The organism is Kitasatospora sp. NPDC088861 (assembly GCF_044750105.1).
GTDB lineage: Bacteria > Actinomycetota > Actinomycetes > Streptomycetales > Streptomycetaceae > Kitasatospora.
Map to the genome: position 1 here is coordinate 1 of NZ_JBIVJF010000037.1, position 54,906 is coordinate 54,906.

Annotated in this window: 53 protein-coding genes and 3 pseudogenes; 22 read left to right on the forward strand and 34 right to left on the reverse strand. The window is 74.2% G+C overall.

Annotation, left to right across the window (positions count from 1 at the left end):
- Nucleotides 1-93: 93 nt before the first annotated feature.
- From ACIP37_RS34405 to ACIP37_RS34415, 3 genes and pseudogenes are all read right to left on the reverse strand, one after another.
- Nucleotides 94-900 (reverse strand): SDR family oxidoreductase, encoded by an 807-nt coding sequence (locus ACIP37_RS34405; RefSeq protein WP_363586804.1) that lies wholly within the window; start codon nt 898-900, stop codon nt 94-96.
- A gap of 359 nt (nt 901-1,259) precedes the next feature.
- Nucleotides 1,260-1,472 carry a DUF397 domain-containing protein gene (locus ACIP37_RS34410; RefSeq protein ID WP_363586805.1) on the reverse strand — a complete coding sequence of 71 codons (213 nt, stop codon included), beginning with the start codon at nt 1,470-1,472 and terminating at the stop codon, nt 1,260-1,262.
- An 82-nt stretch (nt 1,473-1,554) separates the two neighbouring features.
- Nucleotides 1,555-1,866 (reverse strand): annotated as a pseudogene (locus ACIP37_RS34415) (Scr1 family TA system antitoxin-like transcriptional regulator); the annotation flags it as partial.
- Between ACIP37_RS34415 and ACIP37_RS34420 the strand changes: the two are divergent.
- Complete coding sequence (locus ACIP37_RS34420; protein ID WP_363631020.1) at nt 1,855-2,049, forward strand: DUF4253 domain-containing protein; 195 nt, start codon at nt 1,855-1,857, stop codon at nt 2,047-2,049. The pseudogene ACIP37_RS34415 and the gene ACIP37_RS34420 sit on opposite strands and share 12 nt — an antisense overlap.
- 69 nt (nt 2,050-2,118) lie before the next feature.
- Here ACIP37_RS34420 and ACIP37_RS34425 read toward each other — a convergent pair whose 3' ends face one another.
- A complete protein-coding gene (locus tag ACIP37_RS34425) occupies nt 2,119-2,325 on the reverse strand; it encodes a DUF397 domain-containing protein (RefSeq protein ID WP_363586806.1) in 207 nt (68 codons plus the stop codon).
- On the reverse strand, nt 2,310-3,152 hold the full coding sequence (locus tag ACIP37_RS34430; protein ID WP_363630957.1) for a helix-turn-helix transcriptional regulator: 843 nt from the start codon (nt 3,150-3,152) through the stop codon (nt 2,310-2,312). Before ACIP37_RS34430 ends, ACIP37_RS34425 begins: the two co-directional genes overlap by 16 nt.
- A 116-nt stretch (nt 3,153-3,268) precedes the next feature.
- On the opposite strand from ACIP37_RS34430, the gene ACIP37_RS34435 reads away from it, so the two are divergent.
- From ACIP37_RS34435 to ACIP37_RS34445, 3 genes are all read left to right on the forward strand, one after another.
- A complete protein-coding gene (locus tag ACIP37_RS34435) occupies nt 3,269-3,466 on the forward strand; it encodes a hypothetical protein (protein ID WP_363630959.1) in 198 nt (65 codons plus the stop codon).
- Between the two features lie 2 nt (nt 3,467-3,468).
- The gene (locus tag ACIP37_RS34440) at nt 3,469-3,717 is read left to right on the forward strand and encodes a hypothetical protein (RefSeq protein WP_400812061.1); all 249 of its coding nucleotides are present in this window, start codon (nt 3,469-3,471) and stop codon (nt 3,715-3,717) included.
- Nucleotides 3,718-3,792: 75 nt separating this feature from the next.
- Nucleotides 3,793-4,260 carry an NUDIX domain-containing protein gene (locus ACIP37_RS34445; RefSeq protein ID WP_400845141.1) on the forward strand — a complete coding sequence of 156 codons (468 nt, stop codon included), beginning with the start codon at nt 3,793-3,795 and terminating at the stop codon, nt 4,258-4,260.
- A gap of 116 nt (nt 4,261-4,376) precedes the next feature.
- On the opposite strand, the gene ACIP37_RS34450 is transcribed toward ACIP37_RS34445, so the two are convergent.
- Together ACIP37_RS34450 and ACIP37_RS34455 are read right to left on the reverse strand one after the other, a co-directional pair.
- Nucleotides 4,377-5,330, reverse strand: a complete 954-nt coding sequence (locus ACIP37_RS34450; RefSeq protein WP_400812065.1) for a hypothetical protein — start codon at nt 5,328-5,330, stop codon at nt 4,377-4,379.
- Between the two features lie 149 nt (nt 5,331-5,479).
- Entirely contained in the window at nt 5,480-5,935 is a 456-nt protein-coding gene (locus ACIP37_RS34455) for a MarR family transcriptional regulator (protein WP_363586814.1), read from the reverse strand.
- Nucleotides 5,936-6,098: 163 nt separating this feature from the next.
- On the opposite strand from ACIP37_RS34455, the gene ACIP37_RS34460 reads away from it, so the two are divergent.
- A complete protein-coding gene (locus ACIP37_RS34460; RefSeq protein ID WP_400845143.1) occupies nt 6,099-7,613 on the forward strand; it encodes an MFS transporter in 1,515 nt (504 codons plus the stop codon).
- Nucleotides 7,614-7,796: 183 nt separating this feature from the next.
- The gene (locus ACIP37_RS34465; RefSeq protein WP_363586816.1) at nt 7,797-8,120 is read left to right on the forward strand and encodes a DUF1330 domain-containing protein; all 324 of its coding nucleotides are present in this window, start codon (nt 7,797-7,799) and stop codon (nt 8,118-8,120) included.
- 13 nt (nt 8,121-8,133) lie between these two features.
- Here ACIP37_RS34465 and ACIP37_RS34470 read toward each other — a convergent pair whose 3' ends face one another.
- Nucleotides 8,134-9,087, reverse strand: a complete 954-nt coding sequence (locus tag ACIP37_RS34470) for an NAD-dependent epimerase/dehydratase family protein (RefSeq protein ID WP_363586817.1) — start codon at nt 9,085-9,087, stop codon at nt 8,134-8,136.
- Between the two features lie 148 nt (nt 9,088-9,235).
- Here ACIP37_RS34470 and ACIP37_RS34475 point away from each other — a divergent pair, with 148 nt between their 5' ends.
- Nucleotides 9,236-10,855, forward strand: a complete 1,620-nt coding sequence (locus ACIP37_RS34475) for an ALF repeat-containing protein (RefSeq protein WP_400812069.1) — start codon at nt 9,236-9,238, stop codon at nt 10,853-10,855.
- A gap of 45 nt (nt 10,856-10,900) precedes the next feature.
- Here ACIP37_RS34475 and ACIP37_RS34480 read toward each other — a convergent pair whose 3' ends face one another.
- Complete coding sequence (locus tag ACIP37_RS34480) at nt 10,901-11,191, reverse strand: hypothetical protein (RefSeq protein WP_400845145.1); 291 nt, start codon at nt 11,189-11,191, stop codon at nt 10,901-10,903.
- Entirely contained in the window at nt 11,181-11,441 is a 261-nt protein-coding gene (locus ACIP37_RS34485; RefSeq protein WP_400812072.1) for a hypothetical protein, read from the reverse strand. Before ACIP37_RS34485 ends, ACIP37_RS34480 begins: the two co-directional genes overlap by 11 nt.
- A gap of 271 nt (nt 11,442-11,712) precedes the next feature.
- On the opposite strand from ACIP37_RS34485, the gene ACIP37_RS34490 reads away from it, so the two are divergent.
- Together ACIP37_RS34490 and ACIP37_RS34495 are read left to right on the forward strand one after the other, a co-directional pair.
- Nucleotides 11,713-12,477 (forward strand): hypothetical protein, encoded by a 765-nt coding sequence (locus ACIP37_RS34490; RefSeq protein ID WP_400812074.1) that lies wholly within the window; start codon nt 11,713-11,715, stop codon nt 12,475-12,477.
- Between the two features lie 23 nt (nt 12,478-12,500).
- The gene (locus ACIP37_RS34495; RefSeq protein WP_363586821.1) at nt 12,501-13,022 is read left to right on the forward strand and encodes a peptidylprolyl isomerase; all 522 of its coding nucleotides are present in this window, start codon (nt 12,501-12,503) and stop codon (nt 13,020-13,022) included.
- A gap of 55 nt (nt 13,023-13,077) precedes the next feature.
- Here the strand turns inward: ACIP37_RS34495 and ACIP37_RS34500 are convergent, their stop codons facing one another.
- The 5 genes from ACIP37_RS34500 to ACIP37_RS34520 all read right to left on the reverse strand — a co-directional run bounded on the left by ACIP37_RS34500 (nt 13,078) and on the right by ACIP37_RS34520 (nt 17,853).
- Complete coding sequence (locus ACIP37_RS34500; RefSeq protein ID WP_363586822.1) at nt 13,078-13,686, reverse strand: response regulator transcription factor; 609 nt, start codon at nt 13,684-13,686, stop codon at nt 13,078-13,080.
- Nucleotides 13,683-14,906: a histidine kinase gene (locus ACIP37_RS34505; RefSeq protein WP_363586823.1), complete on the reverse strand. Its 1,224-nt coding sequence runs from the start codon at nt 14,904-14,906 to the stop codon at nt 13,683-13,685. Before ACIP37_RS34505 ends, ACIP37_RS34500 begins: the two co-directional genes overlap by 4 nt.
- Nucleotides 14,907-14,917: 11 nt before the next feature.
- Entirely contained in the window at nt 14,918-15,340 is a 423-nt protein-coding gene (locus ACIP37_RS34510) for a hypothetical protein (protein WP_363586824.1), read from the reverse strand.
- Between the two features lie 193 nt (nt 15,341-15,533).
- Nucleotides 15,534-16,637, reverse strand: coding sequence for an RICIN domain-containing protein (locus tag ACIP37_RS34515; RefSeq protein WP_363586825.1), 1,104 nt, complete (start codon nt 16,635-16,637; stop codon nt 15,534-15,536).
- A 91-nt stretch (nt 16,638-16,728) separates the two neighbouring features.
- Entirely contained in the window at nt 16,729-17,853 is a 1,125-nt protein-coding gene (locus tag ACIP37_RS34520) for an alpha/beta hydrolase-fold protein (RefSeq protein WP_363586826.1), read from the reverse strand.
- 284 nt (nt 17,854-18,137) lie between these two features.
- On the opposite strand from ACIP37_RS34520, the gene ACIP37_RS34525 reads away from it, so the two are divergent.
- Nucleotides 18,138-19,202, forward strand: a complete 1,065-nt coding sequence (locus ACIP37_RS34525) for a LuxR C-terminal-related transcriptional regulator (protein ID WP_363586827.1) — start codon at nt 18,138-18,140, stop codon at nt 19,200-19,202.
- Nucleotides 19,203-19,253: 51 nt separating this feature from the next.
- On the opposite strand, the gene ACIP37_RS34530 is transcribed toward ACIP37_RS34525, so the two are convergent.
- A complete protein-coding gene (locus ACIP37_RS34530) occupies nt 19,254-22,013 on the reverse strand; it encodes a M4 family metallopeptidase (protein ID WP_363586828.1) in 2,760 nt (919 codons plus the stop codon).
- Nucleotides 22,014-22,250: 237 nt separating this feature from the next.
- Between ACIP37_RS34530 and ACIP37_RS34535 the strand changes: the two genes are divergently transcribed.
- Nucleotides 22,251-22,904 carry a class I SAM-dependent methyltransferase gene (locus ACIP37_RS34535; RefSeq protein WP_063352855.1) on the forward strand — a complete coding sequence of 218 codons (654 nt, stop codon included), beginning with the start codon at nt 22,251-22,253 and terminating at the stop codon, nt 22,902-22,904.
- Between the two features lie 65 nt (nt 22,905-22,969).
- Here ACIP37_RS34535 and ACIP37_RS34540 read toward each other — a convergent pair whose 3' ends face one another.
- Genes ACIP37_RS34540 through ACIP37_RS34550 form a run of 3 tightly spaced genes read right to left on the reverse strand, consistent with a single transcriptional unit; the run spans nt 22,970 to nt 24,811 of the window.
- Complete coding sequence (locus ACIP37_RS34540) at nt 22,970-23,446, reverse strand: hypothetical protein (protein WP_363586829.1); 477 nt, start codon at nt 23,444-23,446, stop codon at nt 22,970-22,972.
- A 10-nt stretch (nt 23,447-23,456) separates the two neighbouring features.
- Nucleotides 23,457-24,170 carry an AraC family transcriptional regulator gene (locus ACIP37_RS34545; protein WP_363586830.1) on the reverse strand — a complete coding sequence of 238 codons (714 nt, stop codon included), beginning with the start codon at nt 24,168-24,170 and terminating at the stop codon, nt 23,457-23,459.
- Between the two features lie 53 nt (nt 24,171-24,223).
- A complete protein-coding gene (locus tag ACIP37_RS34550) occupies nt 24,224-24,811 on the reverse strand; it encodes a hypothetical protein (protein WP_363586831.1) in 588 nt (195 codons plus the stop codon).
- A gap of 283 nt (nt 24,812-25,094) precedes the next feature.
- On the opposite strand from ACIP37_RS34550, the pseudogene ACIP37_RS34555 reads away from it, so the two are divergent.
- Nucleotides 25,095-26,092 (forward strand): annotated as a pseudogene (locus ACIP37_RS34555) (NAD(P)H-dependent glycerol-3-phosphate dehydrogenase).
- Between the two features lie 186 nt (nt 26,093-26,278).
- Nucleotides 26,279-26,740 (forward strand): SRPBCC family protein, encoded by a 462-nt coding sequence (locus tag ACIP37_RS34560; RefSeq protein ID WP_363586832.1) that lies wholly within the window; start codon nt 26,279-26,281, stop codon nt 26,738-26,740.
- 31 nt (nt 26,741-26,771) lie between these two features.
- On the opposite strand, the gene ACIP37_RS34565 is transcribed toward ACIP37_RS34560, so the two are convergent.
- The 4 genes from ACIP37_RS34565 to ACIP37_RS34580 all read right to left on the reverse strand — a co-directional run bounded on the left by ACIP37_RS34565 (nt 26,772) and on the right by ACIP37_RS34580 (nt 30,809).
- Complete coding sequence (locus ACIP37_RS34565) at nt 26,772-27,449, reverse strand: response regulator transcription factor (RefSeq protein WP_363586833.1); 678 nt, start codon at nt 27,447-27,449, stop codon at nt 26,772-26,774.
- A complete protein-coding gene (locus ACIP37_RS34570) occupies nt 27,446-28,870 on the reverse strand; it encodes a sensor histidine kinase (RefSeq protein WP_400812084.1) in 1,425 nt (474 codons plus the stop codon). Before ACIP37_RS34570 ends, ACIP37_RS34565 begins: the two co-directional genes overlap by 4 nt.
- 122 nt (nt 28,871-28,992) lie before the next feature.
- Entirely contained in the window at nt 28,993-29,844 is an 852-nt protein-coding gene (locus tag ACIP37_RS34575) for an ABC transporter permease (RefSeq protein ID WP_400812085.1), read from the reverse strand.
- Nucleotides 29,841-30,809: an ATP-binding cassette domain-containing protein gene (locus ACIP37_RS34580; protein ID WP_363589069.1), complete on the reverse strand. Its 969-nt coding sequence runs from the start codon at nt 30,807-30,809 to the stop codon at nt 29,841-29,843. The genes ACIP37_RS34575 and ACIP37_RS34580 overlap by 4 nt, the downstream gene beginning before the upstream one ends.
- Before the next feature lie 335 nt (nt 30,810-31,144).
- On the opposite strand from ACIP37_RS34580, the gene ACIP37_RS34585 reads away from it, so the two are divergent.
- The 4 genes from ACIP37_RS34585 (at nt 31,145) to ACIP37_RS34600 (ending at nt 34,946) form a co-directional block, all read left to right on the forward strand.
- Entirely contained in the window at nt 31,145-32,050 is a 906-nt protein-coding gene (locus ACIP37_RS34585; RefSeq protein WP_400812086.1) for a hypothetical protein, read from the forward strand.
- Between the two features lie 87 nt (nt 32,051-32,137).
- A complete protein-coding gene (locus tag ACIP37_RS34590) occupies nt 32,138-33,055 on the forward strand; it encodes a hypothetical protein (RefSeq protein ID WP_363630987.1) in 918 nt (305 codons plus the stop codon).
- Nucleotides 33,052-33,942, forward strand: coding sequence for a hypothetical protein (locus ACIP37_RS34595; RefSeq protein WP_363589075.1), 891 nt, complete (start codon nt 33,052-33,054; stop codon nt 33,940-33,942). The genes ACIP37_RS34590 and ACIP37_RS34595 overlap by 4 nt, the downstream gene beginning before the upstream one ends.
- Nucleotides 33,939-34,946 (forward strand): hypothetical protein, encoded by a 1,008-nt coding sequence (locus tag ACIP37_RS34600; protein WP_400812089.1) that lies wholly within the window; start codon nt 33,939-33,941, stop codon nt 34,944-34,946. Before ACIP37_RS34595 ends, ACIP37_RS34600 begins: the two co-directional genes overlap by 4 nt.
- Before the next feature lie 48 nt (nt 34,947-34,994).
- Here the strand turns inward: ACIP37_RS34600 and ACIP37_RS34605 are convergent, their stop codons facing one another.
- Entirely contained in the window at nt 34,995-35,921 is a 927-nt protein-coding gene (locus ACIP37_RS34605) for an endonuclease/exonuclease/phosphatase family protein (RefSeq protein WP_363630990.1), read from the reverse strand.
- A 192-nt stretch (nt 35,922-36,113) separates the two neighbouring features.
- Nucleotides 36,114-36,764 (reverse strand): M15 family metallopeptidase, encoded by a 651-nt coding sequence (locus tag ACIP37_RS34610; protein WP_363630991.1) that lies wholly within the window; start codon nt 36,762-36,764, stop codon nt 36,114-36,116.
- A 194-nt stretch (nt 36,765-36,958) separates the two neighbouring features.
- Between ACIP37_RS34610 and ACIP37_RS34615 the strand changes: the two genes are divergently transcribed.
- Together ACIP37_RS34615 and ACIP37_RS34620 are read left to right on the forward strand one after the other, a co-directional pair.
- Nucleotides 36,959-37,630 (forward strand): response regulator transcription factor, encoded by a 672-nt coding sequence (locus ACIP37_RS34615; RefSeq protein ID WP_063353004.1) that lies wholly within the window; start codon nt 36,959-36,961, stop codon nt 37,628-37,630.
- Nucleotides 37,627-38,760, forward strand: a complete 1,134-nt coding sequence (locus ACIP37_RS34620) for a HAMP domain-containing sensor histidine kinase (protein ID WP_363589083.1) — start codon at nt 37,627-37,629, stop codon at nt 38,758-38,760. The genes ACIP37_RS34615 and ACIP37_RS34620 overlap by 4 nt, the downstream gene beginning before the upstream one ends.
- A gap of 30 nt (nt 38,761-38,790) precedes the next feature.
- On the opposite strand, the gene ACIP37_RS34625 is transcribed toward ACIP37_RS34620, so the two are convergent.
- From ACIP37_RS34625 to ACIP37_RS34635, 3 genes and pseudogenes are all read right to left on the reverse strand, one after another.
- A complete protein-coding gene (locus tag ACIP37_RS34625) occupies nt 38,791-39,525 on the reverse strand; it encodes a hypothetical protein (protein WP_400812091.1) in 735 nt (244 codons plus the stop codon).
- A 127-nt stretch (nt 39,526-39,652) separates the two neighbouring features.
- Nucleotides 39,653-39,970 (reverse strand): annotated as a pseudogene (locus ACIP37_RS34630) (maleylpyruvate isomerase); the annotation flags it as partial.
- A gap of 299 nt (nt 39,971-40,269) precedes the next feature.
- Nucleotides 40,270-41,373 carry an NADH:flavin oxidoreductase/NADH oxidase gene (locus ACIP37_RS34635; RefSeq protein WP_363589087.1) on the reverse strand — a complete coding sequence of 368 codons (1,104 nt, stop codon included), beginning with the start codon at nt 41,371-41,373 and terminating at the stop codon, nt 40,270-40,272.
- A gap of 246 nt (nt 41,374-41,619) precedes the next feature.
- Here ACIP37_RS34635 and ACIP37_RS34640 point away from each other — a divergent pair, with 246 nt between their 5' ends.
- Nucleotides 41,620-42,945, forward strand: a complete 1,326-nt coding sequence (locus tag ACIP37_RS34640) for a cytochrome P450 (protein ID WP_363589089.1) — start codon at nt 41,620-41,622, stop codon at nt 42,943-42,945.
- A 103-nt stretch (nt 42,946-43,048) separates the two neighbouring features.
- Here the strand turns inward: ACIP37_RS34640 and ACIP37_RS34645 are convergent, their stop codons facing one another.
- A complete protein-coding gene (locus ACIP37_RS34645; protein ID WP_363589091.1) occupies nt 43,049-43,324 on the reverse strand; it encodes a hypothetical protein in 276 nt (91 codons plus the stop codon).
- Nucleotides 43,325-43,681: 357 nt separating this feature from the next.
- Between ACIP37_RS34645 and ACIP37_RS34650 the strand changes: the two genes are divergently transcribed.
- Entirely contained in the window at nt 43,682-47,149 is a 3,468-nt protein-coding gene (locus tag ACIP37_RS34650; RefSeq protein ID WP_400812094.1) for an AfsR/SARP family transcriptional regulator, read from the forward strand.
- Here ACIP37_RS34650 and ACIP37_RS34655 read toward each other — a convergent pair.
- The 5 genes from ACIP37_RS34655 to ACIP37_RS34675 form a co-directional block, all read right to left on the reverse strand.
- Nucleotides 47,143-48,444 carry a serine hydrolase domain-containing protein gene (locus tag ACIP37_RS34655; protein ID WP_400845152.1) on the reverse strand — a complete coding sequence of 434 codons (1,302 nt, stop codon included), beginning with the start codon at nt 48,442-48,444 and terminating at the stop codon, nt 47,143-47,145. The genes ACIP37_RS34650 and ACIP37_RS34655 overlap by 7 nt on opposite strands.
- Before the next feature lie 274 nt (nt 48,445-48,718).
- Nucleotides 48,719-51,490 carry a M4 family metallopeptidase gene (locus tag ACIP37_RS34660; protein ID WP_400812098.1) on the reverse strand — a complete coding sequence of 924 codons (2,772 nt, stop codon included), beginning with the start codon at nt 51,488-51,490 and terminating at the stop codon, nt 48,719-48,721.
- Between the two features lie 575 nt (nt 51,491-52,065).
- On the reverse strand, nt 52,066-52,266 hold the full coding sequence (locus tag ACIP37_RS34665; RefSeq protein WP_400812100.1) for a hypothetical protein: 201 nt from the start codon (nt 52,264-52,266) through the stop codon (nt 52,066-52,068).
- A gap of 23 nt (nt 52,267-52,289) precedes the next feature.
- On the reverse strand, nt 52,290-52,490 hold the full coding sequence (locus ACIP37_RS34670; protein ID WP_400812101.1) for a hypothetical protein: 201 nt from the start codon (nt 52,488-52,490) through the stop codon (nt 52,290-52,292).
- A gap of 249 nt (nt 52,491-52,739) precedes the next feature.
- Nucleotides 52,740-53,462: a MarR family transcriptional regulator gene (locus ACIP37_RS34675; RefSeq protein ID WP_363589426.1), complete on the reverse strand. Its 723-nt coding sequence runs from the start codon at nt 53,460-53,462 to the stop codon at nt 52,740-52,742.
- Nucleotides 53,463-53,687: 225 nt separating this feature from the next.
- On the opposite strand from ACIP37_RS34675, the gene ACIP37_RS34680 reads away from it, so the two are divergent.
- Entirely contained in the window at nt 53,688-54,890 is a 1,203-nt protein-coding gene (locus ACIP37_RS34680; protein WP_400812103.1) for a serine hydrolase domain-containing protein, read from the forward strand.
- Nucleotides 54,891-54,906 lie beyond the last annotated feature (16 nt).

The window sequence follows — 54,906 nt, forward strand, 5'->3', positions numbered from 1 at the left end:
ACACGGACCCGGCCGCCACGAGATCCTGAAAACGAGTCCGTGCCGCAAGAACCAAAGCCGGACAGTTGGGGGGAATCCCCTATCGAACACCCTCTAAGGGGTGCCCGATGCGGTCGTCGCGATGCCGCCGTCCACCGGGATGACGGTGCCCGTGAGGTAGGACCCGGCCCGGCTGGCGAGAAACACGGCGACACCCGCCATGTCGTCGTCGCGGCCGATCCGGCGCAGAGGGGCCGCCGCCGCGATCGTGTCGCCGACGGCATCGAGCGTGGACGCCGTCATCCGCGACGGGAACACTCCCGGTGCCACCGCGTTCACCGTGACGTGCTGCGGGCCCAGCTCCCTGGCAAGCACCCTGGTGAGTTGATGGAGTGCCGCTTTGCTGCTGGCGTACGAGTAGTTGGGCGACTGGGCGACGTGGATGGCGGCGATACTGCCGATGTTGATGATCCGCGCGGGATCATCGGCGGTGCCCGCCCTGCGAAGTGCGGGGAGCAGCGCCTGCACCAGCCAGAACGGCGACTTGAGGTTGAGGTCGATCACCGCGTCCCAGGCCTCGTCCGGGAACGTCGCCAGCGGCTCGCGCCACATCGCTCCCGCGTTGTTGACAAGGATGTCCAGGCGTTCCGAGCCGACCTGGACAAGATCGGCGAGGCGCTGACACTCGTCGTGCCTGGACAGGTCGGCGGGGATTGCTCGAACGTCGCCGAATTCGGACAGCAGATGCTGTGCCTCCGCGCACGCGTCTGCCTTGCGCGAGCTGATGACGACGCGGGCGCCCGCCTGGAGAAGGCCGCGCGCTATCATCAGCCCGATTCCCCTGGTGCCGCCGGTGACAAGGGCGTACTTCCCACTCAGATCGAAAAGTTCCGCGTGAGTGGTGAATTGGTTGTCCGCCATTGGTCTCCGTCTGTTCTGTCGTGGAAGAATTCGCCGACACGGTCGCACATTCGGGGCAGCTGAATTGAACCGATGGGGTTGAAGCTGCGGTGTGTGTCCATGGTGACAGGCGTTTTGAACGTCTGGGAGACCCTGGTGATACAGGTACTGTGAGAGCCCCCCTCGCCTGATGCGCTGACCCCGGCACCCGCTCCCACCGCCGAGTTCGGGGCCGTCGGGGGCGTCGAGCCACCGCAGGCCGTGCCCCGCCAGGCTCGCCCACCGTCTGGGCAGATGTGGCTCAGCGACGGCTCGTCATCCAGAGCGACACCGTCAGGCGCCGCCGCCCCGGCCCGGGTCGGCGACGCCATCGAGGGACTTCAGCTGGCGCCGAATTCGCCGGTGCGGACGGCGGTGACGAAGGTCTGCCAGGCGGCGGAGGGGAAGAGGAGGGCCGGGCCGTGGGGGTCCTTGGAGTCACGGACGGGCATGACGCTCGGGAAGCCGGGCGCGACCTCGACGCACTGACCCCCGTCGGAGCTGTGGGAGGACTTGACCCAGTGGGCAGAGGACAGATCGGGGCGGAAGCTCATGGTGCCAGTTCCTTCCGGATGCTCTGATCACGGCCAGGGACTCGGCCCTGGGCGGCGCGTCTACCTGAAGACGATCGTATCTCCTGCGCCACGTCACGACAGTGGCCCGATCGCGTTCGAGGAAACCCCGGTGCAGTGTCTCGGTGTACCCGAGTTGGGTGTTGTCCCCGACGGTCAGCAGCGTGACGGCCGAGCGGAACGACCGGTGGACCCCCATGGTGAAGGGGACGACCTGCACCAGGACGTTCGGCAGCCCTTCTGCCAGGTCTTCGAGCCGCTGGAGCTGTTCCGCCATGACGGCGGGGCCGCCGAGTCGCCATCGAAGAGCACTCTCGTCGAGGGCGACGAAGACCAGGGGCGAGGGTGTGCGTTCCAGGAACTTCTGCCGGGCCATGTCGGATTCGACACCCTGGAGTTGAGCGTCGCCGTCCCGCCCGTCACGCTTGCCGAGGCCCTTCCGCTGGCCGCCGAGCACACCGCCCTCTGCCCCGACCTCGTCTTCCAGGGCGCCGGCACTCTGGCCGCCTACGCCGAACGCCTCGTCGCCTCCCACCAGTGGTCGTTCTGGTGGGACTGACCCGGCACCCGTTCCCGCTGCCGAGTTCGGGGCCGACGAACCCCGTCGGCCTGCAAACGTCAGGCGACGTCAGCTGGTGCCGAATTCGCCGGTGCGGACGGCGGTGACGAACGCCTGCCAGGCGGCGGAGGGGAAGAGGAGGACCGGGCCGTCGGGGTCCTTGGAATCGCGGACGGGCTGCACATCGGTGAAGCCGTTGGCGACCTCCACGCACGTGCCGCCGCTACCGCTGTATGAGCTCTTCCTCCAGCCGGTGTCAGTCAGGTCGACATCCATTCAAAGTCCCTCCGTACCGCGCGGATCATGGCCACCGAGTCGGCCTGGCTCATGGCTTCGACTACGAGCCGATCGTAGTCGTCGGCCAGCGCAGCAATCGTCTCAGTATCTCGATCGATGTAGCCTCGCTGCTCGATCTCGCCGTAAGAGAGCATTTTGCGTCCTGGCATGGTAAGGAGGTGCACCAGGCGCGTGAACGGCCTGTCCTCGCCTAGCGAGTACGGGGCCACCTGGATGATGATGTTGGGCTGCTTGGCGAGATGTTCGAGGTGGAGCAGCTGCTCGATCATGGTGTCGCGGCCGCCAATGGGCCGCCTGAGGCAGCTCTCGTCCATCACCGCGTGCAGAAGTGGTGGCGAAGTGCGGGCGTGGATGTTTTGTCGGGCGAGCAGGAATTCGATTCGCTCCTGGGCCTGTTCTGGTGTGACGGTTCCTCGTCGGAGATTGCCCTGCTCCCAAGCGGTTGCGTATGCCCGGGTCTGTAGCAGTCCTGGAATCACGTTGATTTCGAAGAGCTTGATCTTCTCTGCGCGGGCCTCGTAGTTCGCGTACTCGGGGAAGCCCGGCACCAAAGCTGTGTGGCGGAGCTGCCAGTACATCAGCAGCAGGGTCCCGCCCGTCTGCAGGATCTCATCGGCCTTGGTAGCAAACTTCTCACTCGGCGGGCGCTGCGCAAGTTCGACGAACGAGACGTAGGACGGGTGGACACCGATCCTGCGCGCGAGCTGTTCCTGCTTGAGGCCCATCGCCATGCGTGACCTGCGAAGTTGGATCCCGAAGGCGGCCCACGGGGATGACTTCGGGTCAATTTCCTTGATGTTCACCATGGCTGCTCCAACTCTCAGTGCTACCGAGGTCAAGTCGTCTACCGCTTCCGATGCTAGGTGATGTCGGGCCACCATGTGTACGGAACGTGAAACGCTGATTGCGGAAGGTTATTTCCATGGCCGATACCCAGGTTCCCCGCCTCCATGGCTACGGCGTGCGCTGGGACACCGGGGCCCGCCTCTACCGGGTCCGCAACGAGGTCACCCGGGAGTGGCTGCGTCAACCGGACGGTGAGCTCGGCGGGTTCGGCTCCTTCTCCGAGGCCTGGAGTGCCTGGCGCGTCTTCGAGGTCCACAAGCGGCCGGGGGAGTGAGCGTGTCCTCGATGCTCTCCCGCGCGACCGCCGACCAGCGGCGCCAGGCGGCCGACGTCCTCGACGACCTGACCACCGTCCTCGCCCTGAGTGGCGTCACGTTGCCGTCCATCGAGGTGGATTGGGAGCACGGCCGCAGGACCGGCTGCTACCTGATCAGCCTGGGCTGCGCCCGCCCGTTCGAACTCCTGCGGGTCGTCGACCTGTTGCGCAAGGGCCTGCGCTACGAGCGCCTGACGCGTGACGGCTGAACTCCTGGTCCGCCTGCTGTGGTGGGCGGGCTTCTCCCTCGTACTCCTCGCCGCCCTCAGGAAGTGAACCGCCCGATGCAAGACCCCCGCCTGCTCGCCAAGCCGCCCGTGTGCCGGCTCGGCTGCCTCGTCCTCGTGCGCAACCCGCGCGGCGACGTCCTGCTCGTCGACCCGGACTACATGGACGGCCTCCTCCTCCCCGGCGGCGCCGCCCAGCCCAGCGAGCCCCCCAACCTCGCCGCCGCCCGCCACCTCCACGCCGAGACCGGCCTCAACCTGCGCCTCGCCGACGTCCTGGCCGTCGACTTCACCCCGGCCGACCGCCACCTGGAGCGCCTCAACCTGGTCTTCGACGGCGGCACCGTGCGCGACGACGTCCGCCTGACCGTCCCGCCGCAGCACCGCAGCGGCCTGTTCGGCGCCCGCTTCGTCCCCGTCCGCCGGCTCCCCGACGTCATGGCGCCCTCCCAAGCCGCCCGCGTCAGCGAGGCGTTGGCGGGCCGCGCGCTGCCCGTCCTCCTCCACGGACAGCGCGCGACCTGATCGGCACCGCCGGGTTGGGGTCGGCGCCCACATCGGCCCAGTCGGTGACGCGTTGGGCGCTTCGGCAGCGAGAAGGGGCGGGCGCCAGGCGCCCGCCCCTTCTCGTTCAGCTGCGGTCAGCTCCAGGGGTTGGCCGGCTGGTCGCTGATGGCGGTCCAGAAGCGGGTGCCGGCGGGCAGGGTGCCGTTGGCCCACAGGCCCCAGCCGTTGGCGTCGTGGAACTCGGCCATCCGGAAGCCGGTGCCGAAGTAGCCGGCGCAGAGCTGGTCGGCGGCGGCCCGGCTGGTGAGCTGGCTGCCGGAGGTGGGGATGGTGGCCTTCACCTCGCCGCCGGCCCAGCTGTGGTAGCCGCTGGTGGGCACGCCGGCGGGGGCGGGGCGGCCGTCCTGCTTGAGGCACAGCACGGGCAGCTGCGCGGTGGCGGGGGTGTCGCCGCTGTACGCGTTGCTGCTGTTGTCGTTGCCGACGTGCACGACGTTGTCGGCGCGCTGCTCAAGGGTGGCCCAGGTCATGCCGTTGTGGGTGGCGACGCCGCCGAACAGGGCCTCGTAGGTGTTGCGGGCGATGTCCCACTCCTGGTACCCGCCGTAGTTGCAGTCGAACATGTAGAGCCGCCAGCCGCCGCCGATCCTGTGCTCGGTGTTGTCCAGGCACTGGGAGGTGGAGATGTTCTGCAGCCGTATCCCGAGCAGGCCGTAGCGCGGCGTGCTGTCGGCCGCGGTCCACGGCGTGACCCGCCACATCTGCGAGGTGTCGTTGGCGTAGCACTGGACGCCGGAGGGGGTGCTGTCGGCGGTCAGGCAGGAGCGCTGGTCGGCGGCGTTGTTGACGGTGTAGACGCTCGGCAGGCCCGGGACGGGCTTGAACACCCACTGGCCCGGGTTGTCGGACGGCGCGCAGGGGTGCAGACCCTGTCCGCCCCATATCGCGCCGTTGGGACAGCGCTCGGACTTCTGGTTGAACAGGACCGTCGAGGGGGTGTCGGCCGAGGCCGAGCCGCCCGGGACCAGCACCAGGCCGGTCAGGGCGAGCGCGATGCCGAGGACGATACGCCGGACTAGCGAACGCACAGTGCTCTCCAAGGAGGGGAGACGACGAGGGGCGGCGGCCGGTCCGGAGGGCCCCCGGGCCACCCGGTCCGTCCGCCGCGGTCAGCTTGTCAGCGCGCGATCAATCGCCGGTATCCCAGTTTCCTGGGGGTCGTTCGACACCCGACTGGTCAGGGGCGCGGCCAGGGGCGCCCGTCGAGGTGCTCGATGTCGGTGTTGAAGCGGCGCAGGTAGGCGGCGAAGGTGGTGACGTCCTGGGCGGACCAGCCGGCCATCACCCGGTCCAGGGCCTCCACGTGGGCCTCGCGCTCCTCGTCGAGGCGGCGGTCGCCCTCGTCGGTGAGGCGGAACTTGCGGGCCATCCCGCCGTCGGGGTCGGCGATCCGCTCGACCAGGCCGGCCCGGGTCATGGCGGCGGTCTGCCGGTTGAGGGTGGAGGCGTCGAGGTTGAAGGCCTCGCTCAGCTCGCCGATGGACATCGGGCCCTGGATGCGGATGCGGCTGAGCAGGATGTACGCGCTGCGCTCCAGGGTGCTGCCGCGCGGGCGGGCGGCGGACTGGCTCAGGTAGTGGTGGCGGCCGAGCACCATGTACTCGAACTCGACCAGGTCCGTACGTTCGCCCATGCCGTCGTCCTTCGCCCTTCACCCTCATCGCCGCACCGCTGACCTGCGGGTTTCGCGGGCCTTGTCCAGTATGGCAAAGGGGTGTGACGGCGTGACCCGGCCATGTAGTGTGCTCGATGCACATAATATGCACGATACACATTCCGTTTCCGAGGAGCCCGCCATGGACGGCCCCCAGCCCGGCGGCACGACCGCCCCGACCGCCGGCACCGCCCCGACCGCCGGCACCGCCCCGACCGCCGGCACCACCCCCACCACCGGCATCGTCGCCACCCTCGCCTTCACCGGCACCGTGGCCGCGATCATGCAGACCCTGGTCACCCCGCTGATCGGCGAACTGCCCCGACTGCTGCACACCGCGCCGTCCAACGCCTCCTGGGCGATCACCGCGACCCTGCTCGCCGGCGCCGTCTTCGTCCCGATCAGCGGACGCCTGGGCGACCTGCTGGGCAAACGCCGCATGCTCCTGGCCTGCTGCGTACCGCTGTTCATCGGATCGGTCCTGTGCGCCCTCGCCTCCGCGGCCGTACCGATGATCATCGGCCGCGGCCTCCAGGGCATGGGCATGGGCGTCGTCCCGCTCGGCATCAGCCTGCTGCGCGAAGTCCTGCCGCCCGAACGCCTCGGCTCCGCCATCGCCCTGGTCAGCGCCTCGATGGGGATCGGCGGCGGCCTCGGCCTGCCGATCGCCGCCGCCGTCGCCCAGTACGCCAGCTGGCGGGCCCTGTTCTGGGGCGCCGCCGCCCTCACCCTCGTCGTCGCCGCGATGATCCGCTTCCTCGTCCCCGCCCCCGCCCGGCGCCCCGCCGGCGGCCGCTTCGACCCCGTCGGCGCGGCCGGCCTGGGCGCCGGACTGGTCTGCCTCCTGCTGCCCGTCTCCAAGGGCGCCGACTGGGGCTGGACCGACCCCCTCACCCTCGGCCTGTTCGCCGCCGCCGCCGTCCTGCTCCTCGCCTGGGGCCGGTGGGAACTGCGCTGCCCCGAACCGCTGGTGGACCTGCGGGTCACGGCCCGCCCCCGGGTCCTGCTGACCAACGCCGCATCCGTCCTGGTCGGCTTCGGCATGTACGCGCAGGCGCTGATCATCCCCCAGCTGCTCCAACTCCCCGAGGCCACCGGCTACGGCCTGGGCCGGTCGATGCTGGCCATGGGCCTGTGGATGGCGCCCTCCGGCCTGATGATGATGGCCGTCTCACCACTGGGCGCACGCCTGTCGGCCGCGCGCGGCCCCAAGTTCACCCTGGTCGCCGGCTCCCTCGCGATCGCCGCCGGATACGGACTCTCGATGGTGCTCATCGGCTCCACCTGGGGCGTCCTGGTCGTGACACTGGTGTGCAACAGCGGCGTCGGCCTGGCCTACGGCGCGATGCCCGCACTGATCATGAGCGCCGTGCCGCTGTCCGAGACGGCGTCCGCGAACAGCTTCAACACCTTGATGCGCTCGCTCGGCACCTCCGTCTCCGCCGCCGTGGTCGGCGTGGTCCTCGCCCAGCTGACCACCACCCTCGGCGGCCACACCCTGCCCTCGGAGAGCGGCTTCAGGGTCGGCCTGCTGATCGGCTGCGGCGTGGCCCTGGCCGCCGCCGCGGTCGCCGCCACCATCCCCGTCCCGCCCGCCGGGGCCGCACCCGCCACTACCCACCCGGCACCCGCCGCCAAGGACACCGCCACGACCTGACCACCCAACCCGCCACGACCTGACCACCCGCCACGACCTGACCACCCGCCAGCCCGCCCCCGGCACCCGCCGGGGGCAGCCGCGCTACGTACCCCCTACCGATCCGCGACGGATTCGCCCCCACCACCCCCACCCGTACCGTCGGAGACCACGGACACCGGACCAACCCCCAGGAGAACAGCGATGACCGCCTACGCGATGGCCCAGGTCCACTCGGTCGAGTTCGGCCCCGACATCGTCGAGTACCTCCAGCGCATCGACGCCACCCTGGACCCCTTCGACGGCCGCTTCCTCATCCACGGCGACCGGATCGAGACCGTCGAAGGCACCTGGGGACAGGACCTCATCCTCATCGAGTTCCCCGACCACCAACGCCTGCGCGCCTGGTACGACTCGCCCGCCTACCAGGAGATCCTCCCGCTGCGCACCCGCCACATGGCCGCCGACGTGGTCTTCGCCCGGGGCGTGCCCGCCGGCTACCGCGGCGCCGACGCCCTCAAGCACTGACCGGCCCGGGGGCTCAACGCCCCTGCGCCCGCTCGCGCCACCACCGCACCGTCGCCTCCACCTGCTCCTCCGGCGCGGTCGCGCGCACCGCGAAGGCGGCCTCGTAGGCGGAGGAGTCCACCACGAACGGGCGGTCGAACTGGTAACGGACCTCGCGCAGTTCACGCAGCAGCGGGGAGAACAGCCCCGCCGCGCCCAGCAGCGCCTGCGGGAGCCGGCGCACCGCGACCGGTCCGACGCCCGCCTGCGCGGCCAGCCGCTCCACCATCGCGCGCACCGGCAGCGCGGGGGCCGTCGGCACGTGCCAGGCCCGCCCCCAGGCCCGCTCCTCGCCCGCGACCTCGGCCAACGCCCGCGCCACGTCCGGCAGGTACGTCCAGCTGTGCGGCGCGTCCGGGTCGCCGAGCACCGCGATGTTCCGGCCCTTCAGCAGGCCCGGCATCACCCGCGAGGCCAGGTGCCCGCCGTCCGTCACCCCGGGGCCGAAGAAGTCCGAGGCCCGCACCTCGACCGCCCGGATCCGCCCGGCCCCGTGCAGCGCCCGCGCCTGCTCCCACGCCGCCGCCCGCACCCGCCCCTTGGGACCGGCCGCGGCCAGCGGCAGGTCCTCGGTCATCGGGCCGCGCACCGGCCCGTAGCCGTAGAGGTTGCCGAGCATGACCAGCACCGCCCCGGTGGCCTCGGCCGCCGCGCACAGCGAGGAGGCCAGCGCCGGCCACCGCGCCGCCCACTGCGGCAGCGGCGGCGCCGCGCAGCCGTAGATCGCCGCTGCGCCGCGTGCGGCCTCCGCCAGCCGCGCGCGATCGCCCGCGTCCAGCGCCACGTGCTCGATTCCGGGCACCGGGGCCCCGCCCCGCGCGGGGCTCCCCGACCTGGTGACGACCCGTACGGCGTGCCCCTGCCCGGCCAGCAGGCGGGCGGTGGCGGCCCCGGCGGGCCCGTATCCGACAACCACGTGGAAGCTCATCCGCCCCACCCTAGGGTCTGGGGCCGCGGGTGCCGCGGGTGCTGCGAGGGTGCGGTGCGGGCGACAGCAAATACTTGGTATGGCAACCGTAAAAGACGATCTATGCTGGCGGGCGTTCACAATCTCTCCGCACAACGCAAGGTACTGAATGAAGCTGCCCCGGGTGTCCGCCGTCGTCGCGGCCGCCGTCCTGGCCCCCACCGTCCTCTTCCCGTCGATGGCCTCCGCCGCCGACAACCCCCAGCCGGCCGGTGTCTCCGGACCTGACACCGCGTCCAAGGGTGCCGAGGACCAGGGGACGGGCCAGGAGGAGCACGACCGCGCCGAGGTGCGGCGCATCCTCGCCGACAAGGAGAGCGGCCCGGGCGTGCGCGAGGCGGCCCAGAAGGCGCTGAACGGCACCGCCGCCGACCTGCGGCACTTCCTGGACGTCGAGCTCCACGACCAGCGCGTGATCGACAACCGGGTGAGGGCCTACCAGGTCCTCGCCGTCGGCGGGCCGGCCGTCAAGAAGGCCGCCACGGCCGCCCTGCGGGGCGGCACCGCCGAGGACGTCGCGAAGTTCCTCAAGGAGGGCCAGTTCATCGCCCGTGCCGAGGACGAGGACCGCGCCAAGGTGCAGGGCATCCTCGACGACAAGGAGACCGGCCCGGCCGTGCGCGCGGCGGGGGAGAAGGCCCTCGCGGGTACCGCCGCCGACGTGCGGCACTTCCTGGACGTCGAACTCGAGGAGCGGCGTCAGACCGACAACCGGCTGAAGGTCGCCCGGATCTTCGACGGCGCCGGGCCGGCACTGAAGAAGGCCGCCGGGAAGGCGATATCCGGCAGCAACGAGGAAATCCTGGCCTTCCTCAAGGAGGGCCAGTTCATCGCCCGTGCCGAGGACGAGGACCGCGCCAAGGTGCAGGGCATCCTCGACGACAAGGAGACCGGCCCGGGCGTGCGCGAGGCGGGGGAGAAGGCCCTCGCGGGTACCGCCGCCGACGTGCGGCACTTCCTGGAGGTCGAGCTCCGCAAGCAGCGGGCCGACGACAACCGGGTGAAGCTCGCCCAGATCATGGCGGTCGGCGGGCGGGCCGTGTGCGAGGCCGCCAGCCGGGCGCTGGACGGCGGTACCGACGAGGACGTCGTGAAGTTCTTGAAGGAAGGCCAGTTCACGGCCCGTGCCGAGGACGAGGCCCGTGCGAAGGTGCAGGGCATCCTGGACGACAAGGAGACCGGCCCGGGCGTGCGCGAGGCGGGGGAGAAGGCCCTCGCGGGCACCGTCGCCGACGTGCGGCACTTCCTGGACGTCGAGCTTCCCAAGCAGCGGGCCGACGACAACCGGGTGAAGCTCGCCCAGATCATGGCGGCCGGTGGGCGGGCCGTGTGCGAGGCCGCCAGCCGGGCGCTGGACGGCGGCACCGACGAGGACGTCGTGAAGTTCCTGAAGGAGGGCCAGTTCACGGCCCGTGCCGAGGACGAGGCCGCCGCGAACAAGCCAGCCCCGCAGCCGGCCCGGCCCGCCGAGCAGCCGCAGACCGCCACCGGCGCCCAGTTGGCCGTCCAGCCCGCCGCCCTGACCACCACGACGGGCACGACCGCGGGCGCGATCGCGGCGGGCACCACCGCCGGGACGGCCACGGCCACCACGGGCACCACCCGCCCCGGCCAGCTCGCCGCCACCGGCACCGAGGGCCTCGGCTGGGAGGCCGGCGGCGCCGCCGCGGCCCTGGCCGCGGGTGCTGCGCTCGTCGTCGCCTCCCGCCGCCGCTCCACCGAGAGCTGACGCCCCCGAGCGTCCCCGGCCGCCCACGCGTCTGGGGACGCACGTTCAGCCGCGGGGGCGGCGCTCGGCGACCGCCCGGGCGAGGTCCGCGTGCCAGCGGGCCGCGTTGCTGCCGTCCAGCTGGCCCGCGAAGGCGCGCCGCGCGGCCTGCACCAGCTCGGCCGAAGCGTGCGGGTACGCCTCCCAGACCGCCCAGAGCGCGTTCTCGGTGTCCTCGTCCAGGCCCGTGCAGGTGAGCGGTCCGGTCCCGGACAGGGTCTTGGCCAGCACCGCCTCGAAGACCCGCCGCAGCCGCTCGTCGTCTTCGCGCCCGCGGGCGGGGCGCTCAGCCACCATCGCCGCTGCCACCGCTGCCACCGTTGCCACCGCTGCCACCACCGCCATCGCCACCGTCGCCGCTGTCACCGCCGCTCAGGCTCCGGTTCCGGCGCCGGCTGCGCGAGGAGCGGCGCAGCAGGGACCCCGAGGCGAGCGTCACGGACGCCACGGCGCGCACCCAGCGGGGGCCGCCGCGTTCGGCCCACACCACGCACACGCACCCGCCGACCACGATCACCAGGACACCGACCAGCACGGTACCGACCACGCCTCACCCCTCTCCCGTCCATCCCGTTTCCGGGCCGATCCTCTCAAGCCGAGCCCCCCGCCCGCGCCCCCGACCCACCCGAAACCGGGCCGATCCGCCATACAAGTGGACACCAGGCCTGTCCTACAGGGAAGTTGGCGCCGCGCGGGATCCGCTCGACCCGCGCCCCGACCCACCCCCCTGACCTGCGCCCCGCCCCTGCGCCGAGTGCGGTGGCGAGCCCGCCGTGTGCCAGGATGCCGACACCGATCCCCTCGACCGGAGACCTTTCTTGACGATTCACCGCACCACCGCCCTGGCCGCCGCCGCGACCGTGCTCTCCCTCACCGCGCTGACGGGCTGCAACGACGACGCCGCCCCCTCGGCGGCCCAGACCCCCGCCGCCCCGCCGTCCGCTCCGGCATCGGCCCCGGCGTCCGCACCTGCCTCGGCCCCGGCCGAGGCGCCCGCCGGCGGGGTGATCGACCCCGAGCAGGCCCTCGCCCAGGCCGCCCGCACGCCCTACGCGGCCTCCCAGGACTTCCGCACCGAGGGCGGCCCGCTGGTCGCGACCACCACCGGCCGGATCAACCTCAACGGCAAGGTACGCACCGGCCGCCTCACCGAGTCCCTCGGCGCCGGCGGCGATTCGGCGGGCGACCCGGTCGTCGTCACCGAGGACGCGGCGTACATCAAGTCCGGCAGCGGCTGGCGCAAGTCCCCCCTCGCCGACCGGATCGCCGACTACCACGGCTACGCGAAGGCCCTGCTGGCGCTCGGCCCCGCCGCCCGCAAGGGCATGGAGGAGCAGAACGGCGCGCCCGCCTTCCACCTGTCCGGCACGCTCGGCGTGGAGCAGATGCGCGCCGTGGACGCCGAGCGCTACCTCAACCTCAAGCGCATGGGGGTGGCGTCCTTCCAGCTCGACCAGTGGATCGACGCCCAGGGCCGCACCGTGCGCTTCGACCAGCGCGTCGAGATCAGGGGCACCCCGACGCGCACCTACGGCACCTTCCGCGACTTCGGCCCCGTCGAGCCGGTCCCCGCCCCCAACTGACCACCCGAGCAAAGGAGTCCGCCATGGCCAAGGGCCTGTTCGCGACCCTGCACACCACCCTGGGCCCGATCCGGCTGGAGCTGTTCCAGTTCCACGCGCCGAAGACGGTCCGCAACTTCGTCGAACTCGCCGAGGGCACCCGGGAGTACACCGACCCGCGCACCGGCGGGCCCGGCAGCGGCCCGTACTACGACGGCACGCTCTTCCACCGCGTGGTGGCCGGCTTCATGGTCCAGGGCGGCGACCCCACCGGCAGCGGCACCGGCGGCCCGGGCTACGCCTTCGCCGACGAGTTCCACCCCGAACTGCACTTCACCAGGCCCTACCTGCTCGCCATGGCCAATTCCGGCCCGGGCACCAACGGCTCGCAGTTCTTCATCACCGTCGGCACGCCCGCCCACCTGAACCGTCGGCACACCATCTTCGGCCAGGTCGCCGACGCCGACTCCCGGGCCGTCGTCGACGCCCTCGCGGCCGTCCCCACGGACGGCGAGCGCCCCGTGGAGGACGTCGTGATCACCGAGGTCACCGTCGAGCGGCTCTGACGCCTGCCCCGGCAGTCCGGCAGTCCGGCAGCCCTGCGCCCGTCGTCCGGCGGTGTCACAGCCAGCCGCGGTCGTCGGCGGTGCGCAGGGCCTCGGTGCGGTTGCGGCTGGCGGTCTTGGCGATGGCGGAGGAGAAGTAGTTGCGCACCGTGCCCTCCGAGAGGTAGAGCTTGCCGGCGATCTCGGCGACGCCGGCCCCGGAGCGGGAGGCGTTCAGCACGTCGCGTTCCCGGGCGGTGAGCGGGGAGGCGCCGGCCGCCAGGGTGGCCGCGGCCAGTTCCGGGTCCACCACGCGTTCGCCCGCCGCGACCCGGCGGATGGCGTCGGCGAGCACTTCGGCCGGCGCGTCCTTGACGACGAAGCCGACCGCGCCCGCTTCCATCGCCCGGCGCAGGTAGCCGGCGCGTCCGAAGGTGGTGAGGATGACGACCCGGCAGTCGGGCACCTGCTGGGCCAGGACGGCGGCGGCGGCCAGGCCGTCGAGGCCGGGCATCTCGATGTCCAGGAGGGCCACGTGGGGCCGGTGTTCGCGGGCCGCGTCGACGACCTGGTCGCCGCGTCCGACGGCGGCGACCACCTCGAAGTCGTCCTCCAGGTCGAGCAGGGCGCACAGCGCGGTGCGGACCAGTTCCTGGTCCTCGGCGAGCAGCAGGCGGATCGTCATGTCGTCCCTTTCCGGGCGGGGGCGCGCCCGTGGCGGGCGCTCGGCGGGACGGTGACCAGCAGCCGCCACCCGCGCGGGCTCAGCGGGCCGGCTTCGACGGTACCGCCGGCCGCCGCGACCCGTTCCCGCAGCCCTCTCAGGCCCTTCCCGACCCCGCTGCCCTTCCCGACCCCGCTGCCCTCGCCGGTCCCGCCGGTTCTGCCGTCCGCGCCCGTCCCGTCGTCGCGGATCTCCACGGAGGAGCCGGTGACGGTGACGGTGCAGCGGTCGGCCCGGGCGTGCCGGACCACGTTGGTCAGGCCCTCGCGCACCACCCAGCCGAACAGTTCCCCGTCCCGCGTGGCGACGGGGTCGGTGGACGTCGGCAGGTCGGCTACCACCCCGGCGGCGCGCAGCAGTTCGCGTCCGCGCGCGAGTTCGCCGGCCAGCGTGACGTCGCGGTAGCCGGTGACCGCGGCCCGGACGTCGGCCAGCGCCTGCCGGGACAGCGACTCCACCGCGGCCATCTCCGCCAGCGACTGGTCGGGGTCCTTGGCGGCGAGGCGCTGGGCCAGGCGGGACTTGACGGTGATCGCCGTGAGCGAGTGCCCGAGCAGGTCGTGCAGGTCGCGCGCGATCCGGTTGCGTTCGGCCTCCGAGGCCAGCCGCGCCACCTCGGCCCGGGCGGCCACCAGGGCCTGGTTGGTGGTGGCGATCTCCGCGAACGCCCCCGTGGTGAGCACGGTGAACAGCAGGGCCAGCGCCTGGAAGGTGCCGGGCCCGGCGTGCCAGGCGGGCACCGCCCACGGCACCAGCAGGGCGGCCAGGGTGGCGGTGACGGTCACCAGGGTGGCGTGGCGGCGCCGCAGCACGGCGACGAAGGAGACGACGACGATGGCGAGGTAGAACGCGTTCTCGTGGGCGAACGGCAGCGCGGCCAGGAACAGCGCGCTCATCACCGCCAGCAGCAGGAACACCTGTCGCCGCCGGCGGTGGATCATCGCGGTGGCGGTGAGGACGAAGCAGAGGCAGAACGCGCCGACGACCGCGTACCCGGCGACCAGGGCCGCCCCGGACACGTTGCCGCTCACGGCGACGGCGGTCAGGCACGGGTAGACCAGCATCCCGGCGCTCAGCATGATCCGCCGCCAGCCCTGCACCCACCGTTGCGGGGCGCGCTCCCCTGTGGCGCGCTCCGCGGCGGCGTGCCCGGGGAGGGTCGCCTGCGTGTCCTCGTCCACCCTCGCCCGCCTCACGTCGCATCGGATCGCGCGAACAGGGTACGCAGGTGGCGTCCGTTGATCACGGCGGCCACCCCCGCCAGCACCAGCCCGCACAGGGCCTGCTCGGCCTTCATCCAGAACGGGAAGGTCCCCGGTACGCAGATGATCACGACGATCGCGGCGATCATGACGGCCGAGATGATCCGCAGCCGCCGGTACGCCGCGTACGATCCGCGGGCGGCCCGGGTGGTGAACAGGTACGTGACCACGGCGCTGGCCACGACGAGGCTGCCGCGGATCCACACGGCCGGGTTCACCAGGTCGGGGTGGTTGCGCAGGACGTAGGCGGCCGCCAGGGTGACGACGCTCAGGCCCAGGTAGGCGAACACCAGCCGCCTGACGGTGCGGAAGGCCCGAACGGTGTCGGGGTGGTTCACGTCGGTGGAGGTCATGCCCCCATGCTGTCCGCGCCGCGCCCCCGCCCGGCAGTGTGCTGCCGCACCGGCCGACCGTGACAATTGTCAGCAGGTCAGGGCAGGTCAGGGCAGGTGAGGTTGGGGGGAGGGCCGGGGAAGAGCCGGGGGAAAACGGGGCCGCCGCCCGGCGGTGCCGGGCGGCGGCTGGCCTTCGGTCGTGCGGTGGGGCTCAGGTGCAGCTGGTGAAGGTGGGGCTGGTGTTGGCGATGTAGAGGGTGGCGCCGCCGCTGGGGTCGGAGGTGAGCGGGACGGTGACGGTGTCCTCGGCGGTCCACGGGAAGCCGCGGGCGTCGAACGTCCAGTTGCCGGTGACCTTGCGGGCGAGTTCGGCCAGCGTCACCCAGCCGTACTGCTGGGGCGGGACGTTGACGGTGACGGCGTTGTTGACGGTGGTCGAGCCCTGCCAGACGTTGCTGTAGTTGACGGCGGTCTTGACCGCGGTGGTGAAGACGCCGCCGGGCGCGCCGCCGGAGATCTCCGCCCCGATCTCCCCGCCGAGGGTGCTGGACCAGCCGGTCATGTTGGTGACCGCGAAGTTCTGCTGGGCGGCGCTGCTGGTGTTGTTGAACCAGATCGAGGAGACGCAGATCTTGGGCAGCGGCGCCGCGGGGGCCTCGCTCTTGACGGCCCAGGAGCAGGAGGAGACGTCCTTCTGGCACTGCTTGGCGGCGTGGTCGACGGCGAGGCTGCGGGCGGCCTGCGGGAAGCCGGTGGACCACTGCTGGTTGGCGGTGCCGTTGCAGGTGTACTGGTCGGTCCAGGCGTCGTCGTACTGGGCGCCGAGCAGCAGGTCCAGGCAGGTGTTGTCGCCCAGGTGGCGGATCATGAACGCGTCGGCGGCCCCGGCGACCGGCTGCAGGAACCACCGCTGGCTGGCCTGCCCGGCGCAGGTCTGCTGGCGCAGGGCCGGGGTGAAGAAGGCCAGGTCGATGCACTTGCCGGTGTCGTTGTTGACGATGGTGAAGGAGAAGTCGGAGGGGTCGACGCTCAGCCGCCAGGACTGGTGGTAGCCGGGCGCCGAGTTGGTGACGATGTAGGCGCCGTCGCCCATGGTGCCGTTCTGGACGTCGAGTTGGCGCCCGTTGCTGAGGGACTTGATGGTCAGGCACTGCTGCGGGGAGGCGCAGGCGGCGGCCGGCGCCGTGGCGGCGTGGGCCCGCGCGGTCGCGAGCGGGGAGGCGGTGAAGCCCAGGGCGGCGCAACAGGCCACCAGGACGGCCGCTATCAGGCGCAGCCAGGGAGCCGTTCGGCTCGGGGTCGTGGCGGAAAGCACGGGGGTCGGGTCCTTTCGTCGGGAACGGGGAGAGGGAGAGGGGGGAGAGGGGAGAGGAGGCGGAAGGAAGGAAGGAAGGAGGGCGGGCCGGTCAGGCGGCGGCGAAGGCCGCTTCCAGGCGCGGGACGTAGTCCACGAGGTCCTGCGCCCAGCAGCCCGCGCTGTGGCCGCCGTTGCAGGCGGTGCCCCAGCCGGCGCCGTTGCCGTAGTCGACGTAGTGGTAGCGGTAACCGAGGGCGTCCAGGCGGTCCTTGAGGCGCTTGGCGGTGCCCTCGGCCCAGAACTCCATGTCGGAGGCGCTGCCGTTGCCGTTGCCGGTGTAGACCGCGATGCCGGTGTCGGCGAGCGCGCCCACGCGGGAGACCGGGTCCGCGGCGTTCCAGCGCCAGTCGGCGTTGAACACCGGGTACGGCGAGCCGAAGATCGCGTCGCTGGAGACCGTGGGGCCGAAGTCGAGGCCGCAGGGCTTGCCGTCGCTGGGCCCGCACAGCACGGTGCCGGCGTTGGTCAGGGTGGCGACCACGGCCCCGCGGATGATCATCTCGTTCACGGAGAGGTCGTTCGCGCCGGACATGGTGAGGACCTGGCCGAACAGCTGGGGCCGGTCCTGCGCGTAGTGCAGCGCGCCGAAGCCGCCCATCGACAGGCCGCCGACGGCCCGGCTCCTGCGGCCCGTCAGGGTGCGCAGGTTGGCGTCGATGAACGGGACGACCTGGTCGAGGTGGAAGGTCTCCCAGTTCTGCGCCCCGGCGGCGGTGTTCTGGTCGAGCCAGTCGGTGTACCAGCCGCGCAGGCCGCCGTCCGGGATGACGGTGATCATCGACTGCGCGGCGGTGAGGGCGGGGTAGGCCAGGGCCGGGTCGCTCGGGTTGTCCGAGGCGCCGTGCAGGAAGTACAGGACCGGGTAGCGCTTGGCCGGGCTGGCCGCGTAGTCGGCGGGCAGCAGGATCCGGATGGTGTGCTCCCCGGCGACCTGGGGTGTGGTGACGGTGAGCACGAAGTTGGTGGCGCTGCCGGTGGGGGCGCCGACCTGGGTGAGCCCGAAGCCGTCCTTCATCGGCGGCGGGGCGGGGGCCTCGGCGGGCGCGGCGGGCGCGGCGGGCACGCCCAGCAGCAGGAGGCAGGCGGCCAGGGCGGCGACGGCCGTCCTGGCGTGCCGGAGCCGGGCGCGCGGGGGCCGTACGGGCGGGCGCCGGGCGGGCTGGGCTGGTGTCATGGGTCGTCCTTGGCCGTGAGGGTGCCGCTGTTCCCGGGGGGAACCGCTGGAACTGTCTGAGCACCGACAACTCTTGCGAGATCACCTCGCGGTCCGCCAGAGCGCCCTGCGGCGCACCTGGGCCACTGGCGCATGTGCGCCACCGGCGTGGGTAGCCTCCGACGGCCCGTCCGGGCGACACCGGCACAACGACAAGCCGACAAACCGACGAGCGGACGGGCCGACACAACGGCACAGCGCCGAGCCGACACACCGATACACCGATACACCGATACACCGACACGATGACGGGGGACGTCGTGCACGACGTGCTGGATCCAGACTCCGAACGCGGCCGGATCTACCGCTGCCTGGTCGGCCGTCCGCAGGCGCGGGCGGCGGAGCTGGCGGCCGGGGTCGGCCTCGGCGAGGGCGTCGTCCTGGCCGTGCTCAGGGAACTCGCCGACGAGGGAGTCGTCGTGGCCTGCAACGGTGAGGGCCCGCGCGGCGACGGCCCGCGCGACGACGGTCACCGCGACGACGGTCACCGCGACGACGGTCACCGCGACGACGGTCACCGCGACCGCGCCTGGGAGGCGCTGCCGCCCGGCCGGGTGGTCGAGGCGGTGCTGCAGAGCGACGCCGTCCGGCAGGCCGCGGCGCGCCGGGCCGGGGCGGAACTGGAACGCCTCTACCGCTTCGCCCGGCGCGACGCCGGCACCTACGGCGCCCTGGAGGTGGTCGAGGACGCCGCCCAGGTGCTGGCGGCCAGCCGGCGACTCCAGCTGGCCGCCCGCCACCAGGTGCGGGTCATCGACGTGCCGCCCTATTCCGGCAGTTCGGCCTACTACCTCGACCAGGAGGTGCTGCAGCGCCAGCGGATGGCCGCCGGGGTCGTCTACCGCTCGATCTACCACGGCTGCGCCTTCGACGACCCGGTCGCGGGCCCCAACATGGCGCGCATGATGGAGGCGGGGGAGCAGGCCCGCACGCTGGACGATCCGCCGCTCAAGCTGGCCCTGGGCGACGACGACCTGGCGATCGTCACGCTGGCGGCCGACGGGCGCCCGGGCGTCGTCTCGCTGCTGATCCGGCCCTCGGGCCTGCTGCGGGCGCTGGCCGCGGTGTTCGAGACGCTCTGGCGGCTGGCCGTCCCGGCGTCGGTGTCCGCCGCCGACCTGCAGATCGGCGAGCGGGACCGCCGCATCCTGACCCTGATGGCCAGCGGTGCCACGGACGACGCCATCGCCCGGCGGCTGGGGCTGGGGCGGCGCACGGTGGTGCGCCGGGTCTCGGCGCTGCTGGCCCAGCTGGGGGCCACCACGCGTTTCCAGGCGGGCGTGCAGGCGGCCCGGCGCGGTTGGCTGTGAGCCGTCCGTGCCGGGCCGGACCCCTGGGGGGTGGGGGTCAGGGAAAGGCGGTCAGCAGGTGCCCGCCGCGCGGTCGCGCACGACCAGGTCGGTGCGGCCGGGGGTGGAGTCCAGCCAGACCACCCGGGTGCCCTGGTCGGCGGCGGGCTGGTCCTGGCCGCCCCGGTCGCAGGAGAGGCGCTGCGGGGTGCCGCCGCCGGTCGGCAGCTGCCAGAGCTTGGGCAGTGCGGCGTTGGTCCAGCCGCCGGCGGGCTTGGTGCCCTCGACCTTGTAGGTGACGGCCTGGTCGGAGGCGGTGAGGCTGCCGCCGCGCGTCGGGGCGTTCGGCGAGTCGGCGGCCAGCACCTCGGTCACGCCGGAGCCGTCCAGGGCGCCGGAGCGGATGGAGGCGCGGGCGGTCGCGCCGTCGGGGGTGTCCAGCCACAGCAGCCGTCCGCCGGCGAGCCGGGCGGAGGAGGCGGTGCTCGCGGCGGCGCCGGGAGCGGCGTGCGCGGTGTACTGCGCGGTGACCTTGCCGGCGGCGATCGAGTAGACGGTCGGCGCGGTGACGTACTGCTGTCCGTCCTGCCAGGACTCGGTCCAGGCGAGGTAGCCGTCCTTGAGGGTGAGGTCGTCCGGGTGGTGCCCGTCGGCCAGCGGAAGTTCGACCGCGGGGGCCCCGTCGTGGGACAGCCGGATGCTGGTGCGGTGGGTGGTGAAGTCGTTCACGGTGAAGGCGATGTCGCCGCCGGAGACCTGGGGGCTGCCGGGCTCCGTCCCGTCGGCGAGGAACAGGCTGCGGACCGGGCCGGCGCCGGACAGCGGTGCGGCCAGCAGTTCGCGGCTGTGGTTCTGGGCGGTGGTGCCGATGGCCTTCCACACGGCGGTGGTGCCGTCGGTGGCGGGCCAGCTGTGGTAGCGGCCGTCGTCCGGGCTGAGCCGGACGGGGGCGCCGCGCCCGGTGGTGGAGCCGGTGTACAGCGCGGTGGTGTCGGGGCGGGTGCCGCCCGTGCCCTTGACCGGGTCGGGGGCGGGGGCCATCGCCACCCAGTGCCCGCCGCCGGCGGCCGGGGGCGCCATCGAGTAGGAGAGGTTGCGCGCCAGCGTGCGGCTGTCCATGCCGATCCGGCTCTCCCAGCCGGGCTTGATCCCGTGCGCGTCGAACGCGGCTGCCACGGTGCGCAGTTGGGCGTGGCTGAGGCCGAGGTCGCGGCCGGCCGCCAGGGCCGCGTTGCGCCCGGCCACGAAGTCGTCGAGCGGGGTGAGGTAGGCGGTGAGCGCCCGGTAGACCACCCGGTCGGCGGTGAGCGGGTCGAGGGTGCGCCGGACGTCCCACAGGGCGCCGCTGAAGATGGTGGCGTTGAGGTGCTGTCCGCCGTTGTCGACCGTGCCGCCGAGGTAGTCGTCCACGGTGGTGCGGTGGTCGTCCATCCGGCGGTCCGCGCAGGCCTGCGGGGTGCCGGTGCGGCACTTGCTCTCGCCGAGCAGCGCGGCCGCCGGGTCGTTCATGGACATGCCGCGGGCGGTGACCTCGATGGCGTTGCCGAAGTAGTCGGCGATGCCCTCGTTCATCGCGCCGGCCTGGCCCATGCCGGCCAGGTCGGCGGTGTTCGATATGACGCCGTGGGTCATCTCGTGCCCGGCGATGTCGAGGGCGGCGGAGAACGGGTAGTAGTTGGGGCCCCCGCTGCCGTAGACCATCTTCTTCCCGTCCCAGTACGCGTTGGCGTAGGGGGCGCCGTCCTGGGTCACGTTGACGACGGAGGTGATCGCGCCGCCCTTGCCGTCCAGGCCGTTGCGGCCGAACCGGTCGTGGTAGAAGTCGTACACGATACCGGCGTTGACGCTGGCGTCGGTGGCGCCGCTGGTGCCGGCGGAGGCCGGGAAGTCCGGGCCGGGGGAGTGGGCCGGGGGGAGGTCGGCGGGGATGCCGCCGCCGAAGTCCATCTCGTCCCGGCCGCCCGCGTCGTAGGTGGTGATGGCGGCGGGCCGGGTGAGGTCGGTGAGCTGGTAACTGCCGTCCGGCAGGCGGGCGATGTTCACCTTGGCGGAGTTGCCGTGGGCGTCCGGCGCGGTCCCGGTGGCGGGTTCGAGGCCGGCCGCGGCGCTCCCGTCGGCGGCGCTCCCGGCATTGCCGCCCGTCGGGAGCGGGGCGCGGGTGTCGTAGGCGAGGGCGACCACGCCGACGGTGGCGTCCACGAAGACCTCGCGGGCCGCCGGCGCCCCGGTCGCCGGGTCGGCGGCGTGCACGGTGAAGCGCTGGGCGAGCCGGCCGGCGCCGTCCGGCAGGACGACCAGGCCGTGGTCCTCGGCGGTGGCCGCGGCCCGGGCCTTCGGGTCCTGGACGGAGCCGAGCGCCAGATCCCGCAGGGCGGCGGCCGGGACGGTGGCGGTGGTCGGCACGGTCAGGCCGGTGAAGTACTTGCCGCCGACCGACTCGACGCGCTGCCCGGCGCCCTCGCCCGTCAGATGCACCAGGTACTGCGCGCCGAACACGGGCACGCCGTCGTGGCGCTGCTCGAACCTGACGGTGCGCCGGCCGTCGGCGGTGCTCTCGGATCCGACCTCGGCCAGCTCGCCGGGGTCGACGTGGTAGCGGTCGGCGTGGGCCGCGAGGTGGGCGCGGGCGGCGTCGGCGGGGCTGCCGACGGCCGGCTCGGCCAGGCCGGTGACCAGCTGTGGGGCGGCGGTGTCCTGACCGGCCACCAGGGAGGGCACCGGGTCGGGGGTGGCCGCGGGCCCGGCCAGGGCGGGCGGCGCGGCCAGGGCCAGCGCCACCACGGCGGTGGCGCCGATGCCGAGTGCTGTGGACGTGCGGGAACGACGGGGCACGGAGGTCCTCTCGCAGGGCCGAACGGTGGTCGCGGCGGGCCGGCCGCGCCGGACCACCGCGACGATCACGATAAGTCATCCAACGTCATATGTCGATAGACTTTCTATGTGCCCTCGGAGGGCCGGAACCCGACTCCCGCAACCGGCCCCGCAACCGGCCCGGAAACCCCAACCCGCCCCGCCCGGCGAGCGATTCGTTCAAGACGCCACCACACCCCCCGGCCGACACTGACCCGCATGACCGATCGCGCCTTCACCCCCGCCGCCGGCCGCCTCGGCCCCGTACGCCTCTACGACCCCATCGTCTCCCTCACCCGCGAACGCCTGTGGCGCAGCCTGCTCGCCATGCACGTGGCCCCCCGCCCCGACGACGTGATCCTCGACGTCGGCTGCGGCACCGGCTCACTGGCCGTCCTCCTCGGCCGCGTCGAACCCCGCGCCCGCGTCATCGGCGTCGACCCCGACCCCACCACCCTCGAAGTGGCCCGCCGCAAGGCCGCCGCCGCCGGAGTGACCCCCGAATGGCACATCGGCATGGGCGACGCCGTCGCCGACCTCGTGGGCGCCGAAACGGCCGACACCGTCGTCTCCAGCCTCGTCCTCCACCAGTGCCCCATCCCCATGAAACAGGCCGTCCTCGCCTCCATGCACACGGCGCTGCGCCCTGGCGGCAAGCTCGTCATCGCCGACTTCGGACGCCAGCGCACGGCCGCCATGCGCCTGGCGTTCCGCATCGTGCAACTGGCGGACGGCAAGGAGGACACCCAGCCCAACGCCGACGGCATCCTGCCCCGGCTGATCACCGAGGCCGGCTTCCACGGCGTGCGCGAGACCGAGACCGTCTCCACGCTCACCGGCTCGCTGTCGTTCTACGTCGCCCGCCGCGCGTAGGCCGCCCGTCGGGTTCCCCGTGCGACCGGTGACCACGGGTACGCCGGCGGGCTCGCGCCTCCTGCTCAGCCGGGCGTCGTGTACTTCACCCGCTCCTGGAGCGGGGTCAAACGCTCCGTCAGCCAGCGTGTCTCGATGCTCTCCACGCGGTCGGGCGGTTCGTCCTCGTCCCCGGCCCAGCACATGTAGATGTCGACCGTCCCGTGCGGGAGGGCCGCGGACACCAGCGCCGCCAGGAATTCCCGGGAGTGCTTCTGAGCGAGGAACTCCTCGCGCTCCTCGTCCCGCATCGCGTCGACGAGCGCCATCGCGTCGGCCGTGTCGGTGAACCCCTCCCACTCGAACCGGGAGCTGTTGAATCCGCAGCCGCAGCCCTCGTGCGAGCCGACGTAGGTCACGTGCGGTGAAGTGAAGCGGGCTCGAACGGGCGCGTCGGCGGCGATCTCGCGAACCCCGCAGTAGCAGGTCCCGAGCCGGGGACCGGCGGTGCAGGGGATTGGCAGCACGGGCTGTTCGGTTCCGATCCACACCATCAGACACATGCGGACGAGGCTACGCCGGGCCCGAGGCGCCCGCCCGGCCCGAGGCGCGCAGCACCGGGAGCACCGCGGACGGCGTCAGCCCCGTCATCTCCCGCATCTGCCGGCTGAAGTGCGCCTGGTCCGCGAAGCCGCCCGCCAGCGCCGCCTCGGCGAGCGTGCGCCCCTCGCCCAGCGCGTCGGCGGCGCGGGCCAGCCGCCGCCAGATCCGCCAGCGCGCCAGCGGCACCCCCAACTGCCGCCGCGCCAGCGCCCGCAGGCGCTGCGGCGACAGCCCCACCCGCGCCGCGAGCCCCGGCAGCGCGACCCGGTGGTCCGTCAGCGCCTCCATCGCCGCCCACAGCCGCACGTCCACCTCGGCCGACGGCAGCACCCCGGACGGACACAGGTCCTCCTCCACCAGGTCCCGCCACTGGGGTGCCACGGTGACACCGTCACCGCACCCCGCCCGCAGCCGGTCCGCGAACGCGCAGTGCGGATCGACGAAGAACGCCGACACCTCCCGGACCGGCGCCATCCGGTGCCACACCATCGGCGCCACCACCACCGCCGCACCCCGGTGGCGGACCCCGGCCCCGTCCACGATCGTCACCTCGCCGCCCGCCGCCGCGACGGCAACCTGGAACGCGGCGTGCCGATGTGACGTACTGTCCGCCAACGGCCCCCGGTACAGCGCGTACCCCGCGCCCACCACGAAGCGCCGCCCGATCCCCTCCCGCTGCCCCATCCGCCCGATGCTGCCAGAGCGCCGCACCCGCCACCCCGGATTCCGGCCACCCCCTAGCGCCGCAGGCCCACCTCGCGGGCCTTCCAGGCCAGGGCCATCGCGAACCGGACCGTGCCCACCAGCCCGGCCAGGGCGAGCGCGATCCACAGCGGGATCCCGAGCAGGCTCGGCCGGCCCGTGATCATCCGCTCGCCGGCGAGCCACACCCTGGTCTCGTGGCCGTCCGGATACAGCTTCCCGGTGGGCCGCTCCTCGCTGAACTCCCGGCCGCCGGCACTCCAGTGGTACGTGCAGCCGTAGATGTCGCGGCCCTGGTTCTGGTCGTCCAGCTCCCGGCCCGTCGTCCGGCAGCCCGTCACGGTGGCCGTGACGCCGGGCGGCTCGTGCAGCCTGGTCCGGACGGCGTAGGCGGCCTGCGCCGCCGCGAACACCGCGCCCAGGGCGAGCACCAGCAGCAGCACCAGCGCCACACAGGAGACGACGTAGTCGGTGGTGGAGACCCGACGCAGCAGCGGCAGCGAGGCACCGACGGCCGCCAGCAGCGCGACCCCGCACACCACCAGCCACCACCGCCGATCGCCCGGCAGATCCTGCGACCCCGCCCACACCACCGGCCCGGCCGCGCCCCCCAGCACCGCCACCCCCGCCACCACACCCACCGCACACCGCCGGTGCAGCGCCCCCCACTCCACGGAAGCCTCGCGCCCCACCCCGCCCCCTCTCCCCGCCGCCCACCCGCCCGACACCGCCACCCCCGAGGACGCCCCCACCCGATGTCACGGTTTCGGTCCGCGCCCGCATGCTCCCCACTCTGGACGGGCGCCGCGCCGTCGCGCTCACCCTGCGCCGCCGCTGACCGGCGTCTCCGCCCCAAGGCGCCAGTACGCTGCCCCTCAGCTCCCCACCAGCACGCGGAGGTAGAGGATGACCCGGGTCGCCGTACTGTCGGCCGGATCGTGGGGGACCGCCTTCGCGCTGGTCCTCGCCGACGCCGGATGCGATGTCGTCCTCCACGCGCGCCGCCCCGAAGTCGCCGACGGCATCAACACTCGGGGAGTCAACCCCGACTACCTGCCCGGCGTCACGTTGCCCGGGACGGTGAAGGCCACCATCGAAGCCGATGTCGCCCTGGCCGGAGCCGACGTCGCCGTCCTGTCCATCCCCTCCCAGGCCCTGCGGGCCAACCTGGCCGCGTGGGCGCCCCTGATCGAGCCGGACACCCTGGTCGTCAGCCTGATGAAGGGCATCGAGCTCGGCACCGGCCAGCGCATGAGCGAGGTCATCGCCCAGGCCGCCGCCCTCGACCCGCCCGCGTCGCCGTCCTGTCCGGCCCGAACCTGGCCCGCGAGATCGCGGTCCGCCAGCCCGCCGCCAGCGTCATCGCGTGCACCGACCACGACGCGGCCCGCCGATTCCAAGAGGCCTGCCGTACCCCGTACTTCCGCCCCTACACCCACACCGACGTCGTCGGCTGCGAACTCGGCGGCGCGGTCAAGAACGTCATCGCGCTCGCCGTCGGCCTGGCCGCCGGCCTCGGCCTCGGCGACAACGCCAAGGCCACCCTCCTGACCCGCGGACTCGCCGAAACCGCTCGCCTGGGCACAGCGCTCGGCGCCGACCCCGCCACCTTTGCCGGACTGGCCGGCCTCGGTGACCTCACCGCGACCTGCCTCTCCCCGCTCTCCCGCAACCGCACCTTCGGCGAACACCTCGCCCGCGGCCTGGCCATCGACCAGGCCGCCACCGCCACCGGCCAGACCGCCGAAGGAGCCAAGTCCGCCTACGCCATCCTCGACCTCGCCCGACGACACCAGGTCGAGATGCCCATCACCGCACTCGTCGTCGCCATCCTCGACGGCACCGTCACCATCGACCGCGCCGTCGACCTGCTCATGGCCCGCACGCCCAAGGCCGAACGCTAGGCAGGCGGCGGGCCGGAGAGCCTTTTCCGGCCGAACGGCTTCGCCACCACGGCCCGTCTCCGGCGATGTTCTCTACTTCCGAGGACGCCCCCGCCCGATGTCACGGTTTCGGTCCGCGCCCGGTCTTCATCGGTGAACAGGGCGCGGCAGACACCCGCGCCCCCCGCTGCAGGAGAGGGACGAGCCATGGAAACCGTGACCGTGCGACGGGTCATCGCGGCGCCGATCGCCGAGGTGTTCGACTGGTGCGCCACGAGCACCAACTACACCCGCTCCCCGTTCGTGCTCAGGGCGCGCCTGGCCCGGCCCGGCGAGGGCGCGCCCTACGGGGTGGGCGCCGTGCGGCTGCACACCTGGCTGATCGGCTGGTTCAACGAGCGGATCACCGCCTACAACGCCCCGCACGGCTTCGACTACACCGTCGACCGCAGCTTCCCGCCGGCCCGGCACGAGTTCGGCCGGATGACCTTCGAGGAGGTCCCCGAGGGCACCCTGGTCGTCTGGACGACCGGCTTCGCGCTCCCCATCCCCCTCGTCGGCGCGGCCTTCGCCCGCCGGGTCGGCAAGCCCGTCATCGCCCACGTCTTCGGCGCCATCCTGGCCGCCGCCGCCACCGACCTCGAAGCCGCCCCGAAGAAGCGCCCCTGACGCCGCGCCCCCACGGCAGGAGCGGGACGGCTCAGGCCGGCGGGTTCGGCCGGTTCAGGCCGCGGTCGTAGGCGAAGATCACGGCCTGCACCCGGTCCCGGGCGCCGATCTTCGACAGCACCCGGCTGACGTGCGTCTTGACGGTCGACTCCGCGAGCACCAGGCGCTGCGCGATCTCGCCGTTGGTCCAGCCCCGGCCGACCGCGACCAGGATCTCGCGCTCGCGCTCGGTCAGGGCGTTCAGCCGCGGATCGTCCTCGGCGGCCGCGCCGGGCGGGCGCACGGGCAGGTGGTGGGCGTAGGCGTCCAGGAGGCGCCGGGTGATGGCGGGGGCGACGACGGCGTCGCCCTCGGAGACGGCGCGGATCCCGGCCAGGAGGTCCTCCGGGCGGGCGTCCTTGAGGAGGAAGCCGCTGGCGCCGGCGCGCAGCGCGGCGTGGGCGTACTCGTCGAGGTCGAAGGTGGTCAGGACGAGGATGCGTGAGCGCCCGCCGGTGGCGACGATGCGCCGGGTGGCCTCGATGCCGTCCATGCCGGGCATCCGGATGTCCATCAGGACGACGTCGGGCCGCAGGTCGGCCGCCAGGCGCACGGCCTCGGCGCCGTGCGCGGCCTCGCCGACGACCTCCGTGCCGGGCTGGCTCTCCAGCAGCATCCGGAAGCCGTACCGCTGGAGCGGCTGGTCGTCGACGATGAGGACCGTGGTCACGTCAGGCCGCCTGTCGGGTCGGGGTCGGGGTCGGGGGTGAAGGCGCCGGGGCCGCCAGGGCCGCCGGGTCCGTCGGGTCCATCGGGGGTGAGGTCGAGGACGGCCTCCACGGTCCATCCTGCCCCGGGCCCGGGCCCGGCGGTGACGGTGCCCCCGTACAGGGCCGCGCGCTCGCGCATGCCCGTGAGCCCGTGCCCCTCCTCGCCCGCCGCACCGCCGTGCACCGCCCCGCCGGGCGGACCGCCGTCCCGCACCCGCACCCGCAGGCGGCCGCCCTCGGCGGCCAGCGTCACGTGCGCCCGGGTGTCGGGCCCGGCGTGCTTGAGGGTGTTGGTGAGCGCCTCCTGGACGATCCGGTACGCCATCAGCTGCACCCCGCGGTCCAGCCGCTCCACCTCGCCGCGCGCGGTGTACACGACCTGCGGCCCGGCGGCCCGGATGCGCGCGCACAGTCCGTCGAGGTCGGCGATGCCCGGCTGCGGCGTGAACTCGGGGCCCTGCTCGCCCTGGTCGCGCAGGACACCGAGCATGCGCCGCAGCTCGCCCAGCGCCTGGCGGCTGGTCTCCCCGATCAGCAGCAGCGCCTCCCGGCCCCGCTCGGGGGAGGCCTCGGTCGCGTACGCGCCGCCGTCCGCCAGGGTGATGATCACGGACAGGTTGTGGCCGATGATGTCGTGCATCTCCCGGGCCACCCGGGTGCGCTCGGTGGCGGTGGCCAGCCGACTGCGCTGGTCGCGCTCGACCTCCAGACGCGCCGCCCGCTCGCGCAGCCCGGCGAGCTGGGCCCGGCGGATGCGCACCGCGATGCCGACGGCCACCGCCGCCGTCGCCGCGCTGAACAGGAAGAACAGTGCGTCCCCGACCGGCAGCCCGCCGGACAGCTCCACCGCGACCAGGGCCGACGCGCCGGCCATCGCCGCGCACGCCCACGCCAGGTGCCGCAGGCTCCCGTGCAGGGCCAGGCTGTAGAGGGCGACGAGCAGCGCGACGTCCGCGCGCAGCGCCACCCCCAGGGACCACTGCAGGACGAACACGGCCGCGACCGCCGCGAACGCCGTCGCCGGTCGCCGTCGGCGCCACAGCAGCGGTAGCAGCAGCCCCGCCTGCAAGGCCAGCAGCGCCGCCAGCGGCGGGCGGGCGAAGACGATCCGGTGCTCGCGCGCCCGCTCCCCGCCGTCGTGGAAGGGCAGCAGGTCCGGCAGGCAGAACAGCAGGAAGACCGCGGCCACCACCGCGGTGTCCAGCACCCACGGGTGGTCGCGGTCCGCTTGCCGCGCCCGCTGCCCCAGCCGGGCCAGGCGCGCGAACACCGGGTACCCCGACAGCGGGTCGCCCCCCGCCCCCGCGGCGGTGTCGTGCTCGCTCACGGCGTCACCTTCGTCCAGCTCGTCCGGAACGGTCGTCACCTTCGTCCAGCCCATCCGCAAACGGTCGTCACCTTCGTCCAGCTCACCCCGGAACGGATACGGATACGAAACGGGCCCGGTGCGGCACCCGACTCGAACGGGCACCGCACCGGGACGTCCACGCAGTCTCCCAGCCCTCAGGCGTCGCTGCGCATCAGCCGCACGGCCGCGCCCGCCAGGGCGAGCACCGTCCACAGCAGGAAGACCGCCAGCCCCGCGGCGGGCGACAGCGTGGCCGCGTCGTGGTGCAGGGCGAACATCGCCTGGCCCGCGTTGCTGGGCAGGTACGGGCTGATGTGGTCCTGCCAGGACGAGGGCAGCAGCGAGATCAGGCCGGGGACCAGCATCAGCGAGGCCACCAGCACCGAGATGCCGCCCGCCACCGACCGCAGCAGCGCGCCCAGCGCGACACCGATCACGCCCGCCAGGGCGAGGTAGAGCCCGGCCCCCAGCAGGCCGCGCAGGACGCCGGCGTCGGAGAACGTCATCGCCGCGCGGGTACCGGAGAGGATGCCGCTGTCGGCCGCGAAGGCGACGAACACCCCGACGGTGCCCAGCAGCAGCACCACCACGCCGTACACCGCCGCCTTGGACCACAGCACCGGCAGCCGGCGCGGCACCGCGGCCAGGGTGGAGCGGATCATGCCGGTGGAGTACTCGCCCGCGGCGACCAGCACGCCCAGGACGCCGAACGCCAGCTGCGCGAAGTTGGTGCCGAACAGCGACAGGCTCAGGGCACTGGCGTCGGCGAAGTCCCCCCGGTCCATCGGGCGCCCCGAGGTGATCCTCGACTTGAACTGGAATGCGGCGATCAACCCGAACGCGACCAGGAACAGCAGGCCCAGGCCCAGCGTGATCCAGGTCGAGCGCAGCGACCACAGCTTGGCCCACTCCGAGCGCAGCACGCGCACGGGCGTCACCCGGTAGGCGGGGCGCGCGGGCCGCCGGTCGGCGGCCGCGGACGTCTGGCTCGGTGCGATGGTGCTCATGCCGCGCTCCTCGGGGACTCGGCGCCGGCACCCGCACTGGCGGCGGGCCCGGTCGCGGTGGTGGTGCCGTGGTACTCCACGGCGTCCCTGGTCAGCTCCATGAACGCCTCCTCCAGGGAGACCGTGCGGGTGGTGAGCTCGAACAGCGCGATGCCCTGCTCGGCGGCCCGCAGGCCGATCTCCCGCGCGGCCAGGCCGGTGACGAGGAGCTCCTCCGAACCGGAACGGCCGGTGACCTCCACCCCGGGCCCGGCCAGCGCCGTGCGCAGCCGGGCCGGATCGGCGCTGGCCACCTTCACCACGTCGCCGCCGGCCTGGCGGACCAGGTCCTGCACGGTGGTGTCGGCCAGCAGCCGGCCCCGCCCGACGATGATCAGGTGGTCGGCGACCAGCGCGACCTCACTCATCAGGTGCGAGGACACGAAGACGGTGCGGCCCTCGGCGGCCAGCGAGGTGAGGAGGTTGCGGATCCACAGCACGCCCTCCGGGTCGAGACCGTTGACCGGCTCGTCCAGCATCACCGTCGCCGGGTCGCCCAGCAGCGCCGCCGCGATCCCCAGCCGCTGGCCCATGCCCAGCGAGAACGCCCCGGCACGCTTCCTCGCCACCGACTGCAGCCCCGTCAGCTCGACGACCTCCTCCACCCGCGAGCGCGGGATGCCGTGGGTGTGCGCCTGGGCCATGAGGTGGTTGAACGCGGAGCGCCCCGGGTGGATCGACTTGGCCTCCAGCAGCGCCCCGACCTCCTGCAACGGCGCCGCGTGCGCGGCGTAACGGCGCCCGTTGACGCGCACCGAGCCGCTGGTGGGCGCGTCCAGCCCGACGATCATCCGCATGGTGGTGGACTTCCCGGCGCCGTTGGGCCCGAGGAAGCCGGTGACCGTGCCGGGCTTGACCATGAAGTCGAGCCGGTCGACGGCGGTCTTCTCCCCGTACCGCTTCGTCAGCTGGTGCGCCTCGATCATCGCTCACCCCTACGCTCCGGGGCCGGACCGTCCCGGCCTCCCTCACACTCCACGCTAGGCGCGGCGCCGGCGCGATCCGTGGTACCCCGGACCGATCATCGGAGGGGGCACGGTACCCCGGTACCACGCCAGGACCGCCTGTTGCGGTTACATCACGACGTGTCCGATTCATCGAGTATTGGACCGGAGTGCGGCGATTAACTTTGTTGGCAGTGATGCGAACGGTCTCTCATAATGCCTGCTGAGACGCGTGATGGACGGTCCGGAGAACCGCCGGGGGAGCGGTTTGCGAGGAAGTCCGTGCGCGAGATCCCACATTTTCCCGGGGGAGTTCCTTGTCCGCGCCCGAAAACGAAACAGCCGCCGTTCCGGAGCAGCCCGACGCCGCGCCGGAACCGGCCGCCGTACCGCAGCACCCCGCTGCGCCACAGCACCCCGCCGTACCGCAGCCCGACGCTGCGCCGCAGCACGCCGCCGCACCCGAACCGGCCGCGCGCCGGCTGCCGCGCGCCGTCGGCGTCGCGCTGGCCACCGCCGGCCTGCTCGCCGTCACGGCGACCAGCGCCGCGGTGACCGTCGCCGTCGGCAGGCCGGACACCCGCCCGGCCGCCGCCGCACCCGCGCCGGCCACCACCACCGCCTCCAGTCCGAGCCCGACGGCCTCCGCCACCCCGCTACCGGTGCCGACGCCCACCGCCGCCCCGACCACCCCCAAGCCGGCCAGCACCGTCAAGGGGACCGTCAACGGCGGCAAGCACGAGGGCGACCTGCGCTACTTCCTGCTCCCGATCCCGGACGGCGGCGAGTCGTACGGGCCCGCGGACGGGATGACCATGACCAACGACGACGTCGCCGACCTGTTCGGCAAGCAGGACGGCATCATGGACATCCTTGGCTCGTACGGCTACCAGTCGGGCGCCACCCGGATGTACCGGACGGCCGACGGCAAGGCCGAGGTCACCGTCACCCTGCTGCGCTTCGGCTCCACCTCGATGGCGCGCGAGTTCGTCCAGGGATACACCCTCAAGTCGCAGGACCCGATCGACATCGACGGCGACCCGAACGCCCACGGCTACCTGCACAAGCCCAAGCAGCAGGCGTACACCGGCTCGATGACCGGCATCTCCAGCCAGGGCGACGTCCAGTACACGATCGACGTCGAGGTGAAGGGGACACCGGACAAGGCGCTGCTGAGCGGGCTGATGAAGCGCCAGCGCGAGTGGCTCGCCTCCGGCGGCTGAACGCAGCTGAACGCGGTTGAACGCGGTTGAACCCGCGCCGCCGCCCGTCCCGACGCCGTCCTTCCCACCCTCCTCTGGAGCCACCCCGTGACCACCGAACCCGCGCTGCCCCCGCCCGGCACCGCGCCGGCGCCCGCCTCCCCGCCGCAGCCCCACACCGCGCCCACCGAATCGCCCGCCACCGAACCGCCTGTCGCTGAACTGCCTTTCTCCGCACCGCAGTTCACCACCGAACCGCCGTCCGCCGCCGAGGCGTTCCCGTCCGACGCGCCGGCTCCCGAGCTCCTGCCGCCCGCCCCCGAGCGAGCGCCCCGCGCCCCGCGCCGCCCGCGCCCGGTGCTGCTGGCGGTGTCCGGCCTGGTGCTGGGCACCCTGGCCGGCGGCGGCGTCGGCTACGCCGTCCAGGCCCAGCGCCCGCCGACGCCGCTGCCGCCGATCCAGGTCGCGCGCCCGTCCTACCCGGCCGCGGTGGTCGACCCGACCGCCTTCGCCGCCCAGCAGCCCAAACCGCTGGCCATCGACGGCGACCTGCTCAAACTGCTGATCGGTGCCCCGGACGGCAGCGCCGCCTGGGGAGAATTCCCGGACAAGCCGAGCTGGGTGTCGGTCGGCGAGTTCGCCGAGCACAGCGACAGCGCGGTCCGCGACTTCAAGGACCTGAACTCCCGGGGCTTCCGGCGCGCGGCCGAGGTGGACTGGAAGAAGGGCGACACCAGGTACCGCGTGTCGCTGGTCCAGTACGCGCCGGACCGCGCCAACGAAGCCGCCACGCACGCCGTCGGCACCACCCGCAACCTGAAGCCGTTCGCCGACGGCGCCAACGGCGGCTACCGGGTGGACGAGGCACCCAGGTACTGGGCCGACAGCGCCGATCGGTACTACTACGGCCAGGCCGTAGCCCAGCGCGGCACGGTGGCGATGGTGGTGGAGGTCTTCGACCCCAAGCCGGTGAACCCCGATGTCGTGAAGGACCTCGCCAAGCAGCAATGGGAGCGGCTGGTATGACCGACAACAGCATGACCGGGACCCCGGCCGCCACGCCGGCGCCGACCGCCCCCGAGGCGGCCCCGGCCGCCGTCGAACAGTCCGCCGCCGAGCAGCAGTTCGCCGCCGATCCCGCCGCGCCGACCGCCGCCGATCCCGCCGCCCCGCGCCCCGCCTCCCGCCGCCTGCTGCGCGCGGGCGCCGCGACGGCAGCGGCGGCGCTGGCCGGGGTGGCCATCGGCGTCGGCATCATCAAGACCCAGTACGACGACCCCGCCCCGGCCGTCGCCGCCGGGCCGTCCGCCGCGCCCGTCCCGACCGCGACCGCCACGCCGTTCGGCGCCAAGTCCAACGGCAACCACTTCGGTTCGCTGCGCGACCTGCTGCTGCCCGTCCCGGCCGGCTACGAACCCGGCCCGGACGAGGGCGGCTACGGCAACGACACCGAACTCGGCGCCGAGTTCCTGTCCGCCGAACTGGACGACGAACTCCAGCAGATCCCCAAGGACAAGCGCGACAAGCTCCGCTCCTACTGGGAGGGCCTGCACGTCAAGGCCACCGGCGTGCGGACGTACCGGACCAGCGAGGACGACCTGGTGGTCGGTCTGAAGCTGCGCCAGTTCAACCAGCAGGAAGTGCAGAAGCTCAACGAGTACACCGCGGTCTTCACCGGCGACACCGGCCTGTTCCGGATCGGCCCGGAGATCCCGGGCCACCCCGAGGCGCACTGCTACCTGATGCCGGCGCCGCCGTCCGCGCCGATCGACTACCTGGAGTGCTCGGCCGCCGAGGGCGACCTCCTGGTGGTCATGAACGTCGAGGGCGTGGCACCGCTGCCCAAGGACCGGATCGTCGCCCTCTTCACCCTGCAGCTCGACCGCCTCGCCCGCCCGGGAGCGTCCGCATGACCGACCACGCCACCCCGTACGAGCCCGCTGCCCTCGCCGAGACCTCTGCGGAGACCCCCGCCGACATCCCCGCTCCCGCCGCGGAGACCCCCGAGGAGCACGAGGCCCGCCTTGCCCGGCGCAGCGCCCGCCGCAGGGCGGCCGCGCGCTGGGCCACCGCCACCCTGGTGTTCGCCCTCGCGGGCACCGGTGCCGCGCTGGCCGTCACCGCCCCCGAGCGCACCGACCTGCCCGGCCTGGCCACCCCGGGCGACGGCCGCTACACCTTCCCGCCGCTGACGCTGCCGCCGCTGCCCTCCGGCAGCAGCACGCCGGACCGTACGGGCGGCAAGAACGCCCTGCACGCCGCGGACCTGCGCTACCTGCTGCTGCCCGCCCCCAAGGAGGCCGGCGGCAGCCTCACCCCGGCGCTCTACCCGGTTCCCACCGCCTCGGCCACCGGCACCCCGTCGGCGAGCGCGACCCCGAGCCCGACCGCCTCCGCCTCCGCCTCCGCCTCGGCGTCGGCGTCGGCGTCGGCGGGCGCGAGCCCGTCCACGGCCCCCGCCGGCCAGGCTCCGGCCGACTGGGTCACCTGCGACGCGATCCTCGCCGAGCAGCGCGACCCGGCCGAGCTCCGCGCGCTGCTCCTGCAGGACGCCTGCCGGGCGGCCACCGTCCGGGAGTGGACGGCCTCCGACGGCACCCGCACCCAGATCCGGCTGCTGCGCTTCGGCGCCTCCTTCGAGTCCTGGAACGTCTTCTCCTCCCTGCGCTCCGACGCCAAGCCCAATGCCCTGCCCGGCGCGAAGAGCACCTCCCACAGCGCCTGGGACACCGTCGAGGGCGTCCACCTGGACGCCCAGGAGAGCTCGGCGAAGGGCGCCAAGGGCACCCCGAACGCCCGCATCGCCTACCTCTGCGCCTCCGACCTCGTCGCCGTCGTCACCATGACCAACCCCGACGGCGTCCCGGACGCGGCCTTCCGCCAGGTGGTCACCCTCCAGTCCGACCTCCTCGCCTGACACCGGCCCCCGGGCCCGCCGCCCCCGGGCCCGCCGCCCGCACGCCCCTCACACCGTCAGCCGGGCGGCGGCGGGCAGGTGGTCGCTGGAGGTGGCGGGCAGGGTCCAGGCGGCGGTGGCGGGCAGGCCCCGGGTCATGACGTGATCGATCCGGGCCAGCGGGAAGACCGCCGGCCAGGTGAACCCGAAGCCGCCGCCCGCGCTGTCCTGCGCGGAGCTCAGCCGGCTGGTGACCGGGGTGAGCGCGTGGTCCCCGGCGGCGGTGTTGAGGTCGCCCAGCAGCAGCACCCGGTGCAGGGGCTCCTCGTCCAGCGCGGCGCCGAGCGCGGCGAGGTTGCGGTCGCGGTGAGCGGTGGCGAAGCCGGTGACGTTGAGCCGGACGGAGGCGAGATGGACCACGTACACGGCCAACGGCCCACCAGGGGCCTGGACTTCGGCCCGCAGTGAGCGGCTCCAGCCCGGGTCGATGGTCAGCCGCCGTGCGTCGGTCACCGGGTAGCGGCTCCACAGCGCGACGGTGCCGATCCGCGTGCGGTGCGGCAGTTCGGCGTCCAGCACGTGCTGGTAGACGGGCAGCGCGGCGTCGGTGACCTCCTCCAGGGCGACCAGGTCGGGGCGGGCGGCGAGCAGCGCCCGGGCCGTGCCGGCGGGGTCCGGGTTCTGCGCGCTCACGTTGTGGGTGACCACGGTCAGGCCCGCACCGCCGGCCGGGCCCGCACCGCCCCCCGGCGGCGGCGGGCCGCCGCCGGCGAGCACCGGCCCGAGCACGACGGCCCACACCGCGGCCAGCACCACCGCGGCGCACGCCGGCACCGGCGCTCGCCGCAGCGCGGCGGCGAGCAGGACGGCGGGCACCACGACACCGGCCCAGGGCAGGGCGCTCTCCCACAGGCTCCCCAGCTGGACGCCCAGGCTCGGCACCCGCCGGTGACCGGCCAGGGCGAGAGCGGTCAGCAGGGCCACGGCGGCGGCCACACGGCCGCGCCGCCAGCGCCCGACCGGCTCGCGCCGCTGCCGCCGCCGACGGCATCGACGGCCGCCCGGGCGGGAGACACCCGTCGAGGCGCCCCCCACCGTCCCCTGTCCCGCCCCCGCCACCGCTCCCGGCCTTGAGACCGCCCCCGCCCCCGGCGCGAGCCCCTCCTGCGATCGGATCATGAACGCCCCCTACCCGGCCGCGTCGGGCAACTGGGCCGGACAGGTCCCGCCAGGGCTGGTCAGCAGCTCGAAGTGCCAGATCTCGTTGGCGTACACCTGGCAGAGCCCGTACCGCGCGCCGTGCTGGATCAGCCAGTAGTCGGCATTGGTCGGACCGATGTCGATCGCCTTGCCCGAGACGTGCGCCGACTTCTCCGGCGTGTTCACGAACTGCCTGGCCCGCTCCAGACTCCCGTACCTGGCCACCCCCTTGTCGAGCAGCCGCTGCTGGTACTCCTTGCTGCGCCAGCCCGAGGTGACGGTCATCTCGATGCCCTGGGCGCGCGCGTCCCCGGCGGCCTGCTGGACGGCTGCCAGCAGCGGTCCGTCCAGGTTGCCCACCGCCGGCGCCCCGGTGTCGAACGGGGTCAGCGTCGTGCCGTCGGGAATGTCGCCGTCCGCCCCCGCCGAGGAACCGGACCCCGGAGCGAGGGAGGAGGAGAACGGCGCGACGGTGGCCGCCAGGGTCCGCAGCGCCGCCTCGGTCGCCGGCGGATCGGCGGCCGCGCAGGCGCCGGCCAGCGCCAGCACCACCACCGCCCCGGTGCCCACGGCCACCGCCCGCCGGCCGCCCCCCACCGGCCGCCACCGCGTCGCCTCCTGGCGCGTCGTCCCGTCCATCCCTGCCTCCCGGCGCTCGTCACTTCGCCGCGACGGGGAAACCCGGCGGCCACACCATGGGAGGAAAAGCGGTGTTACCAGGACGTCTGCACTAGCCGATACGTTTTCGATAGGCCCGTTCGTGTCCAATGGACGGCAACGGCAACGGCAACGGCAACGGCAACGACAGCAAGAGCGGGACGGGAGAACAGCGCGTGCGGGTCCTGGTGGTGGAGGACGAGATCTACCTCGCCGAGGCGGTCCAGGCGGGCCTGCGCCTGGAGGCGATCGCCTGCGACATCGTCACGGACGGCGACGCCGCCCTCGAACGCCTCGCCGTCCACACCTACGACGTCGTCGTCCTGGACCGCGACATCCCCGGCACCCACGGCGACGACGTCTGCCGCACCATCGTCGAGCACCGCCTGGGCTGCCGCGTCCTCATGCTCACCGCCGCCGCCCGCCTCAACGAGAAGGTCGCCGGCTTCGAACTCGGCGCCGACGACTACCTGACCAAACCCTTCGACCTCGCCGAACTCGTCGTCCGGCTGCGCTCCCTGGCCCGCCGCCCCGCCCAGGCCGCGCCCCCCGTCCTCGAATACGCCGGACTGCGCCTGGACCCCTTCCGCCGCGAGGTCTACCGCGACGGCCGCTACGTCGCCCTCTCCCGCAAGCAGTTCGCCGTCCTGGAGGTCCTGATGACCGCACGCGGCGGCGTCATCAGCGCCGAGAACCTCCTCGAACGCGCCTGGGACGAGAACGCCGACCCGTTCACCAACGCCGTCCGCATCACCATCTCCGGCCTGCGCAAACGACTCGGCGAACCCTGGGTGATCCAGACCGTGCCCGGCGTCGGCTACCGCCTCACCGACGGCACCCCCACGTGAGCGCCCCGCCCCGCACCCGCCCCGCGCCGCGACCGCGCCGCCTGACCGCCCGCCTGCGACTCACCCTCAGCTACACCCTCTTCGCCGTCATCACCGGCACCCTCTGCCTGGCCGTCGTCTACGTCGGCATGCGCTACATCCCCAACTACCCGCTCACCTCCTCCAACCCCCGCGACCGCCTCTCCGCCCCCTCCCGCCAGGAGATCCTCCGCTCCCTGCTCACCATCTCCGGCTACGCCCTGGCCCTGCTCACCGCCGTCGGCACGATCGGCGGCTGGTTCATCGCCGGCCGCGTCCTGCGGCCCCTCCAGGACATCACCAGGGCCGCCCACCGCGCCGCGAGCGGAGCACTCGAACACCGCATCGCCCTCGCCGGCCCCCGCGACGAGTTCACCGACCTCTCCGACGCCTTCGACGAGATGCTCGAACGCCTCCAGCGTTCCTTCGACGCCCAGCAGCGCTTCGCCGCCAACGCCTCCCACGAACTGCGCACCCCCCTGGCCATCACCCGCACCATGCTCCAGGTCGCCGCCGCCGACCCGGCCCGCCAGGACTGGACCACCCTCGTCGCCCGCCTCCAGGACACCAACCAGCGCGGCATCGAGATCAGCGAAGCCCTCCTCCAACTCGCCGACCTCGGCCACACCGCCCCCGAACTCGAACCCCTCGACCTGGCCCGCACCACCCGCGACGCCCTCGCCGCCGTACAGGAGGAGGCCGCCGCCCTGGGCGTCACCGTCACCACCGACTGCCGGCCCGCCCCCGCCACCGGCAACCCGGTCCTGCTGCGCCAGGCCGCCGTCAACCTGCTGCAGAACGCGCTGCGCCACAACCTGCCGACCGGGGGATCCGTCACCGTCACCACCGGGGCCGATCCGGACCGCCCCGGCCGGGTCCGGCTCGCCGTCACCAACACCGGCCCCCGCCTGGCCCCCGAGACCGTCCCCACCCTCACCGAGCCCTTCCTGCGGGGTCGCGGCCGCACCGCCCAGTCCGACCCCGCCCGCCGCGGTCACGGCCTCGGCTTGGCCATCGTCGTGGCCGTCACCGACGCCCACCACGGCGACCTCGGCCTCGCCCCCGCCCCCGGCGGCGGCCTGCACGCCACCCTCAGCCTCCCCGCCCGCTGAGCCCGGCCGCCGTCCCGCCGAGCCCCGGCCTCACCCCGTCGGCTGCCCGGGCCGGCCCGGCACCCACAGCGGCGCCGGGCCGCCGAGCGCCATGTACCGGGCCGCGTCCTCCTCCAGCCACCCGTCCACCCGGCCCGGATCGCCGCCGCACGAATCCACCAGCGCGGCGGCCGCGATCCGGGCACAGGCCAGCATCAGCGCCAGGGTGTCCCGGCGGCGGTGCCGCTCCCGGACGTACGCCTCGCCCCGCTCGTCGATACGCCGGCCGTGCGCCTCCCGGCCCTCAGCCTCCCGGCCGTGCGCCTCCCGGCCGTGCGCCTCCCGGCCGGCCGCCGAAGCGCCCCCGCCCCCGTCCCCCTCGCCGGCGGTGACCGCCTGGACGCCGTGCCACACCAGGGCGAGCGCGGCCGGTTCGGCCGGGTGCGTCACCTCCGCCCGGCCCGCCTGCTCACGGGCCTCCGCCGACCGCCGGCCCAGCCACTCCAGCACCGCCGGCACATCCCCCTCGCGGGCCTGGAGCACCAGCTCCGCCGCCCGGTACGCGAGCGCCCGCAGGACCTCCCCGGCCGGCACCCGCAGCCCCGGCACCGGCGGCTCGCCGAACGCCAGCCAGGCGTCCGCGAACGACGCCGCCCGCATCCGCCCCAGCCACGCCGGAGCCCCGGCCGCGTCGCCCACCCACTCCTGCGCACCCAGCCGGACCAGGCCCGCCGCGGCAAGCCGCGCCGCGTCCCCGTCCAGCCCGCACAGCCGTCCACCCCTCACCGCGCACCCCCGTCAGCGCCCTCAATCCCGTGACGGGCACATCCCACCACACCAGGACGCAAGCGAACTAGACAGGGACCCGACAAAAATTTCCGACGCCGCCCAGCCGCCGCCCAGCCGCCGCCCAGCCCAGGACCAGCGGCAACCGCCCCGCCAGAGCGCCCAGCGCGGCCCGCTGCGCACCGGTGGAGGCGCGCCGTCCCGTCCCGACCAGCAGTGCGTCCCGGTCGGAGAACGACGCGGGGAACGCGGCCCCGGCGATCCCCTCCAGCAGCGCGCGCGAGCGCCGCAGCCCCTGCGCCGGCGGCCCCGGCACCCCGGGCAGGAACGCGGCCAGGCCGAGATGGTGCAGCGTCCACTCCAGGACGTACGCGTCGAGGTGGTCGCCCGCCGTGAGCACCTGTCCGCGCGTACCGACCCGCGGCGCCGGACCGGCGAGCCCGGCGACCGCCGCCCGCAACGCCGTCCGACACCGCGCGAAGTCCTCCGTCCCCGCGAACTGCCCGCCCGCACCCCCGGGCCCGGCGGACCGGGGGTGTGATGCTGTCCCCGGCCGCCACCCAGGTCGTCGCACCGTTCGACAGTTCGGCCATGTGGCCGCCCCCCGCTGACGGTTCGCCCTGTGCCGCGGTCCCCGCCGCGGTGCCCGAAGAGCTGGTCACGGGTGTGCGGGGCCGGCGGGCCTCCACGGCGAACCGGGCCGCCGGAACCGCGGGGCCCCCGTCCGCCCGTACCGGGGCGCCGCTACGCGAGGTGGTACTGCACGGGGGTGGAGACCCGGGCGCCGAGTTCGGCGGCGGCGCGGCGCGCCCAGTACGGGTCGCGCAGCAGTTCGCGGCCGAGCAGGACGGCGTCGGCCCTGCCGGCGGCGAGGATGTCCTGGGCCTGGACGGGGTCGGTGATCAGGCCCACGGCCGCCACGGGCATGCCGGCCCCGCTGCGCACGGCCTCGGCGAAGGGCACCTGGTAGCCGGGTCCGGCGTGGATCGTGGCGTCGGGGACGAGGCCTCCGGTGGAGACGTCCATCAGGTCCACGCCGTGGGCCAGGAGTTCCTTGGCGAGGCGGACGGTGTCCTGCGAGGTCCACCCGGTGCGGCCGTCCCGCGGGTTCTCGGTGAGCCAGTCGGTCGCGGAGACGCGGAAGAGGACGGGCAGGTCCTCGGGCCACGCCGAGCGGACGGCGTCGACGACCTCCAGGGCGAAGCGGATGCGGCCCTCGAAGGAGCCGCCGTAGGCGTCGGTGCGGTGGTTGCTGTGGGGGGAGAGGAACTGGTGGATCAGGTAGCCGTGGGCGCCGTGGATCTCGACGGCCCGGAAGCCGGCGTCGAGCGCGCGCCGGGCGGCGTCGGCGAACTGCCGGACGATCCCGCGGATCTGCTCCTCGGTGAGTTCGTCGGGCCTGGTCCGGGTGGGGGCGAAGGGGAGGGCGCTGGGGGCGAGCGGCGTCCATCCGTGGGCTTCGTCCGGGGCGAGGGCGCGGCCGCGGTCGATCCAGGTGCGCTCGGTGGACGCCTTGCGGCCGGCGTGGGCGAGCTGGAGGGCCGGCACGGTGCCCTGTGCCGTCAGGAAGGAGGTGATCCGCCGGAAGGCCGCGACCTGGGTGTCGTTCCAGATCCCGAGGTCGTAGGGGGTGATGCGGCCTTCGGGGCTGACGGCGGTGGCCTCCATGATGATCATCCCCGTGCCGCCGGTGGCGCGTGCCGCGACGTGGGCGAAGTGCCAGTCCGTCGGGGCTCCGGCCGCGTCGCCGTCCGGAGCGGCGCTGTACTGGCACATCGCCGCCATCCAGACGCGGTTGGGGACGGTCAGGGTCCTCAGGGTGTAGGGGGTGAAGAGGGTGGTGCTCATGGGCGGACTCCTGTCGGCGGAGGCGGGGCCGGGGGAAACCTTCTCGAATGATTGCAAGTGCAATTTGTGTGACACAACAATAGTTGTGCACGCTGATTGCTTGCAAGCGCTGGCCATTTCATCCGGTGTCGCCACCTGCCGGCGGACCCGCTCCCGCGCGATCCTGGTCCCCACGGCCGTCGGCGCTGCGCCGCCCGTGTCCACCGTCCGGGCGGCGGATCCGACCATGCGTCACCAGGAGGTCCGATGAAGATCCCCGGTCCCGACCCCCGGCCGGACGGCGGGGTCGGCGCCATCGCGCAGGCCGGCGGGCTGCACGCCTACCAGCTGTGGCTGCACGCCGAGTACGGCCCCGTGGCGCGGTTCCAGCTGCCCGGCGCCGAGACGGCCGTGTCGGTCGCCGACCCGGTGCTGCTGGAGGCCACCGCACACCTGGACCGTCGCCCCGAGCGCCTGTTCTCCTTCCTGGACCCGCTGTTCGAGGCCGGCAACCTGCAAGTGCTCCCGGCGGACGAACACGCCCCGTGGCGCCGCACCCTGCTCTCGGTCCTGGCCGGCCGCCCCTCGCACGAGCAGGCCTTCGACCGCTTCACCGCGCTCGCCACCGGCCTCGCGGACCGCTGGGCCGCGCGGGGCGCGCGGGGCGAGGCCGTCGCGCTGCAGCAGGACCTGACCGCCCTGTCCCTGCGGATGATCTGCGCGTACGCCCTGGGCGGCGAGGTGGAGGGCCCGGACGTCGTCGCCGCCGCCTTCGAAGAGGTGCTCGCCGACTACCTGGAACGGCTCTACCAGGTGCCCCCCGCCGTCGACCCGCAGGAGCGCGCCGAGCGGACCGCGCGGGCGCTCGCCCTCCTGCGCGCGACGGTCGACCGGGTGATCGCGGCCCACCGCGACGGCGCCCGCGCCGACCGCAGCGACCTGGTCGGCGCACTGGTCGAGGCCGGCGAGCGCCCCGCCCGGATCCGCGACACCGTCCTCGCGGCGATGCTCGCCGCCCACCACACCACCGGCGTGGCCGTCTCCTGGACCCTGCACCTGCTGGGCCGCCACCCCGGGGCGGCCGAACGCGTCACCGGGGAACTGGACCGCGTGCTCGGCGACCGCCCGGCCCCCGGGTACGCCGACCTGCGGCGCCTGCCGTACCTGCGGACGGTCCTCCAGGAGTCGATGCGCCTCTACCCGCCCGGCCCGTACGGCGCGCGCCAGACCACCCAGGCGCTCACCCTCGGCGCGTACGAGGTCCCGGCCGGGGCGGTGGTCTTCTACCCGTTCTGGGCCGTCCACCTGAACCCCGACCACTGGCCCGAGCCCGAACGGTTCCGCCCCGAGCGCTTCACCCCGGAGCAGGCGGCCGGACGCGCGCGGCTGGCCTGGGTCCCCTTCGGGTTCGGCCCGCGCAGCTGCGAGGGCGCCGCCCTGGCCATGGTCGAGTGCGAACTGCTGCTGGCCGTCCTCCTCAAGCGCCTGCGCTTTCGGCCCGTGCCGGGCCACCGGGTGGTCCCGGCCGAACGGTTCGTCCTCTGGGCGGCCGACGACATCCGCATGCTCGTCAGCCCGCGCCGGGCCGGGTGAGCGCCGCGGGCCCGCCGGCGCGCCCCGCGCGGCCCGGCCCCGGGCGTGCGGGTGCCCCGGGACGAACCGCCCCGGGGCACCCGGCATGGGGGAGCGGCGGGGATCAGCCCCCGATGCCGATACCGGTCTCGGTGGCGTAGCCGGCGACGCCGTTGGGGCCCACCGCGACGGCGGCGTCGAGGAACGAGGCGCCGTCAGGACCGAACTGGACGTCGGTGATGTGCAGGGCACTGCCGTTCGGGCCGACGGAGAACGCCCCGTGGTCGTAGTTCAGGGAGGGGATGTTGTCGGGGGTGGCGGCGGAGGCGATGGTCGCCCCGCCGAGCACGAGCGGGAGGCAGAGGGCGGAGACGGTCAGGACACGGCGCGCAGTACGCATGGGGGAAGAGCCCTTCCAGATAAGGGTGGTGATGGTCGATCGGACCGCCACGAAATGGCGGCCTGTCACCATCCACACACATTCGTATGCGGAGCGCGACCGGGGATGGCTGTCCGGGGCTACCGGTTCACCCGGGCCCCCCATCGCCGCCCCGAGGACGTGACGGGCGGCCCGCCGGAGCCCGGGGAGCGCCCCGCCCGCGCGGCGCCGCAGCCCCGGTGACGGGCCGCCCGGCGACCGGCGAGGCCGCCGGCCCCGCCGGGACACCGCCCCGGACACCGCTCACGGCCGGGGCGGGCGCGTGGGCGCCGGCCGGCGACTTGACGATCAAACCGGTGGTGCTGCGATAGTGACCCGGTGCGCGTCGGCCTGCTCGGACCCCTGGTACTGGACGCCGGAGCGGGCCCGCTGCCGATCGGCGGCGCGCGGCTGCGGGCGCTGCTGGCCTACCTCGCGCTGGACGCCGGCCGCGCCGTCCGGCCGCAGGCCCTGGCGGACGCGCTGTGGGCCGAGGCACCACCGGCCGACCAGACGAACGCCCTGCAGTCACTGGTGTCCCGCCTGCGGGGCGTCCTGGGCGACCCCGCGCTGCTCACCTTCGGACCGGCCGGGTACCGGCTGGCCGTCGAGGCCGGCGCGGTGGACACCGACCGGTTCGAGCAACTGGCCCGCTCCGGAAGGCACTTGCACGCGCAGGGCCGGCCGGCCGAGGCCGCCGCCGCGCTGCGGGAGGCCCTGGCCCTGTGGCGCGGCCCCGCGCTGGCGGACGTGCGCGAGGCGCCGTTCGCCGACGCCGAGGCCCGGCGGCTGGAGCGGGCGCGGCTGGTCGCCCTGGAGGACCGGATCGAGGCCGACCTCGCGCTGGGCGCCGGACCGGAACTGATCGCCGAACTCGAATCGCTGACCGCGCGGCACCCGCTGCACGAACGGCTGCACGCCCAGCTGATCCGGGCACTGGCCGCCGGCGGCCGGGGCGCCGAGGCACTGGCCGCTTACCAGCGGCTGCGCGCCCGGCTGGCCGACACCTTCGGCAGCGACCCCGGACCGCAGCTGCAGGCGGCCCATCTCGCGGTCCTGCGCGGCGAGCTCCCTGCACCCCCCGGCCACCGCACGCCCCCTGACCGCCAGCAGTTCCCCGGCCACCGTACGCCCGCCGACCAGCCGCCACCCCAACAGCCGCCACCCCAACGGCCGGAACCCCAACGGCCGGAACCCCAACGGCCGGAACCCCGCCGAGCACGGCCGCCCGGCAACCTGGACGCGCCGCTGACCAGCTTCGTGGGCCGCGAGGACGACATCCGCCGGGTGGCCGAGCTGCTCGGCCGAGCCCGCCTGGTCACCCTGGTCGGACCCGGCGGGTCCGGCAAGACCCGGCTGGCCACCACCGCCGGCCGCCGGCTCACACCGTCCGGCGGGGTGTGGTTCGCCGCCCTGGCCCCGGCCGGCCCGGCGGACGTGCCCCGCGCGGTGCTCGACGCCCTGCGGACGCGCGAGGCCGACCTGCCCAAGAGCGCCGCGGCCCCGGCCCGCCGCCCCGGCACCCCCGGTACCACCGAGGAGATCCTGGACCGCCTGACCGAGGTGCTCACGCACGACGACCCGGTCCTGGTGCTGGACAACTGCGAACACGTGATCGAGGCGGCGGCCGCGCTGGCCGAGACCCTGCTCGGCCGGTGCCCCGGGCTGCGGGTACTGGCCACCAGCCGGGAGCCGCTGCGCATCGACGGCGAGAACCTGCACCCGGTGCTCCCCCTGGAACTGCCCGAACCCGGCTCGACACCCGAACAGGCCCGCGCCTGCGCGGCGGTCCGGCTGTTCCACGACCGGGCCGCCGCCGTGTGCCCCGGCTTCGCCGAGGAGGACGGCTCGCCGGCGGCGGCGGTCGAGATCTGCCGCCGCCTGGACGGCCTGCCACTGGCGATCGAACTGGCCGCCGCCCAGCTGCGCACCCTGCCCGCCGAGGTGGTCGCCGCCCGGCTGGACGACCGGTTCCGGCTGCTCACCCGGGGCAGCCGCACCGCCCTGCCCCGCCACCAGACGCTGCGCGCCGTGGTGGCCTGGAGCTGGAAGCTGCTGGCCGCCGACGAGCGGGCGCTGCTGGAACGGCTGTCGGTGGCGCCCGGCAGCTTCACCGAGGACGCGGCGCAGGCGGTCGGCGGGCTCGGCGCCCCGCACGCCGACCACCACCCCGGCGACCACGACGCCCCCACCCGCGATGTCCGGGAGTTGCTGGCGGCGCTGGTCGACAAGTCGCTGCTGCACCCGCTCGGAGCCGCCGCCACGGGAGAGCCGCGCTACCGGATGCTGGAGACCATCCGGGAGTACGGCCTGGAGCAGCTCACCCGCCGCGGGCAGGACGGTGCCGCCCGCGAACGCCACTGCGGGTTCTTCCTCGCCCTGGCCGAGACGGCGGAGCCGCGGCTGCGCACCCGCGACCAGCTGCGCTGGCTGGCCCGGCTGTCGGCCGAGCGGGACGACCTGCTGGCCGCGGTCCGCTGGGCGGTGGAGTCCGGGGACGCCGCGACGGCGGTCCGGTTCGGCGCCGCGCTGTGCTGGTTCTGGTCCATGCGGGGCTATCCGCCGGAGTCGCTGGACCTGCTCGAACGGGTGCTGGAGGTCCCCGGGCCGGCCGATCCGGCGGCCCGCGCGCTGGTGGTCGCGACGTACGAGGTCGGCACCGAGTCCATCGGCCGGCCGGAGGACAGGGCGGCCGCCTTCGGCCGGATCGAGGTGGCGATGGCGGGTGTCGACCCCGGTGTCCACCCCCTGCTGGAGCTGGCCCGGCTGGCCGCGGCCATCGCCGGCCCGCAGCCGCCGCCGCGCCCGCCCGACTTCCCGGGCCCGCCCGACTTCCCGGGCCCCTCGGGTTCCCCGGGCTCCCCGGACTTCCCGGACGGCGAGCGCAAGGACCCCTCCAGCGGCCCGTTCACCCTGCTCGTGCGGGGCCTGCTGACCCTGCACACCGGGGACGTCACCGAGGCGAGGGGCTTCCTCGCCCACGCGCTGGCCGGTTTCGAGGCGCTCGGCGAGCGGTGGGGCATGGCGACCGCGCTGAGCACCCTCGGTTCGCTGCGGCGGCGCTCCGGCGACCTGGCCGACGCGCTGGCGATGAACGAGCGGGCCACCCGGTACTTCCAGGAACTTGGGATGCAGGAGGACACGGTCGACAGCGATGTCCAGGCCGCCCTGATGCGCGCCCAGGCCGGGGACGCGGACGGCGCGCGGCGGCAGCTGGCGGGCCTGCTCGAGGAGGTGGCGCAGGCCGGATGGGCCGAGCCCCGGGCCGTGGTGTGCCTGGGCCTGGCCCAGCTGGAATGGCGGGCCGGGCGACGGGAGCCGGCCCGCGCGCACGCCCTGGCCGCCCTGGACCAGGCCCCCGGCGGCCAGCCGGCGCCCTCGCACCTCACCGCCCTGCTGCTGGGCGTGCTCGCGCAGCTGGACGCGGCGGACGGCCTGCCGGGCGCGGCGGTGCGCCGGCTCGACCACCCGGCGGTGCACCTGGTGCTGACCTGGAACTCGGCGGTCGCGGCCCGGATCGCGGTGACGGCCGCCGACATCGAGCTGTGCCGCGGCCGGCCGGGGGAGGCGGCGCTCCTGCTCGGCGCCGCCGACCTGCTGCGGGGCTCGGACGACCTCGGTGACACCGACGTGCGCAGGATCGCCGGGCGGGCCACGGCGGACCTGGGAGCCGCCGGGTTCGCGTCCGCGCACGCCGCGGGTGCGGCGATGGCGCGGACCGAGGCCAGGGACCTGCTGTCCGCGATCATCACCTCACCCGAACCCTCACCCGTACCCTCACCCGCGGCCGGGCCGCCCGGTCAGTGAGCCGGAGCCGGAGCCGGAGCCGGAGCCGGAGCCGGAGCTGAAGCTGAAGCCGGAGCCGGAGCCGGAGCAGGGGCCGGCTTGCCGAACATGGCGCAGGTCACCGCACTCTGCAGGGCCTGGCCGGCCGCGGTGAGCTCCGCGTCGGCCCCGAACTCGAACAGGAACTCGGTCGAGATCAGGACGGTGGCGGTACGGCTGCCCGTGCCGTCGGTGAGGTTGGTGCTGGAGTAGCCGGTGATCCCCCCGTCGTGGGCCCAGACGGTGCCGCAGGGGGTGCGGACCGTCCCGATGCCCAGGCCGGAGCCGGGCCCGTCCACCGGGTTCTGCGGGTCCATCGGCACGGTGGCGCGCAGCTGCGCCAGCTGGGCCGCGGGCAGCAGCCTGCCGGACATCAGCGCGTTGTAGAAGCGGGACCAGTCCTGCGCGGTGGACACCACGGCCCCGGCCGCCCCGCCCCAGCCCGGGTCGTTGCCGGAGACGTCCACCCGGCCGTCGCGGTGCACCCCGGCCACGTCCCGGAACGCCGCGGGCACCCCCGCCGGCATGTGGGCGGAGTCCGGCTCGTAGCCGCGGACGTAGCGGCCGTGCCAGTTGCCGTCCGTGGCGAGGTAGGTGTGTTTCAGGTCCAGGGGACGGGCGATCCGGTCCTGGATCAGGTCGGCGAGGCTCGCTCCGGTGATCCGTTCCAGGACGGCGCCGACCGCCGCGTAGTCGGTGTTGCTGTAGGACCACCGGGTGCCCGGCGGGAACAGCGCCGGGCGCTTGACGCCCACGGCGAGCAGTTCGGCGGAGGTCCACCGGTGCGGGTCCTTGCCGAGGATCGACGGCAGGACGGCGGGGTCCTCGGTGTAGTCGGGCAGGCCGCTGGTGTGGTTCAGCAGCATCCGCAGCGTGATCGCCCGGCCGTCGGGCACCTGGCCCGGCAGCCACGCCTCCACCGGGTCGGTCAGCGCGAGGCGCCCCTCGGCGGCCAGTTGCAGGGCGATCACGGCCATCATGGTCTTGGTGTTGGAGCCCATCCGGAACTCGTCCCCCGCCGCGAGCCGCTGGTCCGCCGCGGCCCAGGGGGCCTGCTCGGCGATCTCGACGGGCCGGCCCCGGCCGTCGTCCACCCGCACCACCACGCCCGGTGCCCCGGCGGCCACCAACTGCCGCGCCAGCTTCTCCAGTTGGACCCGCTGCGCCTCGGCCCCGCCCCGGGTCGCGGAGGGCGCGGACCCTGCGGCGGCGGGGAGGGGGGCCGGGAGCGCCGGTCCGGCGGCCAGCCCCACGGTGAGGGCCGACGCCGTCAGCACGAGCGGCGCCAGCCGCAGGCGGCGCGACCACCCCGGGCGGGAGGGCGAAGGGGCCGCCGAAGAAGGAGTGGAAGAAGGAGAAGTAGCTGACGGCATGGATGCGGTTCCCTCTGCTTGCCGGGTGATCTGGACGGGCCCAGCCTGTGGCCCGCCGCTGGCAGACCGCGCACAGCGCGCTGTCAGGCGCCCGCTGTCCGCCCCGGATCGGGTGCCCGCCTCGCTGTCCGCCCCGGTGTCCGCCGGCACCGGGGCGGACGACGCTGCCGTGCTCGGATCAGCAGGACCCGGCCGGGCGGTCGCGGACCACGAGGTCGTTGCGTCCGGCGGTGGCGTCCAGCCAGACCACCCGGGTGCCCTGGTCGGCGGCGGCGTGGAACTGGCTGCCCCGGTTGCAGGAGACCCGTACGGGGGTGCCGCCGCTGACCGGCAGCTGGTACAGCTTGGGCAGAGCGGCGTTCGACCAGCCGCTGCTCGGCTGGGCGCTGCGGTGCGTGAAGGTGACGGCCTGGTCGGTGGCGGTGAGCTCCATGTCCGCCGGGGTGTACGGCGAGTCGGTGGAGAGCAGGTCGCGCACGCCGGAGCCGTCCAGGGCGCCGGAGCGCAGGGCGGCCGGGCGGGTGCGGTCGGCCGGGGCGGCCAGCCAGAGCAGGCGGCCGCCCGCGAGCAGCGGGGAGGCGAGGTACGGCGGGTCGGTGCCGTTCGGGGTGCTCACCGGGTACTGGGCGGTGACCTTGCCGGTGGCGGTCGAGAAGGCCGTCGGCGCCTGGACGGTGGCCCCGTCGGCCGTCCAGGACTCGATCCAGCCGAGCAGGCCGTCCTTGAACGCGAGGGACGTGAGGTTGTGGCCCTCGGGCAGCGGGAGTTCCACGGGCGGGGCGCCGTCGTGGGAGAGGCGGACCCGGGTGCGGCCGGTGTCGTTGTCGGTCACCGTGAAGGCGATGTCCCCGCCGGATACCTGGACGCTGCCGGGCGACTGATCGGAGGAGTGGAACACGCTGCGCACCGGGCCGCCGGACAGTGGACGGGTCAGCACCTCCGTTCCCCACGTGCCGGTGGTGTCGGGACCGATCGCCAGCCAGACGGCGGACTTGCCGTCGGTGGCGGCCCAGCCGTGGATCCGCCCGTCGTCCGGGCTGAGCCGGGTCGGGGTGCCGGCGGTGGTGGTGGAGCCGGTGTACAGGGCGGTCGCGCCCTTGCCGTTCGGGTCGGTGTTGCCCATCACCCAGTGGCCTGCGCCCGCGGCCGGTCCGACCGGGGCGGAGGTGCCGGGCAGCAGCGGACGGGTGTCCGTCCCGAGTCGGCTCTGCCAGCCGGCCTTGATCCCGTGTGCGTCGAACGCGGCCGCCACCTTGCGCAGTTGGGCTCCGCTGAGCTTGAGGGCCCGGCCGGCGGCGAGTACCGCGTTGCGTCCGTCGACGAAGTCGTCCAGTGGGGTGAGGTATTCGGCCATCGCCCGGTAGACGAGGCGGTCGGCGGTGAGCGGGTCGAGGGTGTGCCGGATGTCCCACAGGGCGCCGCTGAAGATGGTGGAGTTGAGGTGCGCGCCGCCGTTGTCCAGGTCGAGCCCGGCGCCGAGGTAGTCGTCCACGGTGGTGCGGTGGTCGTCCAGGCGGCGGTTCGCGCAGTCCTGCGGGGTGCCGGTGCGGCACAGGTTCTCGCCCATCAGCGGGGCCGCCGGGTCGTCCATGGACATGCCGCGGGCGGTGACCTCGATGGCGTTGCCGAAGTAGTCGGCGATGCCCTCGTTCATCGCGCCGGACTGGCCGTCGCCGACCAGGTTGGCGGTGTGCTGGATGACGCCGTGGGTCATCTCGTGCCCGGCCACGTCGAGGGCGGCGGAGAACGGCAGGAACCTGGCGTTGCCGTTGCCGTAGAGCATCTTCTGCCCGTCCCAGGCGGCGTTGGGGAAGGGCTTGCCGCGGTTGCTCACGTTCACCACGGAGGTGATCGCGCCGCCCTTGCCGTCCAGGCCGTCGCGGCCGAGCCGGTCGTGGTAGAAGCCGTACACGGCGGCGGCGTTGAGGTGGGCGTCGGTGGCGCCGCTGGTGCCGGTGGAGGCGGGGAAGGCCGGGTCCGGGGAGCCGACGGGCAGGCTGCCGTCGGGCAGTCGGCCGCTGAACTCGTTGTAGTCCCGTCCGGTCGCGTCGTAGGTGGTGATGGTGACGGGCCGGGTGAGGTCGACGAGTTGGTAACTTCCGTCCGGCTGGCGGGAGATGTTCACCGGCACGGTACGGCCCAGGAGGTCGGGGGCGGTCCCGGTGGCGGGCTGGGCGGCGGCCGCGCCACGGGCGGCGCCGGCCCCGGTGTCGCCGGCCCCGGTGTCGTCGGCGCCGCTGACCTGGTAGGGGGCCGAGGAGTCGTGGGCGAGGGCGACCACGCCGAGCGTGGCGTCCGCGTAGACCTCGCGGACCAGTGGCTCGCCGTTCCCCGGGTCGGCGGTGTGCACGGTGAAGTGCCGGGCGAGCCGGCCGGTGCCGCCCGGCAGGACGACCAGGCCGCGGTCCTCGGCGGTGGCCCCGGCCCGGGCGCGCGGGTCCTGGAGCGAGCCGAGCGCCAGCGTGCGCAGCACCGCGTCCGGCACGGTGGGGGCGGTCGGTGCGGTCAGCCCGGTGAAGTACTTGCCGCCGACCGACTCCACCCGCTGGTCGGCCCCCTCGCCGGTGAGGCGGACCAGGTACTGCCCGCCGAGCACCGGTATGCCGCCGTGGTACTGCTGGAACCTGACGGTGCGCCGGTCGGCGGCCGTGCGCTCGACCGCGAGCTCGGCCAGCTGCCCCGGATCGACCCGGTACCGGTCCAGGTGGGCGGCGAGATGGGCCCGGGCCGCCTCGGCCGGAGCGCCGGGCGCCGCCTCGGACAGTCCGGTCACCAGCTGCGGGGCGGCGGTGCCCTCGCCGGCCACCAGGCCGGGGACGGGATCGGACTCGGCGGTGGGGCCCGGTGGCGCGGCCAGGGCGGGGGAGGCGGTCACGGTGAGCGCCAGCGCCAGACTCAAGGCGGCGCCCGAGCCGAGCACCCTGGCCACTGAACGGGAACGGTGGTGCACTGCGGTCCTCCACGGAAATCGGCAGTGACGGCAGCACGACAGAGCTGCCTTTCACGGAGGAACGGGGCACCGGACAGGCCCGGTTCAGCCGTTTGCCGCCCTCCGGCCGCCCCTGCGGTGCGCGGCTCTATTGTGGAGATTGTGGACGGGCAGGTGTCGGGTGCGGTCGTGGGGTGGTTCGGGGTCGTCGGTGTTCCGTGTTACCTCACCGGGGGCCGTCCGGAGCGGGACGGCCCGGGCCATCTGATCGTCACCCGTGCCATCTGATCGTCGCTCGGGCCGGTATCGCTCTGCCTTTCGCTCTGTCCGTGGCCGCCCCCGGGCGTCGGTGCGATGTCCTCCAGGGTGTGTTCTCCTGGGTCGCGGTGGGTCTCGGTGGGTCGGGTGTGTGCAAGGGCCGGGTCTGGTTCGGCCTGTGTGTCGATCTGGGTTGGGCGGAGACGCGACTCCGTACCCGGCTCTGCCCCGTCGGTCGGTCCCGGGCTTCCGGCCCTGTGGTCTGAACCAGCTCCTGCCGGGCCGCCGGACGTGCCGGGGGTCCCTGTGTCGTTCGGCCGGGTCCGGGGGGTGTGCACTCACATGCGGACCGCGACCGTGCCCCGCTGGTTGTTCATCAGCATCGACAGCAGCGCGACTCCGAGGCCGGCCGCCGCCGGTCCCCCCACCGCGAGCGGCATCGTGTTCTCCCGGCGGCGGCGTTCCTCTTCCAGTTCGGTGGCGGTGTGGTCCTCGGCGGTGGCCTCCTGCGCCGTCGTCATCTGAACCTGGGTGCTCATCGATCGGTCCTTCCTCGGTCCGTTCAGTGGTACGCGGAGGGGTTGCCGTGCTGCTGGGCCTGGGCGGGCCGGTTGGGGGCCTGGCCGCCGGCCGGACCGGTGGACTGGTCGGGGTTGTACGGCGGCGGCACGTACTGGCCGGTGATCGTGCTCCGCCGTCCCTCCGGCGCCTGGAAGATCGACGCCGTGGCCGTCACCAGCGTTGTCGCGGTCGAGATCGTCATCAGCTGACGGGTGCTGAGCCTCGGCAGCGGGAAGTCCTCCGGTCGTTTGCGCGTGCCCGCCATCGCCGTCCGGCCCGTCCCCGGCGGCCCCGGCCGCCGGCACGCCCGGGGGGGGGCTGCCGGTCCACCGCGACCGCCTTGTCGAAGACCGGCCGCGGATCCGCGGATACGGCACCCGGTCGGGTGCGGAGCCCACCCGCCCGGACCCTTGCGCATCTCACCCGGCCGCCCCGCAGGGGGTGCCCGGGATCAGCCGGTCCGCGATCCGGGCCGGCTCTCCTCCCGCCACTGCCGCACGGAGCGCACGATGTCCTGGCCGATCCGGTCCAGGAGGGCCGCGGCGTCGTCCATCCGGGCGCCGGCCGGTGTGCCGGGGCCGAGGGTTTCGGCGCCCTGGCGGGCGACGGCGGCGAGCGTCGTGTTCCGTTCGGCGCTGGCCAGCAGCGCCCGGTACCAGACGTCGTCGTCGATGACGTACCGCTCCCGGCGCTGCTGTTCGCCGCGTTCGCGGCGGATCAGCGCCTGGCCCTCCAGGTAGCCGACGGCCTTGGAGACGGCGGCCGGGCTGACCTGCAGCCGTTGCACCAGTTCGCCCGCGGTGAGGCTGCCGTCGTCGGTGACGTACAGGCACGCGAGGACCCGGGCGGCCATTCTGGGCAGGCCGCTGTGCACCAGCAGCTCGGCCAGTTCGTCGGCGAACTCGCGGACCGCCTGCGGGTCGCGGCCCTGGGCCGGCGGCGTGGCGGCGGCGGCCCGTCGGGCGGTCGTGCCGCTGCGGCGGGAGCGCTGCGCGGTGGCGCGTTGGGCGTGTTCGGCCCGGTAGTCGCAGGGCCCGCCGTTGCGGGCGATCTCGCGGGTGACGGTCGAGGTCGGCCGTTCGATCTGCCGGGCGATCTCGCCGTAGCCCAGCCCTTCGGCCAGTCCGGCGGCGATCCGGTGGCGGTCCTGCGGGGTCAGCCTGGCTCCGGGCATCCGTCCTCGTCTCCTTCCGTCGCGTGAACAGTATCCGTCCGGCTCACCCGCTGTTGCAATGGGACTGCGACATTCTGTTGCATTCACCGGGAGGGTCATTGCAAGAATATTGCGGCATCTACCTGCGTATACATCCACCATTGGCGGGTTTCGTATTGACCATTATGTGAATTTGCTCGTAGCTTCCTTCCCGAACCGCGACACCACATCGAGGGGGAACACGCCATGGGAACCACCACGCGCGCCGCCGTCGCCACCCTGCTCGCCGGGGCCGTGCTCGCCGGGGCCGTGCTGGCCGGCGCCGCCACCGCACCGGCGTTCGCCGCGCCCGCGCCGGACGGCGGGGGCGGGCACCCGGGGGTCCAGCGGGTGCTGGACCGGGCGGTGGCCACGGGCGGTCTGCCCGGCGCCGTCGCCGAGGTCCGGGACGGCCACCGCCGGTGGTTCGGCAGCGCGGGCGTCGCCGACCTCGCCACCGGGCGGGCCCGTCTCGCGCAGGACCGGTTCCGCATCGGCAGCACCACCAAGACCTTCGTCGCCACCGTCGTCCTCCAGCTCGCCGCCGAGGGGCGGCTGAGCCTCGACGACAGCGTGGAGCGCTGGCTGCCCGGCCTCCTGGGCGCCCCCGGCTACGACGGCGACCGGACCACCGTGCGCCAACTCCTCAACCACACCAGCGGCATCTACAACTACGCGATGGACGAGAAGGTCCGCCAGGAGGCGAGCGGCCTGCCCTTCCTCCGGCACCGCTTCGACGGCTACACCCCCGAACAGCTCGTCCGGATCGCGGTCGCCCACCGGCCCGACTTCGCGCCCGGCGCCGGCTGGACCTACTCCGACACCGACTACGTCCTCGCCGGCCTGATCGTCGAACGGGCCTCCGGCGCCACCCTGGCCGCGCAGATCAGGCAGCGGATCACCGCCCCGCTGGGCCTCACCGGCACCTACGAGCCCTCCTCCGGCGACACCGCCGTCCACGGGCCGCACGGGCGCGAGTACTCGCGTCTGGGGCTCACCGGGGCGAACGCCACCGCCTACGACGTGACGGAGCTGAGCCCGTCCTGGGGCTGGGCCGCCGGCGACATGATCTCCGACGTTCGCGACCTGAACACCTTCTTCGCCGCCCTGCTGGGCGGGCGGCTCCTGCCGCCCGTCCAGCAGCGGGAGATGTTCACGATGGTCCCGACCGGGCACCAGTGGATCGACCAGGCGGACTACGGTCTGGGCGTCGCCGGCATCAGGCTCGACTGCGGTCCCACCGTCTGGGGCATGGGCGGCGCCGTCAACGGCTCGTGGTCCTACGCGTTCGGCACCCGCGACGGCCGGCACCTGCTCGCCACCAACGTCAACGGCGACTGGGTCGAGGGGAGTTGGCCGATCGCGGTGTTCACCTCCGAGCTGGAGGCGGAGTTCTGCCCCCGCTCGTGACGGCCCGGCTCGTGAG

Coding starts and splice junctions, on each gene's coding strand:
- ACIP37_RS34405 (WP_363586804.1), bottom strand. CDS start 900: ATGGCGGACAACCAATTCACCACTCACGCGGAACTTTTCGATCTGAGT.
- ACIP37_RS34410 (WP_363586805.1), bottom strand. CDS start 1,472: ATGAGCTTCCGCCCCGATCTGTCCTCTGCCCACTGGGTCAAGTCCTCC.
- ACIP37_RS34425 (WP_363586806.1), bottom strand. CDS start 2,325: ATGGATGTCGACCTGACTGACACCGGCTGGAGGAAGAGCTCATACAGC.
- ACIP37_RS34430 (WP_363630957.1), bottom strand. CDS start 3,152: ATGGTGAACATCAAGGAAATTGACCCGAAGTCATCCCCGTGGGCCGCC.
- ACIP37_RS34435 (WP_363630959.1), top strand. CDS start 3,269: ATGGCCGATACCCAGGTTCCCCGCCTCCATGGCTACGGCGTGCGCTGG.
- ACIP37_RS34445 (WP_400845141.1), top strand. CDS start 3,793: ATGCAAGACCCCCGCCTGCTCGCCAAGCCGCCCGTGTGCCGGCTCGGC.
- ACIP37_RS34455 (WP_363586814.1), bottom strand. CDS start 5,935: ATGGGCGAACGTACGGACCTGGTCGAGTTCGAGTACATGGTGCTCGGC.
- ACIP37_RS34460 (WP_400845143.1), top strand. CDS start 6,099: ATGGACGGCCCCCAGCCCGGCGGCACGACCGCCCCGACCGCCGGCACC.
- ACIP37_RS34465 (WP_363586816.1), top strand. CDS start 7,797: ATGACCGCCTACGCGATGGCCCAGGTCCACTCGGTCGAGTTCGGCCCC.
- ACIP37_RS34470 (WP_363586817.1), bottom strand. CDS start 9,087: ATGAGCTTCCACGTGGTTGTCGGATACGGGCCCGCCGGGGCCGCCACC.
- ACIP37_RS34475 (WP_400812069.1), top strand. CDS start 9,236: ATGAAGCTGCCCCGGGTGTCCGCCGTCGTCGCGGCCGCCGTCCTGGCC.
- ACIP37_RS34480 (WP_400845145.1), bottom strand. CDS start 11,191: ATGGTGGCTGAGCGCCCCGCCCGCGGGCGCGAAGACGACGAGCGGCTG.
- ACIP37_RS34495 (WP_363586821.1), top strand. CDS start 12,501: ATGGCCAAGGGCCTGTTCGCGACCCTGCACACCACCCTGGGCCCGATC.
- ACIP37_RS34500 (WP_363586822.1), bottom strand. CDS start 13,686: ATGACGATCCGCCTGCTGCTCGCCGAGGACCAGGAACTGGTCCGCACC.
- ACIP37_RS34510 (WP_363586824.1), bottom strand. CDS start 15,340: ATGACCTCCACCGACGTGAACCACCCCGACACCGTTCGGGCCTTCCGC.
- ACIP37_RS34520 (WP_363586826.1), bottom strand. CDS start 17,853: ATGACACCAGCCCAGCCCGCCCGGCGCCCGCCCGTACGGCCCCCGCGC.
- ACIP37_RS34525 (WP_363586827.1), top strand. CDS start 18,138: ATGACGGGGGACGTCGTGCACGACGTGCTGGATCCAGACTCCGAACGC.
- ACIP37_RS34535 (WP_063352855.1), top strand. CDS start 22,251: ATGACCGATCGCGCCTTCACCCCCGCCGCCGGCCGCCTCGGCCCCGTA.
- ACIP37_RS34540 (WP_363586829.1), bottom strand. CDS start 23,446: ATGTGTCTGATGGTGTGGATCGGAACCGAACAGCCCGTGCTGCCAATC.
- ACIP37_RS34545 (WP_363586830.1), bottom strand. CDS start 24,170: ATGGGGCAGCGGGAGGGGATCGGGCGGCGCTTCGTGGTGGGCGCGGGG.
- ACIP37_RS34560 (WP_363586832.1), top strand. CDS start 26,279: ATGGAAACCGTGACCGTGCGACGGGTCATCGCGGCGCCGATCGCCGAG.
- ACIP37_RS34570 (WP_400812084.1), bottom strand. CDS start 28,870: ATGGGCTGGACGAAGGTGACGACCGTTCCGGACGAGCTGGACGAAGGT.
- ACIP37_RS34575 (WP_400812085.1), bottom strand. CDS start 29,844: ATGAGCACCATCGCACCGAGCCAGACGTCCGCGGCCGCCGACCGGCGG.
- ACIP37_RS34580 (WP_363589069.1), bottom strand. CDS start 30,809: ATGATCGAGGCGCACCAGCTGACGAAGCGGTACGGGGAGAAGACCGCC.
- ACIP37_RS34595 (WP_363589075.1), top strand. CDS start 33,052: ATGACCGACAACAGCATGACCGGGACCCCGGCCGCCACGCCGGCGCCG.
- ACIP37_RS34600 (WP_400812089.1), top strand. CDS start 33,939: ATGACCGACCACGCCACCCCGTACGAGCCCGCTGCCCTCGCCGAGACC.
- ACIP37_RS34610 (WP_363630991.1), bottom strand. CDS start 36,764: ATGGACGGGACGACGCGCCAGGAGGCGACGCGGTGGCGGCCGGTGGGG.
- ACIP37_RS34635 (WP_363589087.1), bottom strand. CDS start 41,373: ATGAGCACCACCCTCTTCACCCCCTACACCCTGAGGACCCTGACCGTC.
- ACIP37_RS34640 (WP_363589089.1), top strand. CDS start 41,620: ATGAAGATCCCCGGTCCCGACCCCCGGCCGGACGGCGGGGTCGGCGCC.
- ACIP37_RS34645 (WP_363589091.1), bottom strand. CDS start 43,324: ATGCGTACTGCGCGCCGTGTCCTGACCGTCTCCGCCCTCTGCCTCCCG.
- ACIP37_RS34665 (WP_400812100.1), bottom strand. CDS start 52,266: ATGAGCACCCAGGTTCAGATGACGACGGCGCAGGAGGCCACCGCCGAG.
- ACIP37_RS34670 (WP_400812101.1), bottom strand. CDS start 52,490: ATGACGATCTCGACCGCGACAACGCTGGTGACGGCCACGGCGTCGATC.
- ACIP37_RS34675 (WP_363589426.1), bottom strand. CDS start 53,462: ATGCCCGGAGCCAGGCTGACCCCGCAGGACCGCCACCGGATCGCCGCC.
- ACIP37_RS34680 (WP_400812103.1), top strand. CDS start 53,688: ATGGGAACCACCACGCGCGCCGCCGTCGCCACCCTGCTCGCCGGGGCC.